At 63.0% G+C, this 55,369-nt stretch carries 55 protein-coding genes (1 of these 55 cut by a window edge); 24 read left to right on the forward strand and 31 right to left on the reverse strand.

The window, feature by feature from the left end; translation table 11 throughout:
* The 3 genes from ACFX5Q_RS29805 to ACFX5Q_RS29815 all read left to right on the forward strand — a co-directional run.
* Positions 1-1,249 (forward strand): OmpA family protein (locus ACFX5Q_RS29805; RefSeq protein ID WP_404283642.1); only part of this gene is annotated, 1,249 nt, incomplete at its 5' end.
* A 16-nt stretch (positions 1,250-1,265) separates the two neighbouring features.
* Positions 1,266-1,757: a Rab family GTPase gene (locus ACFX5Q_RS29810; protein WP_404283644.1), complete on the forward strand. Its 492-nt coding sequence runs from the start codon at positions 1,266-1,268 to the stop codon at positions 1,755-1,757.
* A 3-nt stretch (positions 1,758-1,760) separates the two neighbouring features.
* The gene (locus tag ACFX5Q_RS29815) at positions 1,761-2,831 is read left to right on the forward strand and encodes an adenylate/guanylate cyclase domain-containing protein (protein WP_404283646.1); all 1,071 of its coding nucleotides are present in this window, start codon (positions 1,761-1,763) and stop codon (positions 2,829-2,831) included.
* Positions 2,832-3,157: 326 nt separating this feature from the next.
* Here the strand turns inward: ACFX5Q_RS29815 and ACFX5Q_RS29820 are convergent, their stop codons facing one another.
* The 11 genes from ACFX5Q_RS29820 to ACFX5Q_RS29870 form a co-directional block, all read right to left on the reverse strand.
* The gene (locus tag ACFX5Q_RS29820) at positions 3,158-3,448 is read right to left on the reverse strand and encodes a hypothetical protein (protein ID WP_404283729.1); all 291 of its coding nucleotides are present in this window, start codon (positions 3,446-3,448) and stop codon (positions 3,158-3,160) included.
* 76 nt (positions 3,449-3,524) lie between these two features.
* Positions 3,525-4,583, reverse strand: a complete 1,059-nt coding sequence (locus ACFX5Q_RS29825) for an ABC transporter ATP-binding protein (RefSeq protein ID WP_404283647.1) — start codon at positions 4,581-4,583, stop codon at positions 3,525-3,527.
* Positions 4,584-4,624: 41 nt separating this feature from the next.
* Positions 4,625-5,446 (reverse strand): carbohydrate ABC transporter permease, encoded by an 822-nt coding sequence (locus ACFX5Q_RS29830; RefSeq protein ID WP_404283649.1) that lies wholly within the window; start codon positions 5,444-5,446, stop codon positions 4,625-4,627.
* On the reverse strand, positions 5,447-6,340 hold the full coding sequence (locus ACFX5Q_RS29835; RefSeq protein WP_404283730.1) for a carbohydrate ABC transporter permease: 894 nt from the start codon (positions 6,338-6,340) through the stop codon (positions 5,447-5,449).
* Positions 6,341-6,384: 44 nt separating this feature from the next.
* Complete coding sequence (locus ACFX5Q_RS29840) at positions 6,385-7,722, reverse strand: ABC transporter substrate-binding protein (protein ID WP_404283651.1); 1,338 nt, start codon at positions 7,720-7,722, stop codon at positions 6,385-6,387.
* A gap of 62 nt (positions 7,723-7,784) precedes the next feature.
* Positions 7,785-8,444, reverse strand: coding sequence for a GntR family transcriptional regulator (locus ACFX5Q_RS29845; RefSeq protein ID WP_404283653.1), 660 nt, complete (start codon positions 8,442-8,444; stop codon positions 7,785-7,787).
* A gap of 18 nt (positions 8,445-8,462) precedes the next feature.
* A complete protein-coding gene (locus tag ACFX5Q_RS29850; RefSeq protein WP_404283655.1) occupies positions 8,463-9,347 on the reverse strand; it encodes a dihydrodipicolinate synthase family protein in 885 nt (294 codons plus the stop codon).
* A gap of 170 nt (positions 9,348-9,517) precedes the next feature.
* Complete coding sequence (chrA, locus tag ACFX5Q_RS29855) at positions 9,518-10,903, reverse strand: chromate efflux transporter (protein WP_404283657.1); 1,386 nt, start codon at positions 10,901-10,903, stop codon at positions 9,518-9,520.
* Complete coding sequence (locus tag ACFX5Q_RS29860) at positions 10,900-11,718, reverse strand: chromate resistance protein ChrB domain-containing protein (RefSeq protein ID WP_404283659.1); 819 nt, start codon at positions 11,716-11,718, stop codon at positions 10,900-10,902. The genes chrA and ACFX5Q_RS29860 overlap by 4 nt, the downstream gene beginning before the upstream one ends.
* Positions 11,719-12,068: 350 nt before the next feature.
* Positions 12,069-12,857, reverse strand: a complete 789-nt coding sequence (locus tag ACFX5Q_RS29865) for a 3-hydroxybutyrate dehydrogenase (protein ID WP_404283661.1) — start codon at positions 12,855-12,857, stop codon at positions 12,069-12,071.
* A gap of 178 nt (positions 12,858-13,035) precedes the next feature.
* Complete coding sequence (locus tag ACFX5Q_RS29870; protein ID WP_404283663.1) at positions 13,036-13,569, reverse strand: TetR/AcrR family transcriptional regulator; 534 nt, start codon at positions 13,567-13,569, stop codon at positions 13,036-13,038.
* Positions 13,570-13,716: 147 nt separating this feature from the next.
* Here ACFX5Q_RS29870 and ACFX5Q_RS29875 point away from each other — a divergent pair, with 147 nt between their 5' ends.
* The gene (locus ACFX5Q_RS29875) at positions 13,717-15,024 is read left to right on the forward strand and encodes an efflux RND transporter periplasmic adaptor subunit (RefSeq protein ID WP_404283665.1); all 1,308 of its coding nucleotides are present in this window, start codon (positions 13,717-13,719) and stop codon (positions 15,022-15,024) included.
* Positions 15,021-18,104: an efflux RND transporter permease subunit gene (locus tag ACFX5Q_RS29880; protein ID WP_404283666.1), complete on the forward strand. Its 3,084-nt coding sequence runs from the start codon at positions 15,021-15,023 to the stop codon at positions 18,102-18,104. The genes ACFX5Q_RS29875 and ACFX5Q_RS29880 overlap by 4 nt, the downstream gene beginning before the upstream one ends.
* Positions 18,105-18,265: 161 nt before the next feature.
* On the opposite strand, the gene ACFX5Q_RS29885 is transcribed toward ACFX5Q_RS29880, so the two are convergent.
* The gene (locus ACFX5Q_RS29885) at positions 18,266-18,718 is read right to left on the reverse strand and encodes a L,D-transpeptidase (protein ID WP_192182332.1); all 453 of its coding nucleotides are present in this window, start codon (positions 18,716-18,718) and stop codon (positions 18,266-18,268) included.
* Positions 18,719-19,078: 360 nt separating this feature from the next.
* On the opposite strand from ACFX5Q_RS29885, the gene ACFX5Q_RS29890 reads away from it, so the two are divergent.
* Positions 19,079-19,411 (forward strand): hypothetical protein, encoded by a 333-nt coding sequence (locus ACFX5Q_RS29890; protein ID WP_404283668.1) that lies wholly within the window; start codon positions 19,079-19,081, stop codon positions 19,409-19,411.
* A 41-nt stretch (positions 19,412-19,452) separates the two neighbouring features.
* Positions 19,453-19,620, forward strand: a complete 168-nt coding sequence (locus ACFX5Q_RS29895) for a hypothetical protein (protein ID WP_006202193.1) — start codon at positions 19,453-19,455, stop codon at positions 19,618-19,620.
* 73 nt (positions 19,621-19,693) lie between these two features.
* Here ACFX5Q_RS29895 and ACFX5Q_RS29900 read toward each other — a convergent pair whose 3' ends face one another.
* Positions 19,694-20,377 (reverse strand): response regulator transcription factor, encoded by a 684-nt coding sequence (locus ACFX5Q_RS29900; protein ID WP_192182329.1) that lies wholly within the window; start codon positions 20,375-20,377, stop codon positions 19,694-19,696.
* A gap of 95 nt (positions 20,378-20,472) precedes the next feature.
* Between ACFX5Q_RS29900 and ACFX5Q_RS29905 the strand changes: the two genes are divergently transcribed.
* Complete coding sequence (locus tag ACFX5Q_RS29905) at positions 20,473-21,201, forward strand: response regulator (protein ID WP_404283670.1); 729 nt, start codon at positions 20,473-20,475, stop codon at positions 21,199-21,201.
* 229 nt (positions 21,202-21,430) lie between these two features.
* A complete protein-coding gene (locus tag ACFX5Q_RS29910; RefSeq protein WP_404283672.1) occupies positions 21,431-23,521 on the forward strand; it encodes a PAS domain S-box protein in 2,091 nt (696 codons plus the stop codon).
* Between the two features lie 277 nt (positions 23,522-23,798).
* Here the strand turns inward: ACFX5Q_RS29910 and ACFX5Q_RS29915 are convergent, their stop codons facing one another.
* Positions 23,799-24,206, reverse strand: a complete 408-nt coding sequence (locus ACFX5Q_RS29915; RefSeq protein WP_404283673.1) for a hypothetical protein — start codon at positions 24,204-24,206, stop codon at positions 23,799-23,801.
* Positions 24,207-24,731: 525 nt separating this feature from the next.
* Between ACFX5Q_RS29915 and ACFX5Q_RS29920 the strand changes: the two genes are divergently transcribed.
* The gene (locus tag ACFX5Q_RS29920; RefSeq protein WP_404283675.1) at positions 24,732-25,934 is read left to right on the forward strand and encodes an aromatic ring-hydroxylating dioxygenase subunit alpha; all 1,203 of its coding nucleotides are present in this window, start codon (positions 24,732-24,734) and stop codon (positions 25,932-25,934) included.
* Positions 25,935-26,133: 199 nt separating this feature from the next.
* Here ACFX5Q_RS29920 and ACFX5Q_RS29925 read toward each other — a convergent pair whose 3' ends face one another.
* The gene (locus tag ACFX5Q_RS29925; protein ID WP_404283677.1) at positions 26,134-26,649 is read right to left on the reverse strand and encodes a hypothetical protein; all 516 of its coding nucleotides are present in this window, start codon (positions 26,647-26,649) and stop codon (positions 26,134-26,136) included.
* Between the two features lie 395 nt (positions 26,650-27,044).
* The gene (locus ACFX5Q_RS29930; protein ID WP_404283678.1) at positions 27,045-28,460 is read right to left on the reverse strand and encodes an aminotransferase; all 1,416 of its coding nucleotides are present in this window, start codon (positions 28,458-28,460) and stop codon (positions 27,045-27,047) included.
* Between the two features lie 295 nt (positions 28,461-28,755).
* Here ACFX5Q_RS29930 and ACFX5Q_RS29935 point away from each other — a divergent pair, with 295 nt between their 5' ends.
* Genes ACFX5Q_RS29935 through ACFX5Q_RS29945 form a run of 3 tightly spaced genes read left to right on the forward strand, consistent with a single transcriptional unit; the run spans position 28,756 to position 31,629 of the window.
* Complete coding sequence (locus tag ACFX5Q_RS29935; RefSeq protein ID WP_404283680.1) at positions 28,756-29,673, forward strand: ABC transporter permease; 918 nt, start codon at positions 28,756-28,758, stop codon at positions 29,671-29,673.
* Entirely contained in the window at positions 29,670-30,497 is an 828-nt protein-coding gene (locus ACFX5Q_RS29940; protein ID WP_404283682.1) for an ABC transporter permease, read from the forward strand. The genes ACFX5Q_RS29935 and ACFX5Q_RS29940 overlap by 4 nt, the downstream gene beginning before the upstream one ends.
* 58 nt (positions 30,498-30,555) lie before the next feature.
* The gene (locus ACFX5Q_RS29945; protein WP_404283684.1) at positions 30,556-31,629 is read left to right on the forward strand and encodes an ABC transporter ATP-binding protein; all 1,074 of its coding nucleotides are present in this window, start codon (positions 30,556-30,558) and stop codon (positions 31,627-31,629) included.
* Here the strand turns inward: ACFX5Q_RS29945 and ACFX5Q_RS29950 are convergent.
* The 4 genes from ACFX5Q_RS29950 to ACFX5Q_RS29965 are packed head-to-tail and all read right to left on the reverse strand — an operon-like array spanning position 31,593 to position 35,524.
* Positions 31,593-32,903, reverse strand: a complete 1,311-nt coding sequence (locus tag ACFX5Q_RS29950; protein WP_404283686.1) for a flavin monoamine oxidase family protein — start codon at positions 32,901-32,903, stop codon at positions 31,593-31,595. The genes ACFX5Q_RS29945 and ACFX5Q_RS29950 overlap by 37 nt on opposite strands.
* The gene (locus ACFX5Q_RS29955; protein WP_404283688.1) at positions 32,900-33,982 is read right to left on the reverse strand and encodes an ABC transporter substrate-binding protein; all 1,083 of its coding nucleotides are present in this window, start codon (positions 33,980-33,982) and stop codon (positions 32,900-32,902) included. The genes ACFX5Q_RS29950 and ACFX5Q_RS29955 overlap by 4 nt, the downstream gene beginning before the upstream one ends.
* Before the next feature lie 54 nt (positions 33,983-34,036).
* Positions 34,037-34,723, reverse strand: a complete 687-nt coding sequence (betI, locus tag ACFX5Q_RS29960; RefSeq protein ID WP_006201235.1) for a transcriptional regulator BetI — start codon at positions 34,721-34,723, stop codon at positions 34,037-34,039.
* 6 nt (positions 34,724-34,729) lie between these two features.
* Positions 34,730-35,524, reverse strand: a complete 795-nt coding sequence (locus ACFX5Q_RS29965; protein WP_404283690.1) for a class I SAM-dependent methyltransferase — start codon at positions 35,522-35,524, stop codon at positions 34,730-34,732.
* A gap of 200 nt (positions 35,525-35,724) precedes the next feature.
* On the opposite strand from ACFX5Q_RS29965, the gene ACFX5Q_RS29970 reads away from it, so the two are divergent.
* The 4 genes from ACFX5Q_RS29970 to ACFX5Q_RS29985 all read left to right on the forward strand — a co-directional run bounded on the left by ACFX5Q_RS29970 (position 35,725) and on the right by ACFX5Q_RS29985 (position 40,591).
* Positions 35,725-37,344 carry a phytoene desaturase family protein gene (locus tag ACFX5Q_RS29970; protein ID WP_404283692.1) on the forward strand — a complete coding sequence of 540 codons (1,620 nt, stop codon included), beginning with the start codon at positions 35,725-35,727 and terminating at the stop codon, positions 37,342-37,344.
* Complete coding sequence (locus ACFX5Q_RS29975) at positions 37,331-38,896, forward strand: phytoene desaturase family protein (RefSeq protein WP_404283694.1); 1,566 nt, start codon at positions 37,331-37,333, stop codon at positions 38,894-38,896. The genes ACFX5Q_RS29970 and ACFX5Q_RS29975 overlap by 14 nt, the downstream gene beginning before the upstream one ends.
* Positions 38,897-39,107: 211 nt before the next feature.
* Entirely contained in the window at positions 39,108-40,343 is a 1,236-nt protein-coding gene (locus ACFX5Q_RS29980) for an aminomethyltransferase family protein (protein ID WP_404283696.1), read from the forward strand.
* A gap of 2 nt (positions 40,344-40,345) precedes the next feature.
* Positions 40,346-40,591 (forward strand): hypothetical protein, encoded by a 246-nt coding sequence (locus ACFX5Q_RS29985; RefSeq protein WP_404283698.1) that lies wholly within the window; start codon positions 40,346-40,348, stop codon positions 40,589-40,591.
* A gap of 13 nt (positions 40,592-40,604) precedes the next feature.
* Here ACFX5Q_RS29985 and ACFX5Q_RS29990 read toward each other — a convergent pair whose 3' ends face one another.
* The 4 genes from ACFX5Q_RS29990 to ACFX5Q_RS30005 form a co-directional block, all read right to left on the reverse strand.
* Positions 40,605-41,663 (reverse strand): dipeptidase, encoded by a 1,059-nt coding sequence (locus ACFX5Q_RS29990; protein WP_404283700.1) that lies wholly within the window; start codon positions 41,661-41,663, stop codon positions 40,605-40,607.
* A gap of 159 nt (positions 41,664-41,822) precedes the next feature.
* The gene (locus ACFX5Q_RS29995) at positions 41,823-42,122 is read right to left on the reverse strand and encodes a GNAT family N-acetyltransferase (RefSeq protein ID WP_006200562.1); all 300 of its coding nucleotides are present in this window, start codon (positions 42,120-42,122) and stop codon (positions 41,823-41,825) included.
* A 3-nt stretch (positions 42,123-42,125) separates the two neighbouring features.
* On the reverse strand, positions 42,126-42,749 hold the full coding sequence (locus ACFX5Q_RS30000) for an alpha/beta hydrolase (protein ID WP_404283702.1): 624 nt from the start codon (positions 42,747-42,749) through the stop codon (positions 42,126-42,128).
* Between the two features lie 5 nt (positions 42,750-42,754).
* Positions 42,755-43,687 (reverse strand): VOC family protein, encoded by a 933-nt coding sequence (locus ACFX5Q_RS30005; protein ID WP_404283704.1) that lies wholly within the window; start codon positions 43,685-43,687, stop codon positions 42,755-42,757.
* Positions 43,688-43,911: 224 nt separating this feature from the next.
* On the opposite strand from ACFX5Q_RS30005, the gene ACFX5Q_RS30010 reads away from it, so the two are divergent.
* Positions 43,912-45,465 (forward strand): alkaline phosphatase family protein, encoded by a 1,554-nt coding sequence (locus ACFX5Q_RS30010; RefSeq protein ID WP_404283706.1) that lies wholly within the window; start codon positions 43,912-43,914, stop codon positions 45,463-45,465.
* Positions 45,466-45,520: 55 nt separating this feature from the next.
* Here the strand turns inward: ACFX5Q_RS30010 and ACFX5Q_RS30015 are convergent, their stop codons facing one another.
* Positions 45,521-46,861: a PRC-barrel domain-containing protein gene (locus ACFX5Q_RS30015; protein ID WP_404283707.1), complete on the reverse strand. Its 1,341-nt coding sequence runs from the start codon at positions 46,859-46,861 to the stop codon at positions 45,521-45,523.
* A 256-nt stretch (positions 46,862-47,117) separates the two neighbouring features.
* Between ACFX5Q_RS30015 and ACFX5Q_RS30020 the strand changes: the two genes are divergently transcribed.
* The gene (locus ACFX5Q_RS30020; RefSeq protein ID WP_404283708.1) at positions 47,118-48,038 is read left to right on the forward strand and encodes a diacylglycerol/lipid kinase family protein; all 921 of its coding nucleotides are present in this window, start codon (positions 47,118-47,120) and stop codon (positions 48,036-48,038) included.
* A gap of 26 nt (positions 48,039-48,064) precedes the next feature.
* Here ACFX5Q_RS30020 and ACFX5Q_RS30025 read toward each other — a convergent pair whose 3' ends face one another.
* Entirely contained in the window at positions 48,065-48,238 is a 174-nt protein-coding gene (locus ACFX5Q_RS30025) for a hypothetical protein (protein ID WP_085983167.1), read from the reverse strand.
* Between the two features lie 146 nt (positions 48,239-48,384).
* On the opposite strand from ACFX5Q_RS30025, the gene ACFX5Q_RS30030 reads away from it, so the two are divergent.
* Entirely contained in the window at positions 48,385-49,917 is a 1,533-nt protein-coding gene (locus ACFX5Q_RS30030; RefSeq protein WP_404283711.1) for a sensor histidine kinase, read from the forward strand.
* Between the two features lie 13 nt (positions 49,918-49,930).
* On the opposite strand, the gene ACFX5Q_RS30035 is transcribed toward ACFX5Q_RS30030, so the two are convergent.
* The 3 genes from ACFX5Q_RS30035 to ACFX5Q_RS30045 all read right to left on the reverse strand — a co-directional run bounded on the left by ACFX5Q_RS30035 (position 49,931) and on the right by ACFX5Q_RS30045 (position 51,647).
* Positions 49,931-50,395 (reverse strand): hypothetical protein, encoded by a 465-nt coding sequence (locus ACFX5Q_RS30035; RefSeq protein WP_404283712.1) that lies wholly within the window; start codon positions 50,393-50,395, stop codon positions 49,931-49,933.
* 11 nt (positions 50,396-50,406) lie between these two features.
* Entirely contained in the window at positions 50,407-50,733 is a 327-nt protein-coding gene (locus tag ACFX5Q_RS30040) for a YqjD family protein (RefSeq protein WP_404283714.1), read from the reverse strand.
* 152 nt (positions 50,734-50,885) lie between these two features.
* Complete coding sequence (locus tag ACFX5Q_RS30045; protein ID WP_404283716.1) at positions 50,886-51,647, reverse strand: Crp/Fnr family transcriptional regulator; 762 nt, start codon at positions 51,645-51,647, stop codon at positions 50,886-50,888.
* Between the two features lie 216 nt (positions 51,648-51,863).
* Here ACFX5Q_RS30045 and ACFX5Q_RS30050 point away from each other — a divergent pair, with 216 nt between their 5' ends.
* Positions 51,864-52,187 carry a response regulator gene (locus ACFX5Q_RS30050; protein WP_404283732.1) on the forward strand — a complete coding sequence of 108 codons (324 nt, stop codon included), beginning with the start codon at positions 51,864-51,866 and terminating at the stop codon, positions 52,185-52,187.
* Between the two features lie 33 nt (positions 52,188-52,220).
* Here the strand turns inward: ACFX5Q_RS30050 and ACFX5Q_RS30055 are convergent, their stop codons facing one another.
* Entirely contained in the window at positions 52,221-52,772 is a 552-nt protein-coding gene (locus tag ACFX5Q_RS30055; RefSeq protein WP_006203856.1) for an RNA polymerase sigma factor, read from the reverse strand.
* A gap of 2 nt (positions 52,773-52,774) precedes the next feature.
* A complete protein-coding gene (locus ACFX5Q_RS30060) occupies positions 52,775-52,978 on the reverse strand; it encodes a NepR family anti-sigma factor (RefSeq protein WP_192182575.1) in 204 nt (67 codons plus the stop codon).
* 224 nt (positions 52,979-53,202) lie between these two features.
* On the opposite strand from ACFX5Q_RS30060, the gene ACFX5Q_RS30065 reads away from it, so the two are divergent.
* The 3 genes from ACFX5Q_RS30065 to ACFX5Q_RS30075 form a co-directional block, all read left to right on the forward strand.
* Positions 53,203-53,997, forward strand: coding sequence for a response regulator (locus ACFX5Q_RS30065; RefSeq protein WP_120013452.1), 795 nt, complete (start codon positions 53,203-53,205; stop codon positions 53,995-53,997).
* A gap of 192 nt (positions 53,998-54,189) precedes the next feature.
* Complete coding sequence (locus tag ACFX5Q_RS30070) at positions 54,190-54,354, forward strand: DUF1328 domain-containing protein (protein WP_140554166.1); 165 nt, start codon at positions 54,190-54,192, stop codon at positions 54,352-54,354.
* Between the two features lie 152 nt (positions 54,355-54,506).
* Positions 54,507-55,369 carry the 5' portion of a sensor histidine kinase gene (locus tag ACFX5Q_RS30075; RefSeq protein WP_404283719.1) on the forward strand. It continues 172 nt past the right edge of the window, so the window shows 863 of its 1,035 coding nt (coding positions 1-863); its start codon is at positions 54,507-54,509; its stop codon lies off the right edge, out of view.

The following is a 55,369-nucleotide window of genomic DNA, read 5'->3' on the forward strand; positions in this document are numbered from 1 at the left end:
TTCGGCAGGCGGACCGGCATTCGATATCTCCAGGGTCCGTGATCCCGAAGAACGCGAGGCGGAACGCTGGCAGGCCTATGTGTCGCGACTGGGGACCCAGCCGGGCATCATCGTTGCCGAACAAAAGATGCGCGATGGCCAATTCTATATTGCCGGCCTGAGAGACCCGCTTGCCGTCGACCCGCAGTCGCTGTTGTCTGGGACGCAGGTCGATCCCGCCCGGGTTCATTCAGACTGGAAATTCTATCAGAGCCTTGAGCCGGAGTTCGTGTTGAAGCGGCTGACGGCGTCGCTGTATCCGCCGGATACAGTACGACTTTCGATCGTCAATGATCGCATCGTTGCCGAGGGCGAGGCTCCCGACACCTGGATAGATCGGGCGCGCGCAGCGGCCCGACAGCTTTCGGCAGGCGGACCGGAATTCGACATCTCCAAGGTTCGTGATGTGAGCCCCGAAGCACGCGCGGCGGAGCACTGGCAGTATTATGTGTCGCGACTTGAGGCCCAACCGGGAATCATCGTCGCCCAACAAACGGCGAGGGGCGGACATTTCTACATTTCCGGCCTGAGAGACCCGCTTGCCGCCGACCCGCAAGTTCTGCTGTCTGGAACGGAGGTTGATCCTGCCCGCGTTCATTCACAGTGGCAATTCTATCAGAGCCTTGATCCGAAGTTCGTGGTGAAGCGGCTGACGGCGTCGCTGACCCCGCCGAAATCGGTTCGGCTTTCGATCGTCCAGGGGCGCATCGTTGTCGTGGGTGAGGCTCCTGCCGCCTGGATCAACCGGGCGCGGGCCGCCGCCGAACAACTTTCGGAGGACGGAGTGGTTCTGGATGTCTCGCAGCTGAGTGAGCTGAACCTTCCAGAACTTAATCGTTTGAGAGAGGCCATCCAGGCGACCGATATTTTCTTCTATTCCGGCAAAGCTGTGCCGGGACCAGAGCAGATGCCGGCTCTCGACAGATTGGCGGATCAAATAAAGGAATTCGCCAAAAATGCCCGCAAGTCAGGCGTAACAGCGCGGTTCATGTTGACCGGCCATTCGGACGCCACGGGCCGTGAGACGGCCAACGTGTCGATCAGTGCCGCCCGCGCCGAGACAGTTCGTGCGCTTCTCAACAAGCGTGGCGTCGCTCCGGAACTGCTGCTGGTTCGGGGCGCGGGCACCTTTGAGCCGGTAGTGCCTGAAAATAGTCGAACTGGTAGCTCCACCAATCGCCGGGTTTCGGTTACGGTAAACTTGGACTAGTGCGGAGCCTAGGATATTGCAAAAAAAGATCTGCATGTTGGGCGGGTTCGCTGTCGGAAAGACGAGTCTGGTTCGCAGGTTTGTGCAAAGCATCTTTTCAGATACCTACTTGACCACGGTGGGAGTGAAAATCGACAAGAAGAGTGTCGCACTCCCGGACAAAACCGTGGATCTGATTTTGTGGGATTTGGCCGGCGAAGACGATATCGGCTCATTCCGCGTCAGCTATGTGCGGGGTGCGGCCGGGCTCGTGCTTGTCGTCGATGGAACCCGCGCCGCTACTCTTGCCGTGGCGCTCACGCTGCGCGAGCGGGCCGAGGCCGAATTCGGCGCTATGCCGTTTGTATTGCTGTTCAACAAATCCGATCTGGCCGATCGGTGGGCGATATCGGATAGTGAGATTAACGAACTCAGGCAACTTGGATGGCAAATCTATCTAACAAGTGCGCTTTCGGGTGAACGTGTTGATGATGCATTTCGTCAACTTGCTTTAATGGTCACAAAATAGACCATGCATGGATTGCCAAGAGAAGTCAGAAGTTGGATTTTCAATTTCTTCTACAATGGGCACTCTGTCGCCTATCTGAAAATAGACGCCCAGCTTTGCGTAGCTGCGAAGGGCGGTAAGGTTGAACATTACGGACTCTCATCGCTTCGCATTGGCAAGCCTGTTGCCGAGCAGCTTGAATTCATGGAAGGTTTGCTGCCTTGCCCGGAGCTTCCATTTCATATTGGCATGGTCGAACTGCCCAGCGGGCGTGTCGCGGACCTTCATTTTTTTGCTGACAATGCCTGCGTGTGGCTGCTCTTTCTGGACGCCACTGCCGAACGCGACAATAGGCAACGGCTTCAACAGAAGGCTTATGAAATGACGCTCCTGCAAGAGAGGGAGCGTCAACTCAACGAGAAATTACAATCGACGAACGAGGCGTTGAGGAAGAGCCAGGAGGGATTGGCGCGTGAGTACCAGCGCGCCGAAACCCTGCTCCTCAACATTCTTCCGGCGTCGATCGCGGAGCGGTTAAAAGCGCACAAAAAAATTGCTGACAACCACGCAGAGGTGAGTGTGCTTTTTGCCGACATCGTGGGTTTTACGGAACGAGCGCGGAACGTCGGAGCCGTGACGACGCTCGCTATTTTGAATTACTTCTTCAAGGCGGCGGATCGGCTCTCTGAACGATATGGCTGCGAAAAGATCAAGACAATCGGCGATTGTGTGATGGTGGTCGCTGGCCTGCCCACCGCGCGATCCGATCATGCAAAGGCCCTCGCGCACTATGCAGTTGAGCTGCGGAAGGCGGTTAAGCGCGAACGCTTCGCAGGAGAACCGATAAGACTCAGAATTGGAATTCACTCAGGACCAATCGTCGCTGGCGTCATAGGCAAGAGGCGGTTCGCCTATGACCTGTGGGGTGAGACCGTTAATCTCGCCTCACGTATTCAAACGTCCGCGGAGCCCGATGAAATCCGTATTTCGGATGCAACGCACCAACTGCTCGGACCAAATTTTGCTTGCGACCCACTCGATGAAACGGAATTGCGTGGTGCAGGTCGTGTGCGAATGTGGCGGCTCCCGGCCTGATTTGCCGCTTGGCGGTGACGACCCTGGAGCGCATTGGTTTCGAATGTCGGCAGAGGTGCAGTCGACCCACCGAGCGACCGCCAAAAGGCGTTTTCTACCGGCAGCGGCATGCAATTGGCTATTGATAGCGAAACGTTTGCAGGAGGCTCGCAAGTGCGGCGCGAACCGCGTTTGGCGGGCAGCCGGCGAGCAAGGCGACCGTGGCTCGGCAAGGTGGATGTCGAACTCCTCGCCGACCAGGTACAGCGAGAGGAAAACGAAGGTGATGAAATTGGGTCTGAAATAGCTGCGAAATGGACGCGCCATGCACGAGGGTGAGGCGAACCTCAAGGGGATCGATTGAAGGTCGGTTCCTGACAGCGATAGACACGGCATTGACCGTCGCGTGTCGGGACCGACGCAGCGCTCGGCACGTCCGGCCAGTCGCATTCGTTGCCGAATTGGCGGACGTATCGATCGTAGGTGTTGCGGCCGGTGGTCAGAACCGCCGAGCGATGGCTTTTGATCAGGGCCTGCGTCTGTTCGCAGGTCATCGCGCGTGTGTCCGGTCGCGCATCGGCGACACTCGCGACACAAACTGCCATCCCGGCAAGAAAGGCGATCGACAGACTTTTCATGGCCAATACAACGGAACTCCCCATCGATGAATATGGACCGGTCCTAGAAAACGGCAAGATATTTCGGCCGTCCCGATCAGATACGCCGCCCGGTCTTGGCGTCGAACAGATGCGCGCAGCTGCGGTCGACCTCGATCCGCACCGTCTCGCCCTGCTTCAGCGCCAGCCGCTCGCGGAACAGGCAGGAGATCTCCTCACCGGCGCAGTCGACCTTGGCGAATATCTCCGAACCGGTCGCTTCCAGAAGCGCGACCGTGCCGGAGATGCCCTGGGCTTTCGCGCGGATATGTTCGGGACGAATGCCGTAGATGAGTTCGCCGCCTGTGGCGTGCGCCGGGTGGATGCCTTCCGGCAGCGGCAGGGTAAGTCCGCCGTTGCTGCGGAAGATGCCTTCCTCGATGCGGCCGGCAATGAAGTTCATCGACGGCGAGCCGATGAAGCCGGCGACGAACAGATTGGCCGGCCGGTCGTAGAGGTCGAGCGGCGCGCCGATCTGCTCGACGAGGCCGTCATGCAGCACGACGATCTTGTCGGCCATGGTCATGGCCTCGATCTGGTCATGCGTGACATAGATCGTGGTGGTGCCCAGCCGCTGGTGCAACGCCTTGATCTCGCCGCGCATCTGGACGCGCAGCTTGGCGTCGAGATTGCTGAGCGGTTCGTCGAATAGGAACACCTGCGGGTCACGCACGATGGCGCGGCCCATGGCGACGCGCTGGCGCTGGCCGCCGGAAAGCTGGCGCGGAAAACGGTCGAGCAGCTTCTCCAGCCCGAGAATGTTTGCCGCCCTTTTGACACGCCCGGCGGTGTCGGCCGGATCGGCTTTCTTGATCTTGAGCGCAAAGCCCATATTGTCGGCCACCGTCATATGCGGATAGAGCGCGTAGTTCTGGAACACCATGGCGATGTTGCGGTCCCGCGCCCTGAGATTGTTGACGGTGCGCTCGCCGATGGCGATCTTGCCGCCCGAGATGGTCTCCAGCCCGGCGATCATGCGCAACAGCGTCGATTTTCCACAGCCCGACGGCCCGACCAGGATGACGAACTCGCCATCGGCGATATCGACGCTGACGTCGTGGATGATCCGCGTGGCTCCGAAAGCCTTCTGCACATTGTTGATGGTTACCGATGCCATTGGATTCCTCCAGAAAGAGTAATGTCCGCTCGGGCCACGCCTTAGCCACCCTTGACGGCGCCGGCGGTCAGCCCCGCGACGATCTGCCTTTGCGCGAACATGGTCAGCACCAGCACCGGCAGCGTCACCACCAGTGCTGCGGCGGCCAGCGGTCCCCAACTCACCTGCTCGTAGGAAAGCATGTTGTAGACGGCGACCGGCAAGGTCCGCGTCTCGCGGCTGGCGAGTACCACGCCGAAGACGAAATTGTTCCACGAGAAGATCACCGACAGGATGAAGGCGACGACGATGCCCGGCTTGGCGATCGGCAGCGCGACCAGCCGGAACACCTGCCAGGAGCTGGCGCCATCGATGTTGGCCGCTTCCTCCAGCTCCATTGGCGTCGTCTCGAAATAGCCGATCATCACCCAGACGACGATCGGCACGGTCACCACCAGATGGATGATGATCTGCGGCCAAAGCGTGCCGAGGATGCCGATCCACTGGAACAGCAGGAACAGCGGGATCAGATAGGAAAGCCCCGGCGTCATGCGGGCGATCATGATGACGACGGCCGACCGTTCGGCCTTGAGCCGGGCGATGCCGTAGCCGGCCGGCACGCCGATCAGCAGCGCCAGCAGCGTCGCCGTGCCGGTCACCAGGACCGAATTCCAGAAATAGAGCAGGAAGTTGTTTTCCTCGAACACCTTTGCATAGTTCGACCAGGCGAGATGTTCAGGGATCAGGATCGGCGGATAGGCGCCGTTGTCGATCTCGAATTTCAGCGACAGTGAGATCATCCAGAGGAAGAACAGGATCGCCGGCGAGACGATGACCAGGGCCGCGAAGAACAGCCCAATCTGGTTGAGCAGTCGTGAGCTCATCTATTTGCCCTCCTGATCGATCCATTGCGAACGCTGGCGCAGCATCAACAGGATGAAGGACAGCGCCACGATGACGATGAAGAACACCACGGCCATGGCCGAGCCGTAGCCGATGTCGTAGTAGGAGAAGGCGGTGTTGTAGAGATAGATGTTGATGGTCTCCGACGCCGTGCCCGGCCCGCCCTGGGTCATGGCATAGATAATGTCGAAGCTCTTCAGCGCATCGATGGTACGGATGATCATCGCAATCATCAGGAACGGCGCGATCATCGGCAAGGTTAGGTAGCGGAACTGCTGCCAGGCATTGGCACCGTCGATCTCCGCACTTTCGAACGGTTCGCGCGGCACCGAGGCCAGCCCGCCCAGCACGATCAGCATCACCAGCGGCGTCCACTGCCAGGTCTCGACCGCGACCAGCGAAGGGATGACGGTGTTGGCGTTGAAGATCCATTCCTGCGCCGGGATGCCGACCAGCGACAGAAGGTAGTTGAGCACGCCGAGCTGCGGATGGAACATCATCGTCCAGACCAGCGCCACGGCAACCGGCGTCGCCATCATCGGCATCACGAAGACGCCGCGCAGCAGGCCGCGCAGCGGAAACTTCGCGTCGAAGATCAGGGCGGCGACGGTGCCGAAGAACATCGGCGCGACGACCGACAGGAACGTGTAGGTCAAGGTGTGCCACAGCGATTCCCAGAAGCGCGGATCGCTCGCCAGGCGCAGATAGTTTTCCGCGCCGGCAAAGCTCCGCGACTGGCCGAGCGTCCAGCTGTTGACGCTCATCCACAGCGTGAAGGCCCAGGGAAAAACAATCACGGCGCCGACGACGACGAGTGCCGGCACGACGAAGGGCCAGTAGTTGGGAGCCAGCCGTACCGTCTGGCTCCCGTCCATGGCTTCGATCGTTACCCCGGCCTGTTCTGGGGTGGTTGCGGACATCAGCCCTGCTCGCTCCTGTCGAGAACCGGCTGGAATTGCTCGGTGGCCTTCTTCAGCTCTTCGGCCGGATCGGCGCCGGCGATCATGTTGCTCAGTGCCACGCCAAAGGTATCGCGGAACTCGGTGACCGGGATGATGACCGGCAGCGCCAGCCGGCTGACATTGCCGGAGCCGACCACGGCATCCAGCCAGCTCGCCGGCATGGTGACGCCCTCGCGCACCTTGGGATCTTCCAGCACCGACTTGCGGAACGGCACGCCAGCGCCAGCCTGCAGCAGGCGCGCGCCCATGGCCGGCGACACCGCCCACTGGCAGAACAGATAGGCGGCCTCCTTCTTCTCGCTCGCCGCCGTCACGCCGATGCCGTCGCCGAACGTGCCCGAGGCATGCGCCTTGGGGCCCTTGGGCATGACGCCATAGCCAACCTTGCCGACCACCCGCGACTTCTCGGGGTTCTCCATCGGCGGGGCAAAGCCGACGCCGTCGAACCACATGCCGATCTTGCCTTGCAGGAAGGCGGACTGGGCTTCGGCCCAGTTGAAGCCGGTGACGCCGGGAGGAGCAGCCTTGGTCATCAGCCGCTGATAGAGGCTGGCGGCCTCGATCGCCTCCGGCGAGGTGGTGCGCAGCTTGCCCTGGGCATCGAGCGGCGTCATGTCGTAGCCGAGCATCAGCGACGTCCACACCGGCGTGTTGGCGTTCTTGAGCCCGCGGGCGACGAAGCCATAGGTGTTGGTCGACGGGTCGGTCAGCGCCTCGGCGGCGGCCACCAGTTGCTCGAAGGTTTCGGGGTATTTGAGCCCTTTGGCTTCGAACAGTTCCTTGTTCCAGTAGAGGATCCAGTAATCGACCGAGAAAGGCAGCGAGCGCAGCACGCCCTGTCCGTCCTTGGCGAACACCATGCCGGCATCGGCGAAGTCGCTTTCGACCAGCGCCGGATCGGTGAGCGTGGCGTCAGCGAGATAGCCGGAGATGTCGGCCAGCCAGCCGCCCTTCTCGAACTGCCGCTTCTGCACATGGTAGCTCAGATGCACGACGTCGAAGCTCGGTCTGCCGGAGCTGAGCTCGATCACCGTCTTCTGGCGCTGCTGCTGCTCGGGCGTCGCCTCGGCATTGACCTTGATGCCGGTCAGTTCCTCGAACTCGGCGAGATACTTTATCAGCGTGTCGCTGCGCGGGCTCTTCACCAGATTGACGTCGAGCGTCGTGCCGGCAAAGCGCTTCCAGTCGACGCCGGCGGCAAAGCTCGGACGAAGGCCGGCAAGGCCGGCGGCGGCGAGAGCCGCGGTTCCTGCGAGGAGTTGCCTCCTGGTTGGGTTGAACAGATTGGACGACATTTCTTCCTCCCGGTTGCTGTCGTTGTGGGTTGCGCCGCGGTTGCGGCGCGGCTCATGCTTCCTCAGATTTGCAGCGCCAGCCGGCGTGCATTGTCGATATGCTGGCTGATCGCCTCGACCGCCTTCTGCGGATTGCGGCTTTCCATGGCTTCGATCACCGTAAGGTGCTCGCGCATGACCGGCACGACGCGGCCGTCGATGCGGAAACGCTCCTGGTGGATCAGCCGGATCTTCACCGAATTGACCAGATAGGCCTTGGCGATGATCTCGTTGTCGAGCGCGTCGATGAAAGTGTCGTGCATAGCCCAGTCGATGGTCTGCGCTTTTGCTTCCATCTCAGGCGTCGCGGCCTGTGCCAAAGCGTGGGCCAGCATCTCCTCGTGCTCACGCCTGAGCCGGGCGAGCTCGGCGTCGGCAGCATTGACCGTGAACAGCGCCACCGCCTCGCGCTCCATGAACAGGCGGAACTGGAAGGCTTCGCGGATCAGGTTGATGTCGATATGCGCGATCTGCATGCCGCGCTGCGGAATGGTCGTCAGCAGCCCCTCGGCCTCGAGGCGCGGCACGATCTCGCGAATGGCGCCAAGCGGCAGCCCGGTGAAGGCGACCAGCTCGCGCTGCGACACGAACTGCCCGGGCCTGAGGTCACGCGCCAGGAGATGCCGCGTGAAGCTGGCATAGGCCTTTTCCCTGAGGGTTCCCGGTTCGCTGGTGTCGTCCATTCAGCGCATCCTTGCCGGTCAGGCCGGCTCTGTCGCAAACAGCCGGTCATAGGCGGCGGCAAGCTGCTGCCGCCCCTGCGCGGCGATCGGCTCCAGCGGTGGGCGGACCGCCAGCCAGCCGTCGTCGCCGGTCTTGCGCGCCACCATCACCTTCACCGCCGGCGTGACCGGATATTTGAGCAATTCGAGCACGAAATTTTCGACGCGGGCATCGTCGCGGCCGTCCACGGCCATGGCGCGGATTTCGCCGGTGACGAAATTGGCCATGCCGGAAATGGCGCCCTGCCCGCCCTGGCGCACGCTTCTCGCCAGATGCCGCTCGTCGCCGATCAGGATCACCAGGTCGCCATGGGCGGCAAGCAGCGCCTCGCTGTAGCTCCAGTCGCCGCCTGAGTCCTTGACCCCGGCGACCACGGCCGGAAAGGCGGCGCGCAGCCGGCCGATCAGGCCAAGCGGCAGCTGCACCATGGTGACGGAAGGGATGTTGTAGAGCAGGACATCGCGCGCCAGCGGGCCGAGCGCGGCAAAGACCGCGGCGAACCATCCGAACAGCCCGTCCTCGCCGACATTCTTGAAGTAGCTAGGCGGCGCGAGAAGGATGTTGCGGGCGCCGCGCTGCAGGGCATGACGCGCCTGTTCGGCCGCATCCTCGGCCGCGTCGACCAGTACGCCGGCGACCAGCTGGCGCGCCGGGATGCCGGCGGCGAGCATGGCCTCGATGATCGTCCGCCGCTCTTCGGTGCCCAGGGAAGCGCCCTCGCCGGTGGTGCCGAACAGCGTCGCGCTGCTGCAGCCGGCGCCAAGGCAAGCCTTGGCCTGCGCGACCATGGCGGGAACCGCGATCTGCCCGGACGCATGAAAGGGCGTTGCAAGCGCAACCGAAAGACCAAAGCGCGAAGCCACCAGAATGCTCTCCAGAAATCAATCTGCAGGCAGTGATATCAGACTAACATGTCAGTTGTAAACAGGGGCGATGCGCATTTTTCGAAACGATGCGCTGCGACGCGACGCGACGGCGAGCGCATCCACGGCCTTGCAGGCAAGAGTGATGTGACGCCCTCAAGGGCCAGGCTTCACAGTGCCTGCAGCACCAATCCGGCCAGCGCCGATCCGGCCAATGTCGGCAGCATGCCGATCTTCAGCCTGAGCATGGCGACTATCGCGGCGGCGGCCAGCAGTGCGGCACGCCAGTCCAGCGAGGACAGCACCGGTATCTCCATCCCGAGGCCGACGCTGCGCACCTGGCCAAAGACGACATGCAGTGCGAACCACAAGGCAAGGTTCATCACCACGCCGACGACGGCCGCGGTGATCGCGCCGAGCGCCGCTGACAGCGCCTTGTTCTGCCGCAACTGCTCGATGTAGGGCGCGCCGAGGAATATCCAGAAGAAGCACGGCACGAAAGTTACCCACAGCGTCAGCAGCGATCCGAGCGATCCGGCGATGAGCGGGCTCATCGCGCCGGCGTGGCGGTAGGCGGCGACGAAGCCGACGAACTGCAGCACCAGGATGAGCGGCCCGGGCGTCGTTTCGGCGAGGCCGAGACCGTCAACCATTTCGCCGGGCGCCAGCCAGCCGAAAGAGGTGACAGCCGCTTGCGCAACATAGGCGAGAACCGCGTAGGCGCCGCCGAAGGTGACGACCGCCATGACGCTGAAGAAACTACCAAGCTGCGTCCAGACGCTGGTCGAGCCAGTCAGAGCTGCGATCAGCGCCACCGGACCGAGCCAGATCGGCAGCCAGGTTGCGACGGTGCGCGGCGCGTGCCATCTCGTTGGCCTTGTATGGTCGAGCTCGCCGCGCTCGAACATCAGATCGACCACTCCCCGAATGTCAGGCGCGTTGCCCTTGCCGTGCGCCGCTCCGGAAAACGGCACCGGCGCAAAGCGATTGCCGATCCAGCCGGTCAGCCCGGCTGCCAGGATGATGAGCGGAAACGGCAGCTTGACCACATAGATGGCAAGGAAGGCGGCGGTCGCGATCGCCACCATCACCCGGTTCTTCAGTGCCCGCTTGCCGATGCGGATGACGGCCTCGACGACGACGGCCAGCACCGCCGCCTTGACGCCGAAGAACAGCGCCTCGACGACCGGCGCGTCATTGTAGAGCATGTAGAAGCTGCTCAGGCCCAGCATGACGATGGCGCCCGGCAGCACGAACAAGGTGCCGGCGACAAGGCCGCCGAGGGTCCGGTGCAGCAGCCAGCCGATATAGATGGCGAGCTGCTGTGCCTCCGGACCGGGCAGCAGCATGCAGTAGTTGAGCGCATGCAGAAAGCGCTGCTCGCCGATCCAGCGGCGCTCCTCGACCAGCTCCTTGTGCATCAGGGCGATCTGGCCGGCCGGCCCGCCGAACGAGAGCAGGCCGATCTTTGCCCACAGCCGCACCGCTTCCCTGAAGGTCGGCACGGCCAGGGGCTGCTCGGCCTCGGCCTCATTGTCCGCGCCAAGGGAGCTCATGGCGCTTTGCTCCCGCTCGGCCAGTTGTGCGTCTCTTCCGTGGCGTCGCGGCACCACCTGAAAAAAGCGTCATAGAGCAGCATGCCGGCCTCGAGCTGTTCGAGATCGTCGCGGAACATGCGTGACAGGCCGAGCGACGCGGCGAGGAACCCCGCCGCCTGCGGAACGAGCTCGAGGCGCGCTGTATCGGCGGCGCGCACGATCAGAGCGAGGCGATCGAGCGCCTCCGACCGCAATCCGAACTCTTCGATCATCGTGTCAAAGGTGCAGCGCTCGCCGCGATGGCTCCAGAACACGTCGTCGATGTCGAAGGGCACCGCCGAAAAGCGATCGGCCGCTGCCAGCACTTCGGCTGGTTCGATGAACAGGAACACCGCCGAAGGATCGACGAAGCGGCGGATCAGCCAGGGGCAGGCTATACGGTCGACCTTGGGCCGGGCGCGCGTCACCCACACCGTGCGGCCCTTGTCGTCGTGCGGGGGCAGCGCGTCTGCCTTGACGAGAGGCGCCTTGGCCGCGACCCAGGCCTCGAAGCCGCCTTCCAGCGATTCCGCGGTGATGCCTTCATGGCGCAGCCATGCGGCGACGCCTTGCGAGAGCTTTTGCCCTCTTTGACAGATGACGACGACCCGGCGCCCAGCGAAGTCGGCCGCCCAGGTCGAGACGGTCCTGAAATCGCGCCGGCACGACGCCGGCAGCAGGCGCGGATCGGCTTCAAAATCCTCATCGATACGCACGTCGACGAGATCGGGCGCGTCGGGCAGGCCGACGAGACGGGAGAGTTGCGCTACGGTGATTGCGGTTGTTGACGGCATGGCGTCCACCTCCAGGAAAAGAGAGCTTGGACGCGATCGTTGGGCTGACGCCTCACGGGGTCATCGCGATGAACCCCTTGCCACAATGCTGGAACGATCGCCGGCCTTTGTCAAGAAAGCAGCAGCTGGCGGCGGCCATGCGCGTCATTCCCGAACGCCGTCACAATAGAGTTATGCTGCAGCGATACGCAGTGCCTTCAGCCGGCGCTCGTGGGCCGGTTCTCTGACGTGTTTGATCGCCGACGTCGTGACCATGGAAGGGCTGAAGAAGGAAGGCTGCATGGCGCGCTCTAACGACGCCGGCCGCGCCTGCACGGGTCCGCGAAAAACCGGAACTCCTGCCGCAGCGCCTACTGCGCCGTCCAGCCGCCATCCATCGGCAAGGTCGTGCCGGTGATCTGCCTGGCCGCGTCCGAGCACAGGAACAGCGCCAGTGCGGCAAGTTCCTCGACGGTGACGAACTCCTTGGTCGGCTGGGCCGCGAGCAGCACGTCGTGCTTGACCTGTTCCTCGGTCATGCCGCGCGCCTTCATCGTATCGGGGATCTGCTTTTCAACCAGCGGTGTCCAGACATAGCCGGGAGCGATCGCATTGACGGTGACACCGTCCTGCGCCGCTTCCAGCGCCACCGTCTTGGTCAAGCCGGCTATGCCGTGCTTGGCCGAGACGTAGGCCGACTTGAACGGCGAGGCGACCAGCGCATGCGCGGAAGCCGTGTTGATGATGCGGCCCCATTTACGCGCCTTCATGCCGGGCAGTGCGGCCTTGATCGCATAGAAGGCCGCCAGCAAATTGATGCGGATGATGGCTTCCCACTTGTCGTCGGGAAACTCCTCGATCGGCGCCACATGCTGGATGCCGGCATTGTTGACCAGGATGTCGAGGCTCCCGAAGGCTTCCTCGGCCTCGCGCACCATGGCGCGCACCGCCGCGCCGTCCATCATGTTGGCGCCGGAATAGCGGCACTTGACGCCGAAATCCTTCTCGATGCCGGTTCGCTCCTGCTCGATTGCCGCGGCGTCGCCCAGCCCGTTGATGGTGATGTTGACGCCTTCGGCTGCGAAGGCGCGAGCGATGGCCAGGCCGATACCGCTGGTCGAGCCAGTGACGAGGGCGTTTTTCGAAGACAGCAAACCCATGGGGATCTCGCGAGAAGTGGGAGGAGGTACGATCATACTTGTGCATTGCAGCATGACAATGCCAGAGCCATATGTCGACCTTGCGGCCCGCTATGTCGCGACGATGAAGCTGGTGTGCGATTTCGACCGGCGGTTGCGTTCGGTTGAACCTGAGCCCGACCTCAGTGGGCGCGACAACTCATTTTGCAATCTCCAGCAGCGACGCTACCAGCAGCCGGCGCTCATCCTGCGAGAGCACGTCGGAATCGAACAGATTCATGCTGCGAAGCCCTTCTATGGCGAGAAAGCAGACCAGCAGCGCCTTGATATCGGGCGTCTCACCCTTCAGCCGCTCGAACAGCTGCTGCTTGAAGGTTTTTATCGGCGTCATGAAATCGGGATCCTCGGCGATTGCCGAAAAAATCCAGGACGCCGAGGGTTTCGGCTCCTCGCAATCATCGGCCGAAAGCCTGATATAGGCCGCAAGCCGGCTTTCGCCGCCGTTGTCGGTCGCGCGGGACTCCAGCGCCTGCTTGAATTCGCGCAGATAGTCCTCCACCAGGCCCTGCATCAGTTTTGCCTTGGTCGGGAAATTGTAGAGCAGGCCGCCCTTCGACACGCCGGCGCGGCTGGCGACGGCGTCAAGCGACAGGCTGCCGGGACCGGTCTCCCGCGCCACCTCGGCGGCGGCGGCGAGTATCTTGTCGCGGGAATTTGCTCTGCGGGTTTTCATCGGCGCCTCCCCTTACATTAGCCTATGTGGAATTGACAAGACCGTCCAGACGGTACAGTAAGATCGCCATCATTTGAAATCGGGACATGAGAAGAATATCTGTCCCGGGATCGACCGCCATGCCGGTCGCCGGTTGAGGGGAAACTCTTGTTCAAGCGCACAATCCAGACAATCGTCATCGCCTTGGTTTTGCTCGTGCTCGCGGTGGTATGCGGCGGCATCGTCGGCTTCAACTTCCTGCGCGACAACGGGATCAAGCAATACTTCGCCACGATGAAACCGCCGGCGGCGACCGTGTCGACAGTCGCCGTCAAGCCGACAGAGTGGACGCCGGGCATCGAGGCGATCGGCACGGTCAGTGCCGTACACGGCGTCGACCTTACCGTCGAAACCGCCGGCATCGTCAGGCAGATCCTCTTTCACGCCAATCAGAAGGTTGCGGACGGCGCGGTCCTGCTGCAGCTCGACGATGCCGTCGAGCGCGCAGATCTAGAAGCGACGAAGGCGCAAGTGGCGGTCGTCCAGACGGCGCTGACGCGCGCCATCGAACTGCAGAGGCGCGGCGTTAATCCGGAAGCTACGCTCGACACGGCGCGTGCAACCGCAGCCGCCACCGAAGCCCAAGTGGCCAAACTGCAGGCGGTGCTCGACCAGAAGCGGCTGACGGCGCCTTTCAGCGGCACGGTGGGTATCCCGAAAATCGACCTCGGCCAGTATCTCGCGCCAGGCACCGCGGTGGTGACCTTGCAGGACCTGGACACGATGCGGGTCGACTTCTCGGTTCCCGAACAGCAGCTTCCGTTGCTCAAGATCGATCAGACAGTGCGGCTGGGCATTGGCGGCGGTGAGATGCCGTTCGCTGGCAAGATCCGCGGCATCGACCCCAAGATCGATCCCGCGAGCCGACTGGTGACCATCAGAGCCGAGGTCGCCAACACCGAAGGCAAGCTGACGCCTGGCCAGTTCGTGCAGGTGCGCGTCGAATTGCCCGAGGAAAACAACGTACTGGCGCTGCCGCAGACGGCGCTGACGTCCAGCCTCTATGGCGACTTCGTCTTTGTTGTGCGTCCGGCCAAGGCTGCCGAAGCCGCTCCGGCCCCGGCAGCCAAGCCGGAAGAAAAGCCAGCTGACAAACCTGCTGCGGATGCCGCCAAGCCCGCGGCGGATGCGGTGAAACCCGCTGCCGAAGGTGCTGCGGCAAAGCCAGCCGACAAGGCGGCTGCAGACCCGGCCAAGCCTGCAACGGAAGCGCCGAAGCCGGAGCTTGTCCTTTCCCAGGTCTTCGTCAAGCCGGGCCGCCGCAACAACGGCATGGTTGAGATCCTGGAAGGCATCGCCTCCGGCGACGAGGTCGTCACCGCCGGTCAGAACCGGCTCTACAACGGCATGTCCGTTGCCGTCGACAACACCATCGACCCGACCAAATCGGCTAACAACCAGGCCGCCCAGCAATGAGCATTTCCGACATCTTCATCCGCCGCCCGGTCCTGTCGACCGTTCTGGCCTGCATGATCCTGCTCCTGGGTTTTCAGGGCATCTTCAACCTGTCGATCCGGCAATACCCAAAGGTCGATGAAACCGCGATCACGATCACGACCGCCTATCCCGGCGCCAGCGCCGACCTGATCCAGGGCTTCATCTCCGCACCGATCGCGCGCGCCGTCGCCTCGACCGAAAACATCGACTACGTCACCTCGGCAAGCCGGCCGTCTTCCAGCACCGTGACGGTGCAGATGAAACTCGGTTCCAATCCCGATGTCGCGCTGACCGAAGTGCTGTCGAAGGTACAAGGCGTGCGCGGCACCTTGCCGGATGCGTCCAAGGACCCTGTGATCGTCAAAGGCACCGGTGATCAGTTCGCGATGATGTACATCTCGATGCAGAATCCGAACATGACGAAGGAGCAGCTGACCGAATATATCGAGCGCGTCATCCGGCCCCGTATCTCGACGGTGGAAGGCGTTGCCGACGTGCAGATCTTCGGCGCCCAGGAATATTCGATGCGCGTCTGGATCGACCCGGTCAAGCTTGCCGCGCGCGGCGTCACCGCGGCGGACGTGCTGACCGCCATCAATGACTCCAACTTCCTCTCCGCGCCCGGCAATACCCAGAACGAGTATGTCGTCTCGTCGATCACCGTGCGCTCTACATTGCAGACCCCGGAGGCTTTCGCCGAGCTTCCTCTTCGCTCGAAAGACGGCAACGTGGTGCGGTTGCGCGACGTTGCGCGCGTGGAACTGGGCGCGGAGAATACCGACACCAGGGTCAGCTTCAACGGCAAGCCCGGCACCTTCCTCGCCATCTTCCCGACCCCGGCGGCGAACCCGCTGACGACGGCGGCGGCGATCCACAAGATCGTGCCGACGATCCAGGACACGCTGCCGAAAGGCATGACGATCGAGATCGTTTACGACTCCACCGAACAGATCAGCGCCTCGATCGAGGAGGTGTTCAAGACCATCGCCGAGGCGGTCGCCATCGTCATCGTCGTCATCCTGCTCTTCCTCGGTTCGTTCCGCTCGGTGCTGATGCCGATCGTCACCATTCCGCTGTCGCTGATCGGCGTCTGCTTCCTGCTGTTTTCGGTCGGCTATTCGATCAACCTCCTGTCGTTGCTGGCCATGGTGCTGGCGATCGGCCTGGTCGTCGACGACGCCATCGTGGTGGTGGAGAACATTCACCGCCACATGGAAGAAGACCACATGTCGCCGATGCAGGCGGCCTTCAACGGCATGCGGGAAATCTTTTCCGCCATCGTCGCCATGACGATCACACTGGCCGCAGTGTTCGCGCCGTTGGCTTTCACCGGCGGCCTGACCGGTGCGCTGTTTCGCGAATTCGCGGTCACCCTTGCCGGTTCGGTGGTGCTGTCGGGCATCATCGCCGTCACCATCACGCCGATGATGTCGGCGCGCCTGCTGAAGTCCGGCGCGCCCGGCCGTTTCCAGCGCGTTGTCGACGGCACCTTCGGATGGGTCGAGCGCGTCTATGAGAAGGCGGTCAAAGGCTCGCTGAATTATCGCCCGGTGACACTGATCATCGTCCTTGCGCTGGTCGGCGTCACCGGCTTCGCCTTCACAAAGACCTCGAGCGAACTGGCGCCGGAAGAAGACCAGGGCTTCCTGCTGTCGATCGTGACCGGACCGCGCTACGCGACGTCGGACTATACCGAGACCTACGTCAATCAGATCCTGGGCCTGGTCAAGGATATCCCGGAAACGCGGGCGCAGTTTTCGGCGGTCGCCTTCGGCGGCCAGACCAACGGCGCCTTCGTCGGCTTCGCATTCAAGGACTGGGCCGAACGCGCCCGCAGTTCGAAGGAGCTCCAGGCCGACATACAGGGGCGTCTCGGCAAGGTCGCCGGCGTCGAGGCCTTCGTCTTCGCGCCGCCGACGCTGCCGGGCTCCGGCGGCGGCCTGCCTATCTCAATGGTGGTGCGCTCGACCGGCGCTGCTTCAGAGGTCTACGAGGCGGCGGAGCAGATCAAGAACAAGGCGCAGGCCTCCGGCCGTTTCATCGTCGTGCAGAACTCGATGTCCTACGACGCGCCACAGGTGACGGTGACCATCGATCGCGATCGCGCCGCGGCCCTCAACCTGCCGATCGCCGACATCGGCCGCACCTTGACCTTGCTGGTCGGCGGCGCCGAAGTGGCGCAGTTCGACCGCGACTCCAACAGCTACGACATCATCCCGCAGGTGCCGCAGGAATTCCGCGACAATCCCGAGAAGCTGGCCGAGTATTTCGTGCGCAGCGCCTCGGGCGAGATGGTGCCGCTTTCTTCCGTGGTGACGATTTCGACCAATGCGTCGCCGGCGGCCATTGAACAGTTCAACCAGCTGAACTCGGCGACGATTTCCGCGCTGCCGCTGCCTAGCGTCACCACTGGTGACGGACTGAAGGCCCTGGAGGACATCGCCAAGGAGAGCCTGCCCGAAACCTTCTTCGTCGACTATTCCGGTCAGTCCAGACAGGAGAAGGAGCAGGGCAACACGATCCTGATTGCCTTTGCGGCCGCCGTGCTTGTCATCTATTTGGTGCTGGCGGCGCAGTTCGAAAGCTTCCGCGATCCACTGATCATCATGATGGCGGTGCCGCTGTCGATCTTCGGCGCCATCGTACCGCTCAATCTGGGTCTCGGAACGCTGAACATCTACACCCAGGTCGGCTTGATCACGCTGATCGGTCTGATCACCAAGCACGGCATCCTTTTGGTCGAGTTCGCCAACCAGCAGCGCGAGAAGCACCAGATGTCGCGACGCGAAGCGATCGTCGCCTCTGCCAAGGTCCGGTTGCGGCCGATCCTGATGACGACGGCGGCGATGGCGCTGGGCGTGGTGCCGCTGATCGTCTCCAGCGGTGCCGGCGCCGCAGCCCGTTACTCGATGGGCCTGGTGATCTTCACCGGCATCCTGGTCGGAACCATGTTCACGCTGTTCGTGGTGCCGATGTTCTACACCTTCATCGCCAGCAAGGACCTGCCGCATCATGCCGAGAAGCCGGATCCGAAGCTGATGCCTGTGCCGGTGGACTGACAAAGACAAGCGACAAAAAAAGAGGCCGGAAATTTCCGGCCTCTTTTTTGACTGAGTTGATTTACCGCGGAAACCGCTTACAGCGCCTTCCGGCGGGAGCCTGAAACGGTGAAAGCACGGCAGCTTGCCGAAGCTTCACAGCCGGCTCCAACCACAGCCTGCTACTTGACGATGACGATGCTTGTGTTGGCCGGGCCAAAGGCCTCGACCAGTTGGTAGAAATCGGCGGCATTGTCAGGATGCAGCCGCACGCAGCCATGCGAGGCCGGCCGGCCGAGATTCTTGATGGCATAGGTCGCATGCACCGCATAGCCGCCGCTGAAGAACACCGAATGCGGCATCGGGGCATTGTCGTACTTCTTCGAGTACCACATCTCATGCATGCGGGTCGGCTTGAACGAGCCGGTCGGCGTGACATACCCCCTGCCGCCGGTCGACACCTTCCAGGCGAAGGTCGGGCGGCCGTCGACCAGCACTTCCATGGTCTGCTGCGAAAGCGAGACACGGGCCAGGATCTGGTTGGCATGGGCGGCGCCACTGCCGAAGAGCAAGGCCGCGCCGGTAAGCACAGCAGCGGTGATGTTGATAAGCTTGGCGGAAATGGTGGTGTGCATGATGTCCCCTCTCTCTCTGCCGGTCCGGCCGGCTCCAATTCGATGGCGGACTTATCGCTGCGTCATGTTTCAGGCTGACTTCGCTTGATGCTCGCTTTTGTTTCGAATCTGTTTCCTAAGATTAACAAGTATGGTTACCCCGACCCGACCGGTTCAGGCCACTATGGGATGGCGACACTACAACCCGGCACAACCGAACTCTTACGCTTTTGCGAAACGAAGGCGCGATTTTCCTTTACAAGAAAGGGACTTAAGCCGTCTCGAAACCAATCTGCAACAAAGCGTCGCCCGCGCGGCATGATCTGGATACAGCTCGGCCGCACAGTTGACGCAACGAAAAGCAGTCGGCACCAAACGAAAATGAGCAGCAAAACGAACATCCCGTCCTGGATCCTCAGGATAAGCATCGCGGCGGTCATCGTCGGCGGCGTCGGCACAGTTGCCGGAAGCCCGATGACGACGCTTGCGGCGATGAACACGGGCGAGGTTTCGACGCTGCATGCCGCACTGTTCATCGCCACGGTCTGGATCGTCTCCAGCCTGCGCATTAACCGGCTCAAGGCCCTCTGGCGGGTCGGCCTTGGGCTGAAGTGGATGCGCGGCGCCTCCGGCTACTTGCTGCCGAGAGGACCGAAGGCCCGCGCCGCGACGGGGGGCTCCGTGGGCGGCGCGGGCACTTCGGGGGTTTCCTGAAGCGCCAACATAAGTTTGGGCTGATCTGAAGGGATGGAAAAATGAACACGAAATCTGCTGCCGCGGTACTTTCTGCCTTGCTTTATGCCCAAGCCCTGCTGGGCTTTGCCGGCCTTGCCGCGGTGCTGTTGCGGGATCGTGCCCAGACCTACGAGGTCAGCCTCGCCAGCGACATGCCATCAGGGCCTTCCGTACTCGTGGTGCGCTGAGCGATTGCATCGGACCCAGAAGATGGAAACCGGTCCGATGGTGAAACAAAGAAACAGGGCGGCCGCCCTGGCCTCAGTCGGCGCGCTGCGTCGGCGGGTCGAACCGGTAGCCGGCTCCCCTTATCGTGGTGATGGTTTCGGTGTCGAGCTTGCGGCGCAGCCGCACGATGCGCGAATCGATCGAGCGATCGAAGGCGTCGGCGTTTTCGGCAGGTGCCGCCGCAATGATGTCGTCGCGCGTCAGCACCTTGCGCGGGCTGGCCAGAAACAGCCTGAGCAGCGCCACCTGGCCCGGCGAGAGCTGGTCCTCGGTGCCCGAGCGATGCATGACCATGGCCGACCTCAGATCGACGGTCGCATTCTCCAGCACGACCAGTTCCCCCGCACCTCTGCCGCGGCGCGCCAACAGGCCGCCGATGCGCGCGGCAAGCTCGCGGACATTGAGCGGACTTTCGACGACGTCGGCGGCGCCGAGCTCGAGCGCCAGCACCTTGTCGACAAGGTCGGCCGGCCGGCAGATCAGGATGAAATCAGGCCCGCCCTCGCCGCCATGGCGCCTCAAGAGATCGCGTCCCTCGGCCTGGCTCAGGCTGTCGCCGACAACCACCACGTCGATACCCTTGGCCGAAAGCAGCGACTCCGCTTCCCAGGGCTGGCGCGCTTCGCGCACGTCGTGGCCACGCCGCTCAAGATGGTCGGCGAGATCGCTCGCAACCACTTGCGCCACGGATACGAGCGCGATGACCGATCGTGCCATGTTTTTTCCACCTCGCGACAGACATCTCAAGATGAGTGCTGGACATGATGTTTATACCCAATCTACTTTCCGCTGAAAGCGGGAGCGAGAGCATAGTGCGGGCAAGGATTGTAGTCGTCGAGGACGAGCCTGACCTGAGGGAGGCGGTCGCCGAGTATCTTGGCGCCAGCGGCTATGAGGTGGCGATGGCGGAAAGTGCCGCCGAGGCGCGGACCTTGCTGGAAACGCAATCCTTCCATCTGGCCATTCTCGACATCGCCATGCCCGGCGAGGACGGTCTGTCGTTCGGCCGCTGGCTGCGCTCCAAAACCCCGATCGGCATCATCTATGCCACCGCCGCCGGCACCGCGCTCGACCGCATCGTCGGACTGGAGCTCGGCGCCGACGACTACATCGTCAAGCCGTATGAATTGCGCGAGGTTCTGGCCAGGGTCCGCAGCGTGCTGCGCCGCGTTCCGCAGCCGACCGTGCCGCAGGCCGCCAAGGCCGAGACGGGCGCCGGGCGCCGCCTGAGCTTCGGCTCCTTCCAGGCCGATCTCGACGGCAGGCTCGTCACCGGCGCCAACGGCGCGGTCATCGATATGGCCAAGAGCGAGTTCGACGTGCTGGAGGTCTTCCTGACCCGCGCCAACCGTCTTTTGACGCGCGCCGCGATCTCCGAAGCGATCGGGTTTGTCGAAGATCCGGAATCCTCGCGCGCGGTCGATATCCGCATCATGCGGCTGCGCAAGAAGATCGAGGCCGATCCCGCCAATCCGAAGTTCCTGCGCACGGTGCGCGGCGAAGGCTATGTCTTCTCGCTGCCGAACGGCGACGGCAACTGAGCCGTACAGCCCGGTGTCGCGGATTTGAATTCTCGCTGTTTCGGAGATTGCGTTCGCCAATTTCAGGATTCAAAACCGTACGACGGCGCCGCGCGTCCTTTCGAACACGCAACGGAAGCTGTAGCATTCTGATTTTGCGCATGATGCTTCCGGAAATCGGCATCGATTTTCGGGCTTATGCGCTGAATTCCGTAGTCTATCAGATGTGGCTTTTGGATAATTGCTGATCATGATTGCCGACGCAGCAAACACGGACATGAAGGGCGACCGCCAGGGCGCTGCAATGGCGGCTGTGCGCGTCGTTCGCCGGCTGCGAGAGGCCGGCGACTGGCAGCGCGAGATGGAGACCATCCTGGAGACACTGTGCCGCGCCATGGATTGCCAGCGCGGCATCCTGTTCCGGTTGCGCGAGCTACCTGGCCAGGGCTTTGCCCAGTCGGTCTCGGCCTACTGGATCGACCCCGACTTCGGCGGCGAACTGGCATCGCCGACGGTCATCATGCAATCGGTCGTCAATTCGGATCCGCTGCTGGAGCGACTGGCCGAGGACGAGCGCCAGGGCAAGGTCTTCGCCGGCCATACGCGCGATCTGGAAGGCTTTCTCAGATCCGACTTCGAAAAGCAGAACATCAAGTCGTTCCTGTCGGTTTCCGTCTTCGCGCACGGCCATCTTTGGGGCACGCTCGCGGTCAACGACTGCGTCGACGAGCGCGACTGGACCGACGAGGAAGAGGCGACGCTGCACATCATCGCGCTCGCCATCGGCGACGCCATCGAGCGCTCGCCCTCGGACGCCCATGCCAGCGAAGTCATCCGCCGTACCATGCTGCAGGCCTCGCTCGACGCCATCATCGTCATCGACGAGACCGGCTCGATCATCGAATTCAATCCAGCCGCCGAAAAGATGTTCGGCTTCCAGCGCTCCGACATACTCGGCAAGGACCTGCTCGATACGGTGGTTCCGGCATATTATCGCAAGGGCTATGCATCGGGCGCCGACTACATGTCGGGCCGCGGCTCGCCGATGGTCGGCCAGCGGCTCGAAACGGTCACCCAGAATGCGGCCGGCGAGGTCTTTCCGATCGAATTGACAGCGACCGAGATGCGGGTCGCCGACCGCCGTCTCATCTTCGGCTCGATCCGCGACCTGCGCGACAAGCTGCGCGCCGAGGAGGAGATCGGTCGTCAGCGCGAGAAACTGCACCAGAACGAGAAGATGGCGGCGATGGGTTCGCTGCTGGCAGGTGTCTCGCATGAGCTGAACAACCCGCTTGCCGTGGTCGTCGCGCAGTCGACGCTTCTGCACGAATTCGCGACCGACCCGCAGACCAAGGTGCGCGCCGAAAAGGTCCGCGCCGCCGCGGAGCGCTGCGGCCGCATCGTCAAGAGCTTCCTGTCGATGGTGCGCCTACATCCGGCGGCACAGGCCGAGACCGATCTCAACCAGGTGATCCGCGCGGCACTCGAAGTGACCGCCTATGGCGCGCGGTCGAGCGGCATAATCATCGACACCGATTTCGCCGCCGGCCCGCTGCTGGCCATGGCCGATGCCGACCACGTGACACAGGTGGCGGCCAATTTCCTGATCAACAGCCAGCATGCTTTGGCCGGCGTCGCGGGCGACCGGCTGATCAAGGTGCGCACATTTCGCAGTGACCGCGGCAATCCCGGCTTTTCGATCGAGGACAACGGACCGGGCGTGCCGGAAGCGATCCGTTCGCGCATCTTCGAATCTTATTTCACCACCAAGCCGGTCGGCGTCGGCACCGGCATCGGCCTGTCGATCTCGAAATCGATCATCGAACGGCACAACGGCAACATCTGGTTCGAGGAAGTCCTGCCGAGGGGTGCCCGCTTCGTCGTCCAGTTGCCGGCGATCGCCGCCGGTGCAGGCGCGGCCGGCGAAAGCCCGGCGCGCTCGAGCGGCCTGCGCCATGCGCTGATCATCGACGACGAGCCCGATGTCGCCGGCTCGCTGTCCGACATTCTGGAGCTGATGGGCTTGAAGTCGAGGGTGGTGGCGGCCTGGACATCGGCAGCCGGGATCCTCGCAGGGCATATGCCGCCCGACATCGTCTTTTCCGACCTGCGCATGCCCGGCACCAGCGGCATCGCCATCTATCGCGAGCTGCTTGCCGAACGGCCTGACCTGGCGCAGCGCTTCGTGCTCGTCACCGGCGACCTGATCGGCGCCAAGGCCGAGATCGAGGCGTTGCCGGCGCCACAGCGCCCGCAAATCCTCGAGAAGCCTTTCAGCACGCTGGACGTCCGCGGCGTGCTCTCGGCCATTGCCGAGCAGGTCGCCGTGGCCGCCGGCTGACCTGTCCTTGGGGTCTGTTGAGATTCAGGTCAGGCCTGGCCGAGAGTGGTGGTTTCCGAGAACCGAAACGGAGCGTACATTTGGGTACGCGAGTATCGGAAGCGCAGGAAACCGCCATTCGCAGGCCGGCCTGCGCTGAATCTCAACAGACCCCAAAAAAAAGAGACTCCCGACCGACGTGCGGCGGGAGCCTGACTGAGCGCTGGAGGTGCGCTCTGGGAGGTCCAAGCATGACCCGAAGACTAGATACCTACTGTCGGATCATGCCTAGCAGAACTCAAAAAACATTCGGCGTGTTGCTCATTGGCGCGGCATTGGCGATCATGCGGACGGCGCGGTCTCTATGCACACCGGACTGGGCGGCAATGACGCGCAGGCAATCCGCGCTCTCGGCGCCCCAGGCCTGGCCCTTGCAGGCAAAATCGATCTCCGGCATCGGCAGCCGCGCCGTCTTGACCGTGGTCGAGGCGCCGTCGATGACGTTGGCTGGCGGATTGAACGAGGCGAAGGCCGGACCGGCCGCCGGCGTGAATGCCATGATTGCGAAGGCGCAGGCGCCCATCATCATGAACATCACCATCGGATGATCGCTGGCGCGCTGGCGCAGTGCCAACTTCGGACGCCTGTCATTGCGTTCCGGCACTTGCCTGCCGCGGTCGCTGTTGGCGTGAACCTTCGTAAACATCGCCGTTCCCTTCGTTTATTTTTGTCTTTGCTATAAAACGAACTTAACCGCGCCTGGTAACGGACGAACGACGCGCAAAGATTGCCCGTGTAACAGGAACGAAACAAGAGAATCGGGCATATCCGGGCACAACCGGGCAAGCGCCGATGGTCTGTTTCGTTTGCGAAGCTGTTTCATGTGCATGATCAGGATGTTGCCTAGACGGTGATAGCGTTGAGCTATGCCCGGACCTGCCCGGCCAGACTATGAGCAAGATCACACTCCGGGCGGCACTCTGCCGGCGCCGGGGCTTTTTCCTCGGAAATGGGTTCATTTTTCCAGGCGCGGCGCCTGCGAATCCCCGCGCCCGGCGCATCTTCCACAACCGGCGCTAAGGCCCGGAATTTCCGGGATTTTCTCTCGTCGGGCCAGATCCAGGCCTGCACAATTCAGCCATCTTGAAATTTTGGTATTTCCACAAGCCATTGCATTTCAAAGAAAAATATGATTTTATTGAATGAGTATTCAACAAATGAAGAGCCTTTGATGAACCCGCACCTCCGTGACGTGGCGATCCCCAACAATTGGGACCGGCGGGGCCTGCCGGGTTGGAGTTACCACTCCGACGCCCTTCTCGAACTCGAGAGGGAATACGTCTTCCGCAACCACTGGCAGATCGCCGGCCATGTCTCCGACGTGCCGAATGCCGGCGACTATCTGACCATGGATGTGGTCGGCGAGCGGGCGCTGACCGTGCGCGGTAAGGACGGCGTCGTGCGCGCCTTCAACAACATGTGCCGCCACCGCGGCAGCCGCGTCGTCGCCGACAGCCAGGGCACCTGCAAGAACGCTCTGGTCTGCCCCTTCCATGGCTGGGTGTACAATCTTGACGGCACGCTGCGCGGCGCTGCCCGTCCGCGTTCCTTCCCCGATCTCGACAAGACCGAATTCGGCTTGATGCCGCTCGACCTCGAAATCTGGATGGGCTTCATCTTCATCCGCTTCCGCAAGGGTGGCCCGCAGCCCTCCGTGGCCGAATTGCTGAAGCCGATCGAGGCCGAGATGGCCCATTACAATGTCGCCGACATGGTGCCGTCCTGGGGCATCTGGACGCAGAAGTCGCCCGTCAACTGGAAGTCGGTGCGCGATGTCGACAATGAAGGCTACCACGTCGCCATGGCGCATCCGGCGCTGCAGGATCTCTACGGCGCGACCTATTTCGACGAACCGTTCATCAACGGCGTGTCGCGCTCCTTCGCCACCTACAATCCGCATGCCGGGCGGCGCTGGAGCGTGCGGGAATACATCAAGCTCACCCCCGACGCGTCGCATCTGCCGCAGCATCTGCGCAGAGCCTGGATCTATTACGGCATCTTCCCCAACAACGCCCTGTCGATCATGCCGGAATCGGTGCAGTTCTATCAGGAGTTCCCGCTGTCGACCGGCGAGACGCTGCTGCGCGGCGCGATCTACCGCTATCCCGATGAGACCAGGGAGCAGGCGGCGGCACGCTATCTCGCCTACCGCATCGACCGTGACACGATGAACGAAGACGTGCAGCTTTCGGTATGGTCGAACGAATCCATGCTGTCGGAAGCCTTCGAAGGTTTTTACCTCTCCGACCTCGAATACGGCGTGCGCACCCACCACGACCATTTACGCAAGCAGATCCCGGTGCTCGGGCTCGAGACCGCGCCGGAGGAGAAGGACATGTGGGGGCTGAACGACGCGCTGAGGTCGAGGGGGTAGCCTCCCTCTCCCCGTTCTACGGGGAGAGGATGCCGGCAGGCAGGTGAGGGGCAGCGCCGGCTTTTGAGATTATCGCTTTGATCGGACGATAGCTTATGGCGTCGAAGGCCACAGCCAATCACTAGGTTCAGCGCCGCCCCTCATCCGCCCTTCGGGCACCTTCTCCCCGTGGAACGGGGAGAAGGGAGAAATTCACCCTTCAGGGTTTCGTTCGGCGGGCTAAATGTTCATACGTGATTTGCCAAGGGTCACTCTCGGAAGATCTTTCCTCGCCTATCCAATGGAAGCTGTTGGCAGTGATCTCGGTGAAACGCCATCGAGTTTTCAGACCGCGCGAGTCATTGCCGAGCTGGACAATGTCCTTACCTTCGGCCCGCCCGATCTGGCGCGAGTAATCTTGGTTGAGCGGGTCGTTCCATATGATGTGCCAGCCATCGATCCCAGGATCGAAGATGCGCAAAGTCGTGCCATACATCGTCGACGGCGCAGGGCGCTTGGGCCTGATCCAAACGTCCTGAATCGCGCGGCCTCCGAGCACCCAGCCAAAATGGCATTCTCCATCCCATTTCTGGATTGTGCCGTCGTCGAGGTAGTGGACCGAGGCCATTTCCCAGCTTCCAATTAGCCATCCATACAGGTCCATGTCTTTCGCTCGGTCGGCTGGAGGACCTTCGGATCCGAGAGCGGTGAGAAACGGAGAAATCGTCATCGTCATACTGCCTTTCGTTTCCAAGCAGACAGGCTGAACTGCCAGCGCAGCCCGCCGGCCCATTGTCGCGGCCCGCCTGCCTAAACCGCGCCTTGTGGGATTTGGCGACGGAAGCCCGTGTCGGCGCCAGAACATTGCCGCCACAACTTGCAGCGTTGCGGTGTCCAGGGCTTGGGGAAAATTGCTATAATGCCGAGCTGGCCGCCAAGGCGAGCTGCCGATGGGCGTCGACCCCGCAGGGCAATTCACGGCGCTGGCTGAGCCGCGAGCTCGCTGCGCCGCCTGCAAACTGGGCCCACGTCGGCGATCCGGCGCCGCCAACCGCTCGCCAAGCGAGTAGCTGCCGGATCGGACAGCGCCGCTCCTCTTCCCGTAGAACGCGAAGAACGGAAAGAAGGGAATTACCCCTGCCAAACCCCTTCCTTCCTCAGATCGTCCATCGTGCGTGAAATGCCTTCGCGCAGGATCGCCACCATGTCGTCGATCTGCTCGCGCGAAATGATCAGCGGTGGCGACATCACACACATGTTGATCAGCGGCCGGACCAGCAAGCCGAGCTCATGGCAATGTGCGTCGATGCGCTTGCCGACGTCCTTGTCGAGCTTCAGCGGATCCTTGCTTTCGCGATCGGCGACGCATTCGACGCAGCCCATCAGCCCCATGCCGCGCACCTCCCCGACCAAAGGAAGTTCCTCCAACGTCTTCAGCTGCGCCTGGAAATAGGGCGCGACCTCGCGCGTATGGGCAAGCACGCTCTCCTCGAGGATATTGAGGTTCTTCAGCGCCACCGCGCAGCCGATCGGATGACTGGTGTAGGTCAGACCATGGCCGAACAGCGCGTCGGGGTGGTTCGAGCGGCGCAGTTCCTGCAAAATCCGCTCCGAGATGATGACGCCGCCGAGCGGGAAATAGCCTGATGTGACGCCCTTGGCGAAGGTGATCATGTCGGGGTCGATGCCGAACATTTCGCCGGAGGCAAAGACGTGGCCGAGCCGGCCGAAGCCAGTCACCACCTCGTCGGAGATGTAGAGGATGCCGTGGTCGCGGCAGATTTCGCGGATGCGCTTCAGGTAGCCATCCGGCGGCACCACGACGCCGCCCGAGGCCTGCACCGGCTCGCCGACGAAGGCGCCGATCCTGTCGGCGCCGATGCGCGCGACCGTGTCGCGGAACTGATCGACCAGGAAATCGGTGAACGCCTCTATGCTCATGCCTTGCGGCCGGCGGAACGGATCCGGCGAAGAGAGCTTCACGACCAGTTCGTCGGCGCCATCCATCCAGTGGCGGTCGCGCGGGCGGCCATTGAGCGAGGCCGACAGATAGGTCGAGCCGTGATAGGCGTCGCCGCGGCTGAGGATCAGCTTCTTTTCCGGCCGCCCCCGCACATTGTTGTAGAACTGCATGAAGCGCAGTGCCGTCTCCACCGCCGAGGACCCGCCGGTGGTGAAGAAGACATGGCTGAGATCGCCCGGCGCATGACCGGCGATGCGCATGGCAAGCTCCGCCGATGGCGCGTTCATCGTGTACCACGGCGTGTTGTAGGACAGCGCCATCGCCTGGTCGTACATCACCTTGGCCAGTTCCTCGCGGCGGTGGCCGACATTGATGCACCACATGCCGGCCGGTCCGTCGATCAGCCTTTTGCCCGATGCGTCGGTGATGTAGATGCCCTCGCCCTCGCCGATCAGCGCGCGCGCCTCGGTGCCGACCGAGCCGGCGAACGGCCAGGGCTGGACGAGATGGCGCTTGGCCAGTTCGACGGCGTCGACATCGGCATCGGCCGTTTCCTTCGCCTTCAGGTCTCTTGCAGCCGCCATCTTCGCCTCACATGCTCTCGTGACAATTTTCAGCGGACACGAAGTCAAGCTCCAAGCCTTGGGAAAAGCGGCTTTCTTCACTTCATTTTGAATGTCCGTTCAATCAATATTACAGAAATAGCGCTTGATTTCAATCGCCGGATGCGCGCATGATGAAAGAAAGCCAGCAAGCAAGGAGCGCGCCGCAAATCGTGCTCCTTGCATAAAATTGGGAACAGGCGACCGGCGCCAACAATGGGATGAGCATGGCAGGACAGTCCGAGCCAGCAAACGAGATCACGCCGGGGGCGCTGCAATGACGGCGGCTGCCGAGGGGTCGCCTGCACGGCGCATGACACGGGCCAGGCGAAACGCCCTTCTGCAGTCCGAACCCGTCCAGGGCTTTGCCCTGATCAGCCCCACCTTCCTCTATGCCCTCATTCTTCTGGTCCTGCCGATCCTGGTGGTCATCGCTCACTCCTTCTGGACGCAGAACTATCTCACCATCGACCGAACCTTCACGCTGGAGAACTACCGCATCGCGCTGACCGAGCCGATCTATCGCGACCTGCTCTGGCGCTCTCTCTACATCTCGCTGATGGTGAGCTTCTTCACGGGCGTGCTCGCCTACCCGATCGCCTACTTCATCTCGTTCCATGGCGGCCGCCATAAGAGCCTGTGGCTGTTCCTGATCACCATCCCATTCTGGACCAGCTACCTGCTGCGCGTGATGTCGTGGAAGGTCATCCTCGGCTACAATGGCGTGCTCAATTCCGGCCTGATGGGCCTCGGCATCATCGACGAACCATCGACGGCCCTGCTCTACAATTCGACCGCCGTCATCATCACGCTGACCCATGCCTGGGCGGCCTTCGCCATCCTGCCGATCTTTGTGTCATTGGAAAAAGTCGACCGCACGCTGGTCGAGGCGGCCAAGGACCTCGGCGACGGTCCGCTCCGTTCCTTCCTGCGCGTGACACTGCCGCTGTCGGTGCCAGGTATCATCTCGGCGGCACTCATCGTCATGATCCCGACGGTCGGCGACTATGTCACACCGAAGCTTGTCGGCGGCAAGGACGGCGTCATGATCGCCAACGCCATCCAGGCGCAGTTCGGCAAGGCGTCGAACTGGCCGCTGGGCGCGGCACTTTCCGTCACCACCATGGTGATCGTGACGCTGATCGCCGGCGCCATGGTGCTGATCATCCGCGCCGCGCAGAGGCTGGCGCGATGACGGCGTTGCGGCGTTTCCGGCCGGGCGGTGGCTGGCTGTCGGTCTATGCCTTCCTTTACGTGGTGTTCCTCTATCTGCCGGTCATCTTCCTGCCGATCTTCTCGATCAACACCGCAGCAACGCCGAAATTCCCGCTCTCCGGCCTCACCCTCAAATGGTACGAGGACCTGCCGCGCACGCCGGCACTGCTCGACGCCGCCTGGAACAGCCTGGTCGTCGGCGTCTCGGCGTCCATCCTCGCCACCGTCTTCGGCATCCTCGCCGCCCGCTCCATCACCCGCTACCGCTACCCCGGCCGCCGCGCCATCAACGGCCTGATCATGGCGCCCCTGGTGCTGCCGGAAGTCATCGTCGCCATCTCGATGCTGCTGGTGATGCTGCAGCTCGGCCTCAGCCTGTCGCTGCTCACCGTCGTGCTCGGCCATGTCCTAGTCTGCATCCCCTATTCGATGACGGTGCTGACTTCCGGCTTCGAGGGCTTCGACCGCAGCCTGGAAGAGGCCTCCGCCGATCTCGGCGAGAGCGCCTTCGGTACCTTCCGGCGGGTGACGCTGCCGATGGTGGCGCCAGCGATCATCTCCAGCCTGCTGGTCAGCTTCACCATCTCGCTCGACGAGTTCATCATCGCCTTCTTCCTGACCGGCACCGATGCGACGCTGCCGATCTACATCTGGGGCCAGCTGCGTTTCGCATCAAAGCTGCCCGGCGTGCTGGCGTTGGGCACGCTTCTGCTGGTCGCCTCTTTCCTGCTGATGACCGTTGCCGAAATCCTGCGCCGCCGCGCGGCCAGGCGCACACAGAACGAGGGAGGCCTCTATGCCTGAGCAGTCCCAGGCCGCCCGGCCTCATCAATCCGAACGGCCCCCGCTTTCCGAACGACCCATGATCGAGATCCGCAACGTCACCCGCAGCTATGGCGCCTTCAAGGCGTTGGACGATGCCACGCTGACCATCAAGGAAGGCGAGTTCTTCTCGCTGCTCGGCCCATCCGGCTGCGGCAAGACCACGCTGCTGCGCATGATCGCCGGCTTCGACAATCCGACCACCGGCTCGATCGCCGTCGGCGGCCAGCCGATGGAAGGCATCCCGGCCAACCGCCGGCCGACCAACATGGTGTTCCAGAGCTATGCGATCTTTCCGCATCTCAATGTCGAGCAGAATGTCGCCTACGGGCTGAAGCGGCTGAGGCTAGAGGGGACGGAGGAAAAGCGCCGCGTCGAGGAGGCGCTGGCGCAGGTGTCGCTGACCGGCCTCGGCAAGCGTCTGGCTACCGAACTCTCCGGCGGCCAGCGCCAGCGCGTGGCACTTGCTCGCGCCTTGGTGATGCGGCCCAAAGTGCTGCTGCTCGACGAGCCGCTGTCGGCGCTGGACAAGAAACTGCGCGAGCAGATGCAGGTCGAGCTGCGCCGCCTGCAGCAGGCGGTCGGCATCACCTTCGCGCTGGTCACACATGACCAGTATGAGGCGCTGGCCATGTCGGATCGCATCGCCGTGATGTTCGGCGGCAAGATCGCGCAGGTCGCCTCGCCCAAGGAGATCTACCAGCGGCCGGTCAATCGCCAAGTGGCCGACTTCCTCGGCGGCATGAATTTCGTCAAGGCCGAGATCGTCGAGGAGAACGGCGCCTCCTTGGTCGTCGACACGCTGGGCTTCGGCCGCGTCAAAACCGACAAGCCGAAGGCCTTTGTCCGCAATGGTGGAGCCGCCACGCTCGGCATAAGGCCGGAGCGCCTGCGCGTGCTGTGGGACGATGCCACGGCGAAATTCGAAGTCGCCGGCAAGGTGGTCGAGCGCCACTATTTCGGCGAGATCACCCATCTGATCGTCGAGATCCCTGGGCTGGAAAAGCCGCTCTCGGTGACCGAGACCAATGATTTCGGTGCCGACGACATCCCGGTCGGTACCTCGATCCGCCTGGCTTACGATCCCGAAGCCCTGGTGGCGATGGCGGATTGAAACTCTCCGATGATCCTTCGCGCTGCGATGCGGCCCGCGACGATCGCGCCCTCGACATAGCCAGGAAATGACGGCGACACTTCCGACGCTGCGAAATGGACGGGCGGCGCGCCGGCCAGGATCGTGCGTTCGGCATCCGTCGCCGTGGTGACGACAATAAGGTCGCTGTAGGCGCCACCGCTCCAGCGATCATGCGTCCAGTCGCGCTGGTTGAAATCGAGGATATCGGACGCGTCCGGACCGAGCGCTTCCTCCAGCCTTGCCGTCACTTCGGCGCGCAGCGCTGCATCGCTGAACTCGCGCCAGCGCAGCGCAAGCGGTCCGCCGACGAAGACGACGAGCGCGGCATGGTCGGCATCCTTGCTGGTGTCACAGGCAAACAGTCCCGGCCGGTCGCGCCACATCACCATGCCGCTCAAGCCGCGGTCGCGCCAGAATGGAGTTGCGTAGCGCACGAGGATTTTGATCACCGCGCCGCTCTCCCAAACGTCCAGCGCCCTCTTCAAGTTGACCGGCAGAGATGGTGCGAAATCGAGTTTCGCAGCTGTCGCCGGCGGCAGCGCGACCAGGACCTGGCGCGCTTCGATCGCGCCGCTGGCCGAGATAACACGGACGCCTTTCGCCCCGTGCCCGATCTGCGTCACAGGCTCATTCAGCCGCAGCCGGCCGCCGAGGTCGCCGGCCAGATCATCGGCCAGCGATTGCATGGTTTCACGCAAAGAATACTGCAGCTCCGGCACCTCGTTAGTGATCCGGCGGTCATTGTCGATCAGATGCCAGAGCGGGACCTTCTCCAGCGCCAGGCACCACAGGCCTTCGATCATCGACCGAAAGGCTGCCTTGGCATCGGCGGTATCGTTCTGGCGGTCGAGCCAGGCTGCAACGGTCAGGCCGGCAATCGCGGGATCGTCAGGCGCGATGGCATTCATGCGCTCGCGGATCGCCATCGCAGCGACATAGGTCCGCTCGGCCTCCTGCGGTGACATTGACGGCCGCGCGATGAAATCGCCCTCGACATAGGTCGCGGCCAGCGTCTTGCCGCGCGCCTCGACCAAAGCCATTAGTTCCGGCATGTCCTCGCACAGGAACTGGCCGCCGCTGTCGATGCGTTCGCCAAGACCGTTCAAGGTAGCCTCGACTCGCCCACCGACACGGTCGCGCGCTTCGAGCAGCAGGAAATCGATGCCGGCTTTGTTCAATTCGAGCGCGGCCGACAGGCCGGTGAAGCCGGCGCCGACGATGACGACGCCGGTTCTTTCGATCTTTCTGCTCAATAGCCAGCCTTGATCTTCTCGAACTCGGCGATCATCTTGAGCTTGAGATCGGAGGGCACAGGCGACTGGAACAGCGTCTTGTCGACGAATTTCTGCACGTCGTCATAGCCCTTTTCCTTCAGCATCGCCTGGTCGACGCCGGCCATGCCCTTGGCGTTAGCCTGGCCATAGCCCCAATCCTTGACCAGCACCTTGGCGGTTTCCGGATCGTTGATGGCGTTCAGATAGTCATAGGCCTTGTCGACACTATCGGGCGCATCCTTGAACAGCACATAGCCGCAGACCCAAGTCGAGATACCCTCGGCGGTGTCCTTCTTGGCCTTGATCGGCACGCCGGCGGCGACCGACTGCACCGTGGCGTCATTCCAAGCCCAGGCGAGATCGACCTCGCCACCGCTCAGCTGCTGGACGATGTCGGTGGTATCGGTCCAGTAGGAACGGATATTCTTGTGCACCTGGCGCAGGAAGTCGGATGCCTGCTTGAACTGGTCGTCCGTCATCTTGGTCCAGTCCTTGAGCCCGATGGCGAGGCTGGCCAGCGCATAGGCATCGTCGACATTGTCGCCGATCGAAACCTTACCCTTGAACTTGGGATCGGCGAAGGCGTTGAGCGACTGCACGTCCTTCTCGTCGACCTTGTCGGAATTGTAGGTGAGCTGCGTGTTGCCCCAATCCCAGGGCATGAACCAGGCCTTGCCGTCGGCGGTGGTGGCAAGATCCTTCATCGCCATGATGCCGGGATTGAGGTCCTTCCAGCCCGTGATCTTCGAGGGATCGAGCGGCTGCAGCAGCCCTGCCTCACGCCATTTCACCACGCTCTGCGAACAGGGATGACCAAGGTCGGCCTTGAAGCCGGAGCGGACCTTCTCGAACGCCTCGTCCTCGTCGCCGAAGAAGGTGAATGTCGGCGAGTCGCCGTTCTTCTCGACATATTTCGGGTGGAAGCTGGGGTCTTCGTAACCGGACCAGTCGAACACGATCAGGTCCTTGTCGGCGGCAACGGCGAGCGCCGCCGCCGAAGCCGCAAGCGTTGCACCCAGTGCCAATGTCAGTGTCAGGCGTCGGCTGAGTATCTTCATTGCTGTTCCATCCTCTTTTTGGTTGTTGATGCCGGCTTGATGCCGCCGGCTTTCTCACGGGTAATGCTTTGGAAATGCCGCCGACAGGAACGCGTTCGCCGCCTGCAGCGCGCTCTCGCGGGTGACGTCCTCGGTCCCCATCATCAGCCGCAGCCACAGACCTTCCAGCATGGCGCTCAGCGCCAAGGCGATGACTTGCGGCTCATAGGCATAGCCGCCACTCTCTTTGAGCGTTGCGCAGAGATCGATGAAGATCTTCTGGTAGGCCGCGTCGCGCGCGCCGCAGAGCGCCTGATAGGTCGGCCGCGACTTGGCCTCGCCCCAAAAGGCGCACCAGGCGGCCAGCTTGCGCTTGTTGCAGATCGAACGGTCGAAATCGGCCGCGACCAGCGCCCGCAACTGGTGGGCCGGGTCCTCGCCGGCCTTGGTCAATGCAGCACGCCAGTGCGCGGCATATTCGTCGGCCATGTATTGCAACGTGGCGACGAGCAGCTTGTCCTTGCTTTCGAAGTGAAAGTTGACGATGCCGCGCGACAGGCCCGCGCCATCGGCGACGTCGGCCATCGTCGTCTCCGAATAGCCGCGCTTGGCCAGCGAATCGATCGTCGCCTCGATCAGCTGCTGCTGCCGGACTTCCTTCGACGCCTTGCGGCCGCGCTTTTCGGCGTCGCCTTTTCGTGCTGGTTCAGGCAGAACATCCCTGGCTTCTGCGGTCTTCATCGGCGTCATGATCTCCAGCATTGCCGGCTACCCAACCGGCTTTCGACCGCGAAGATGAGTGGGACGGTGCTCACCACTGTCAAGCACCTTCTGCATGGCTTCCCAGGTCCGGATGTTCTTGTCGACATAGGCAGCGCCGACCGCGGCAGCGACCGTCGGATAGAGCGGACCTTTCAGCCTCTCCAGCTCGCCGCGAGCGACCTCACGATACCAGGGATTGCGGTCGCGTATGGTGACATTGGAAAACCCTGCCCGGCGCATCGCCAGCACATAGCGCTCAGGCGAGGCCATGGCGAAGGACAGCCCCTCGGCCGCGACATAGGCCTTCATCTCGGGTGACGGTCCACCGTCATGCGAGATCATCCAGTTCGATGCCGCAAAGACTCCGCCCTGCTTCAGCACCCGGAAGATTTCGGCAAACAGCGCGTCCTTGTCGGGTACGTGCAGCAGCGCATCCTTGGAGAAGACGACGTCGAAGGAAGCATCCGTGAAAGGCAACGGACCGGGCGGCGCCTGGACGAAGCTGACGCGGTCGCCGAGACTTTGTGCGGCCGCGCGCCGGCGTGCCGTCTCGATCACTGGCCGTTCGACATCGAACCCGGTAGCGTGGGCGGCGCCATGGCGCTCGACCAGATGCAATGTGATGCCGCCGGCACTGCAGCCTATGTCGAGGATCGTCTTGCCCGCGAGCGACAGGCCTTCGACGACCCGGTCGACCTCGTCGGGCCCGCCCGACGACAGATAGCCGTCGCCCCAGAGCGCCTCCAGGAAGCGGGTGGCGGTGTCGTCATATTCCGGCTCGGCATCCGCCGTTTCGATCATCCGACCTCAGCTCCGACTGCCTGCTGGACATCCCAGAAAGTCGGCAAAGCCTAGCGCATAAACAGGAAAACGCAACATCATTTGTTGAACATTCATTCAATACAGCTGGACAAAATGGCTGAAGCCGTGCCAAATTCCGAGCATTCGGGAACAGATCACATAAAAATGAACGGTGAGATCGCCATGAAGGCTCGGCGTATATGAAGGCGTGGGATGCAATCGTCATCGGCGGCGGCCACAACGGGCTGGTCAACGCCTGCTATCTCCAGCGCGCCGGCCTCGACGTGCTGGTGGTGGAGAAGAACGACTGGGTCGGCGGTGCGGCCACCAGCAGGGAATTGACGCCTGGTTTCCTCTACTCCAACTGCTCCTATGTCTGCTCGCTGTTCCGGCCCGAGATCATGCGCGACCTCGAGTTGCCGCGCTTCGGCCTGCAGGTGATTTCCTATGAAGGCGGCGCCGTCTTCACCCGCGACGGCGACTATCTCGCCAACTACCGCGATCACGACGCCCATCGGCGCGAGTTCGCCCGTTTCTCCAAGCGCGATTCCGAGGCCTATGACAGCTACGCCCGCGATGTGACGCGGCAGTGCCGCTTCATCCAGCCGCTGCTGATGCGCACCGCGCCGGACCCGACAAGTTTGCGGCCGCGCGATCTCGGCGAGCTGCTCTATCTCGGCAAGAAATTCGCCGGGCTTTCGGCGGAAGAGATGACGCTGACGCTGCGCTTCTGGACCATGTCGATCTCGGACTTCCTCGACGAATATTTCGAGACCGATGTCATCAAGGCCAACTTCGCACTGTCCGGCATCATCGGCACGGCACTCGGACCGATGTCGCCCGGCACCGCGTACGTGCTGCTCCACCACTATATGGGCGAGGTCGACGGTTCGGTCGGCGCCTGGGGCTATGCGCGCGGCGGCATGGGCGCCGTCACCAAGGCGCTCGCCGCGTCCTTCAAGGCCTCCGGCGGCACCATCCGCACCGGCGCCGAGGTCGACCACGTGCTGGTCAAGCGCGGCAAGGCCAAGGGGGTGGTGCTCGCCGGCGGCGAGGAGATCTACGGCAAACTTGTCGTCTCCAATGCCGACGTGAAGCGCACCTTCCTCAAGCTGGTCGAGGCAAAGGAACTGCCCGACATCTTCCTGCGCCGGGTCAAGAACTTCAAGATCCGCGGCTCGTCCGGAAAGGTCAACATAGCGCTGGATTCGCTGCCCGAATTCCCGGCGTTGCCGAAGGATTCGCCGGTCTATCGCGGCGACATGCATTTCACCGATTCGATGGAACGCATGGAGCGCGCCTATGACAACTGGAAGGCCGGGCGCTGGTCGGCCGACCCGTTCCTCGACATGGTCATCCCGACGACGCTCGACCCGACCATGGCTCCGCCGGGCAAGCATTTCATGAGCTGCTTTGTGCAATACGCGCCACCCAAGGTGAACGGCCACGACTGGACCGACGCCGATCGCGACGGGTTCGCGGAAAGCGTGATTGCGCAGATCGCCGAATACTCGCCTGGCTTCCGCGACCGCATCGTCCACATGGAGGTGCGCACGCCGCGCGAAATCGAAGCCGAGGTCGGGCTGACCGAAGGCAACATCTTCCAGGGCGAACTGACCTTCGACCAGCTTCTGTTCAATCGTCCGGTGCCCGGCTACGCGCAATACCGCTCGCCGCTCAGTGGGCTCTATATGTGCGGCTCCTCCACTCATCCCGGCGGCGGTGTCATGGGCGCGCCCGGCCGCAATGCCGCCGCCGAAATCCTGCGCGATCTCGCTAAATCAACCTCGCATATGAGCCCCGCCCATGACGTCATTTGACGCGATCATCATCGGCGGCGGCCATAACGGCCTTGTCGCCGCTGCAGTGCTGGCGAAGAGCGGCCGCAAGGTGCTCGTGCTGGAAGCTGCCGACGATGTCGGCGGCGCTGCCCGCACCGAGGAGTTCGCGCAGGGCTTTCGTGTCTCCTCCGTCGCCCATGTGCTCAACCGGCTGCATCCCGATGTGGTGAAGACGCTTGAGTTGGAAAAACATGGATTGGAGATAGCACGCGGCGATTTCGTGCCGACCGTTGCGCTGTCCAGGGATGGCCCGCCGCTTATGCTGCATGGCGCCTATGGCGAGGTGCTGACCGGCGCCAGCCCTTCGGAGCAGACCGCGTGGAAGGAATTGCGCGCCCAGTTACTGCGCTATGCCAGCATCTTGAAGCCGTTCTTGTCGCGCCGTCCGCCCGACCTTGGCGCCATGTCGCTGCTGGAGACGGCAGCTCTTGGCCAGACAGCGCTGGCGCTGAAGAAACTCGGCAAGGAGGACATGCGCGATTTCCTGCGCGTGCTTTTAATGAACATCGCCGACCTGCTCGATGAGCAACTCACCGACGACCGGCTGAAAGGCATGCTCGCCTTCGACGCGACGCTCGGTAGCCATCTCGGTCCGCGTTCGCCGACCTCGCTGCTCGGCCTCTACTACCGGCTGGCGGGCGAGGTGGGCGGCAAGGCGGGCGCGCAGATCGTGCCGAAAGGTGGCATGGGCGCGGTCGTCACCGCCATCCGCGCAGCCGCGGAGAGGGCCGGCGTGACCATCCGCGCAGCGTCACCTGTCGCTAGGATCATCGTCGAAAAAGGTCGCGCCGTCGGCGTCGCGCTCGACAGCGGCGAGGTGCTACGTGCGAAAACGATCGTCTCCGCCGTCAATCCGGCAACAACCATCTTCGATCTCGTCGGACCGAGCGAGGTCGACACAGGCTTCGTACGCAAGGTGAAAAACATCCGCATGAAGGGCGATGCGGCCAAGCTGCATCTGGCGCTCGACCGGCCGCCACAATTTGCCGATATCGACGCCGCTGGCCACAAGGGCCGCCTGGTCATCGCGCTCTCGCCCGATCACGTCGAGCGTGCCTTCAATCCATCGAAGTATGGTGAGTTCTCTGCCGAGCCGGTGATGGAGATCGCGCTGCCCAGCCTCGCCGATCCGTCGCTTGCGCCCGCCGGCGCCTGCGTGCTGTCGGCGGTCGTGCAATATGCGCCCTATGTGCTGAAGGGAGGCTGGAGCGCGGGCAAACCGAAATTCCTGAAGGCGATTATGGCTCAGCTCGAGCCTTACGCACCGGGCATTTCCAAGACCGTGCTTCACACCGAACTTTTGACACCGGCCGACATCGAGGCGCGTTACCGGATGCCCGGCGGTCACTGGCATCACGGCGAATTGCAGGCCGACCAGATGCTGATGTCGCGGCCAGTCTCCGGATGGTCGGGCTACGACACGCCGGTCGAGGGGCTATTCCTCGCCGGCGCAGGCTCGCATCCGGGCGGCGGCGTTTCCGGTGCTCCGGGGTTGAATGCCGCGCGGCGCATTATCGCGATGAGGGGGTAGGGATGATCAACCAATCGGCCAAGCCCGTGCTCTACGGCGCCCCCCTCTGTCCTGTCGGACATCTCTCCCACTTGGGGGGAGATTGGCTCTCATCAACGCTTTCGCCAATCACCAACGCTGCAGGAGATGAGCCGGCCATACGGCCAGCCGATCTCCCCCCTTGTGGGGGAGATGTCCGGCAGAACAGAGGGGGGCGCGAAGGAACGCCGTCATGAACCATCATCCTACCATGAACCCAACGACCGCCCGCGCCGCTGCGCAATCTCATTTCCGCACCTTGCGCCTCGACACGCCGTTCCAGCCGCGCATCGATGCATTGGCGAGGACCCAGGACTGGTACAATTGGGCCGGCTACCGCGCCCCGCATTCGCTGTGGGACGAGGAACTGGAATATTTCGCCATCCGCAGTCAGGCCGCCCTGTTCGACATCTCGCCAATGACGAAATACCGCATCGAGGGTCCCGACGCCGAGGCCTTCCTCAACCGCGTCACCTTGCGCGACGTGACCAAGCTCAAGCCGGGCCGCGTCCACTACACCGCCTGGTGCGACGACGAAGGTTTTGTCCTCGATGACGGCACGCTGTTTAGGCTTTCCCCTACACGCTTCCGGTTGTGCTCGCAGGAGCGGCATCTGCCCTGGCTACTCGACAGCGCCATAGGCTTCGATGTGAGCATCGAGGAAGAAACTGAAGCCGTTGCCGGCCTCGCCCTGCAAGGTCCAACCTCGTTCGCCGTGCTGCGCGATGCCGGTTTCGCAGGCGTGGAAAAACTGAAGATTTTCGACCTCGCCGAGTTCCCACATGATGGCGACACGATCACCATTTCTCGCACCGGCTTCACCGGCGACCTCGGCTACGAACTGTTCGTGCCAGCCGAGAAGGCGCTAAGCCTCTGGGACCGGCTGATGACTGCCGGCGAATTGCACGGCATCCGCGCCATCGGTTACACGGCGCTGAACCGCGCCCGGCTGGAGGCCGGGCTGATCGTCGCCAATGCCGACTTCACCACCGCCGAGCACGCCATCCGCGCCGACCGCTTGCGCATGCCGGATGAGATCGGCCTCGGCTTCATGATCGACGTGGAGAAAGGCCATTTCAACGGCCGCCGCGCCATCCTCGAAGCTCGGACGAAGCGGAAGCTGCGTCATGTGCTGGTCGGGCTGGAGATCGAAGGCAACATCCCGGCCGAACATGCCATCGTCTACCACAAGAGGAGCCAGGAGGTCGGGCTGGTCAGCGCCGCCATGTGGTCACCCATGGCCAAGCGCAACATCGCCATCGCGTCGCTGGCAAGGCCTTTCGGCGACACGATGGTCGAAGACCTCTGGGTCGAGATCTACGCCATGCGCGAGCTGCAGTACCAGAAGCTGATGAAACGGGCCAAGGTGGTGCAGCGCCCCTTCATCAAGCTCGACCGCCGCACCGCCAATCCGCCGGCGGATTTCTGACCATGAGCGACGAGGCCGAGCTAGAAGCCTCTGAGCAGTGGCAACTGGTCAATACGCCGCTTGGTGAAAAATGGTCCGGGCGCACCCGCTATGCCGCCGCCATGTTCTTCTATAAGCGCGGCGAGATGAGCCCTGAGACGCTCGAGGTCTATCGCATCTGTGCGCGGCTGGATTCCACCGATCCGTTGCCGATCATCCGGGATCGCGGCGGCGGCCAGGACTGGCTGAAGCGCATGGGCTACAAATAGCGACTGGGTGGACTTATCCGATGGTCTTCTCAAGCATGCCGATCCAGTTGCGGTAGGCGATCTTCTCGATCAGCGCCCGTCCGAAACCCCGCGCGGCAAGCGCGTCGATCAGCTTCGGCAGGCCGGCGACATCGCCGATGACGGCCGGGATCATGGCGCCGTCGAAATCCGAACCCAGGCCGACGCCATCCTCGCCCAGCGCCTGCAGCAGCGAGTCGACATGGCGCACCATGATCTCGAGTGAGGTGTCAGCGTTCATCCTGCCGTCCTCGCGCAGGAAGCCGGTGGCGAAGTTCAGCCCGACCATGCCGCCGCTTTCGCGGATGGCGCCGAGCTGCCAGTCGGTAAGGTTGCGGGAATGGCCGCAGATCGCGTGCACGTTGGAATGCGTGGCGACGAGCGGCGCATCACTGATTTCAGCGACGTCGCGAAAACCCTTCTCGTTGAGATGCGAGAGGTCGATCATGATCTTCAGCTGGTTGCACGCCTTGACCAGCGCCTTGCCGGCGTCGGTCAGGCCGGGCCCGGTGTCGGGCGAGGACGGGAAGCGGAACGGCACGCCGTTGCCGAAGGCGTTGGGGCGGCTCCAGACGATGCCGAGCGAGCGCAGGCCGGCGGTGTGCAGAACGTCGAGCATGGTGAGTTCGGGATCGATCGCCTCAACGCCCTCGATGTGGAACACCGCCGCGATCGAATCCTTCGCCATCGCGTCGCGCACATCGCTGGCACTGCGGCAGACGGTCAGCGCTCCGGCCCGCTCCAGCCGAAACAGGATCGAGGCCATGGCGATGGTCGAGGTCAGTGCTTCACTGCGCGGAAGCTCGGGCGGCAAGGGCTCGTTGTCGCTCGGCGCCGGCGGCACCGCGGCGCGTTTGGTTTTCTCGACCGGCGGCGGGAAGATCGCGAACATGCCGCCGGCAAAGCCGCCCTTGTTGGCGCGCGGCAGGTCGATATGGCCGCCCTGCGTCCCCTCGATGAACAGCTTTTCGACATCCGCATCCTTCGACTGATAGAGCCTGAGCAGCGTGTCGTTGTGGCCGTCGAAGACGGGGACGAGATCGGTTTCGGTCATCAGGAAGCCATTCGGTTGAGGTAAGCCGGGCCGCGGACCGTGAGCCGGCCCGCGGGCGATACCTCTACTTAGGCAAGATGGCCAAATCGCGCAAATGCCAGACAGGTGATTGCGTTTGTTTCTGCCCGCGCGGCCGTCTGTCTCCGCGCGGACAAACGCCTATTGCTTCAGCACGTCGGCCCATTCCGGATGGCGCCGGAACTGGGCGTTGGCGAAAGGGCAGAGCGGGATGATCTTCTTGCCGGCTGCGCGCGCGTCCTCTACGGCGCGGGTGACGAGCCGAAGCCCCGCGCCCTGGCCGCGAAACGCATCCGGCACCTCGGTGTGGTCGATGATGAGCTGGTGCTCGCCGATCTTGGTGAAGGTCATCTCGGCCTCGGCGCCGCCAGGTCCGCGCAAGAAATAACGACCCTTGGAGCCGCGGTCCTCCAGTTCGATCTCAGGCAATTGGTCAGGCATTGCTTAGGCTCCTTCAGCAGGCACGCCGGCGAAGAACCGCCGCGCGGCCTCGATTTCATTCGGCCGCACCTCGTGCCCGCCCTCATGCCATTCCACAGTGACATCGGCGCCATCGGCGCGCAAATAGGCCTCGAGCCGCGACGTCAGGTTGGGCGGACAGATCGGATCGCGCTTGCCGGCGGTGACCAGGATGCGGCGGCCGGCAAGACTGCCCTTCACCTCCGGCTCGAACGGGATCAGCGGATGCATCAGCACCGAGGCATTGAACAGGTCGGGTGCAGCGAACACCACCGAGGCCAGGATGTTGGCGCCGTTGGAATAGCCGAGCCCAAGCACCGACGACGGCTTTGCTGCCTCGACCTGCGCCCTGACGAAACCCGCCATCTTGTCCGTGGCCCGAGACAGGTCATCCATGTCGTAGACGCCCTCGCCGGTGCGGCGGAAGAAACGTGCCGCGCCCATTTCGGCAACGTCGCCGCGCGGCGACAATATCGTTCCGTCTGGAACGAGATCGCGCCCGAGCGAAAGCAACTGGCTCTCGTCTCCGCCAGTGCCGTGGAAGACGAAGAGCAGCGGACTGCCCGGCGAACCGGGCAGCAGCTTGTGGATGTAAGCGTCCTTGCTCATGGTCCTCAACCTTCCAGCTTCTGCAAATGCTGTTCGAGATAAGGCCTCAGATGCTGATGCTGCGTCGGCAGCTTCAGCGCTTCGCCGAGATGGGCAGTGTCCTCGTCGCGGTCGAAGCCCGGCTCGTTGGTGGCCACCTCGAACAGCACGCCGCCCGGCGTGCGGAAATAAATCGCCCAGAAATAGTCGCGGTCGATCACCGGCGTCACCTGATAGCCGGTGTCCATCAGCGCCTTGCGCACTTCGAGCTGCTTCGCGCGGTTTTCGACGGCGAAGGCGACATGGTGGACCGAGCCGGCGCCAAGATTGGCGAAGGCAGCACCCGGCAGCGATTCGATGTCGACGACATCGGCGCCGTTGCCATTCTTCACCGCCAGCCGCCTTACGTTGCCGGACTGGTCGACTTCCTCATAGCCCATGAACTTCAACAGCTCCTCGGTGGCGCCGCCGTCCTTGAGCCTGAGCGACACCGAGTGGAAGCCACGGATCGCTTCGTCGGCGGGTACGCCGCCCTTCACCCACGGCGCACGGCTTTCCACCTTGTCCTCGACCAGCGCGAAGCCGTCGCCATCGGGACCGGCAAAGGCCAACCGCTTCTCGCCGAACGCTTCCTCGCGGGACAGCCCGGCAACGCCCTCGTCGGCAAAACGCTTCTCCCAATAGGCAAGCGTGCCTTCGGGCACGGAATAGACGGTGGTGCCGACTTCGCCGATACCGTGGCGGCCCTTGCCGATGTTCGGGAACGGAAAGTAGGTCATCACCGAACCCGGCGTGCCGACCTCGTCGGCATAGTAGAGGTGGTAGACGTCTGGCGCGTCGAAATTGACGGTTTTCTTGACCCGGCGCAGGCCGAGCTTCTTGGTGAAGAACGCATTGTTCTGGCGCGCATCGCTGGCCATCGAGGTGACGTGATGCAGGCCCTTGATCTGGTCGAGCATTTTTTGCTCCTTCCTTTGGTGCTTGTGCGGCCCATGCCGCTGTCCACGCCAATATGAGGATAGGCACGCCGGCGGCAAAGGACGCAAACACAGAATGGACTGTGCTGTAAAAGTGAACGAAGAAGCACATTTTGTTCACCAATCGACGAACTTACTCCAGCTTGCAACGGTCCGGAATTTCGGCTCCATGAGCGGCGCGCCATCATCCAGTGAGGAGACCCAGATTGGCCAAGTCCGGTAGACGCCCAAACATTCTCCTCATCACCTGCGACCAATGGCGCGGCGATTGCCTGTCCGCCGCCGGCCATCCCGTGGTGAGGACTCCGAACGCCGACGCGCTTGCCGCCGACGGCGTCCTGTTCCGACGCCACTATGGCGGAGCCGCACCCTGCTCGCCGGCGCGTGCCTGCCTCTACACCGGCCTCTACCAGATGAACAACCGCGTCTGCCGCAACGGCACGCCGCTCGACGCTCGCCACGGCAACATCGCGCTCGCGGTCAGGGCCCTCGGTTATGATCCGACGCTGTTCGGCTACACCGACGTCTCGCTCGACCCGCGCCGCCTGGCGCCTGGTGACCCCAGGCTGAAGAGCTACGAGGGCGTGCTGCCCGGCTTCAGCGTACGGCAGTTCCTGCCCGAGCACCAGAAACCCTGGCTGTCATGGCTGAAGGCGCGCGGCGTCGAAACCGGCGCCGGCTTCCCCGACATCCATCGCCCTGTTGGTGGAGAGGCCGGAGATGACGTGACCCTAACGCCGCCCGTCTATTCGAAGGACGAGACGCCGACGGCGTTCCTCGCCGGCGAGTTCATCCGCTGGCTCGGCGAACAGGAAGGCGGCGCGCCATGGTTCGCACATCTCTCGTTCATCAGTCCGCACCCGCCCTTCATCGTGCCGGAGCCCTACAACACACTATACGATCCCGCCGACGGTCCGGCCTTCCGCCGTGCCGAGAACTGGCAAGCCGAGGCCGAGAGCCACCCTTATCTGGCTTACGATCTCGGCCGGCAGAAGCGAAAAAACTTCCGGCCTGGCAGCGAAGGCAAGGTGCGCGACTGGGGCGAAGACAATTTTCGCGCCATCCGCGCGCTCTATTACGGCATGATCTCGGAAGTGGACGCGCAGCTCGGCCGCCTCTGGCAAGCGCTCAAGACGGCTGGCGCATGGGACGACACCGTCATCGTGCTGACCTCGGACCACGCCGAGATGATGGGCGATCATTTCATGCTGGGCAAAGGCGGCTTCTTCGACGGCAGCTTTCACATCCCGCTGATCATCCGCGACCCGCGTCGAAACGAGACATCAGGCAGTCAGATCGACCGCTTCACCGAGGCCGTGGACATACTGCCGACACTGCTCGACCTGCTCGGCCAGGATCCGCAGCCACATCTCGACGGATTTTCGCTGAAGCCATTTCTGGAGGGCGAGACGCCTGAGGACTGGCGCGACGCGGCACACTGGGAATTCGATTTCCGCTCCATCGCCGGCGGCGAACCCGAACGCCATTTCGGCATTGGCTCGCGCCAGTGCAATCTCGCCGCCATCCGCACGGAAAAGTTCAAATATGTGCATTTCAGCGGCGGCCTGCCGCCGCTGCTGTTCGACCTGATGAAGGACCCTGGCGAGCTGACCAACGTCGCCACCGATCCGGCCTATCTCGCGGTGCGGCTGGAGTTTGCCGAAAAACTCCTCGCCTGGCGCGCCACGCATCTCGACCAGTCGCTGGCACTGGCAGAGCTGACGGAAGACGGCGTTGTGGGGTATTTTGATAGGGAGTAAGGGAGTAGGGGAATAGGAACAAAGCTATCCTACAGCCCTACTGCCCTCTACTGCCCTACTTCACCATCATCCGCTGCTGATCCCGCTTCTCGGCGTAGCTGCCCTTGTCGTACGCCGCCTGTGCCTCGAGCTGCTCCTTGGTGAAGGTGGTGTAGAGATACTTCTTGCCGTCCTTGTCGGTCATGAATTTGAGATTGTCCATGCCGACAGCCACTTCCTTCTCCCCGACGCCGAGGAAGCCTCCAACGTCGACGATGACCGCGTCAGGCTTGCTGTCCGGCGCCAGCACGACATCGCCGATCTCGCCGACCTTGACGTCGTTGGCGCCGTAGACGGTCGTCCCTTTGAGGTCATCACCTCTGATTTCGCCGACCGGCATCTCTGTCAGCGTCGACTTGTCGATCGCCGCTGTCTGCGTCGGGTCGGTTGCCTTCACATCGGGCGCCGGGGCGGCCGGAGCCTCAGCTGTTTTCTCGCCCGGGGCCGGAGCCTCAGCTGTTTTCTCGCCCGGGGCCGGAGCGGTCGTTGTTGGGGCGGCGGCCTTCGGGACCTCGTTCGATGCCGTGCTGGCCACCGGTGCCGGATCATAGGCCTTGCGGTTGAAGTCCGGCTGCGCCTGCAACTCTTCCTTGGTCGTCTGGACGACCAGCCAGCGATCGCCGTTCCGCTCTGCCCACTGCGTCTTTGCGAAGTCATAGGCGACGTTCTTTTCGCCCAGGCCAAGGAATCCACCGACGCCGATCACAAGCGACTGCGCCTGGTTGTCCTTGGTGAGAACGATGTCGTTCACATCGCCAATACTCTGGGCGTCGTCAGCGGTGCCGTTATAGACGGATTCGCCAATGATGTTGGTAGCCAGGTTCCCATCCACCTTCTTCACGACAGGTTCGGCCGGCGCTGCATTCATGTCGACGGGCTTCTGTGCTCCGGTAGCGTCCGTGGAAGACGTATCGGTCGTTGCTGGCGGGACAGGATCGTAAGGCTTCCTGTCAAAGTCCGGCAGCGCCGTCAGCGCTTCCTTCGTCGTCTCGGCGACCAGCCAGCGGTCGCCGTTCTTCTCGACCCATTGCAGCTTGTCGTAGTCGAACGCGACATCCTTCGCCCCGATGCCAAGAAAGCCGCCGACGCCGATGACAGCGGATTTCGCCTTGCCGTTTTCGTCAAAGACAATATCGCTGATCTCGCCGATGCTTTGGGCATCGTCGGCCGTGCCGTTATAGACGGATTCACCGATGATGTTGGTCATCAGGCTGCCTTCCGCGCGCACCACCGGGGCCGCGGGAGCAGTCTCGGTGGCGGGCGCCTCTGCAGGCGCTGGGGTTGTTGCCGTCTGTGCGAAAGCGCCGGTTGCAATCAACGTTGCCAACGCGGTCGTCGCTAAAAGAGTGCGGATCATGATCGTCTCTCCTCGTGCCTGATTTCTGCGCGCCGAGCCCAGACGAGACGTCCGCCTCGGCATCCTCCTACTGGTTCACAACGTCGTGACCACGCTGTTGTTCCGAAATTAGGCGTGCTCGGCACATCCGGATAAGTCGCAGGAAACCTTGTGGGATTTCGCCCCAGCCAGGGGGAACCTTTCATCGGCCACTTCGTTTCAGCCTTTGGCTGGGATCTTCCCGGCCCGATGGGTTGTGAAGAAAATCGGAGCGGGCATGCGATTTGCGGCGGTGCTGAACCGGGACGGCGGCACCTTGCGCACGACCGATCTCCCAGCCTTTTCCGAGCAGATGCGCGAGACGCTGGAGGCAGCGGGCCATTCTATCGACATCGACATCGTTGCCGGTGGCGACATCGAGGCTGCGCTGGAGAAAGCCGCGGCGCGGCGTGGTGTCAACGTCGTGCTTGCCGGTGGCGGTGATGGCACCATCTCGGCCGCGGCGGCCCTGCTGATGAATCGCAAGAAGGCACTGGCCATCCTGCCCGCCGGCACCATGAACCTTTTCGCTCGTGGGCTCGGCATCCCGCAAACGCTCGACGCCGCCGTGAAATCCTTTGCCGATGGCGAGGTGATCGCCGTCGACATTGCCAGCGCCAATGGCCGGCCATTCGTGCATCAGTTCTCGGTCGGCCTGCATGCCAAGATGGTCCAGTTGCGCCAGAAGATGGAGTTCGGCTCACGCCTGGGAAAGATGCGGGCGTCGGTACGTGCCGCCTGGGCAACCATCAAGAACCCGCCGGCCATGAAGGTGACGCTGACCATCGGCGAAGCCGAGATCGTCACCCGTACGACCGGCATCGGCATCACCAACAATCTGTTCGGCGAGGGCCACCTGCCCTATGCCGACAATCCTACCGGCGGCGTGCTCGGCATCTACGTTGCGGTGGCGCGGCAGCGTGGCGAGTTGGCCAGGTTCTTCCTCGACATGGCGCGCGGCAGATGGCGCGACAGCGAGCATGTCGAAATCCACCAGGCCGACAGGGCGGTCCTGAAAATCCATTCGGCGGCGAAGAAATTCCGCGCCGTCATGGACGGCGAACTGATCAGGCTCGACCGTGAAACGGAAATCCGGATCCACCCCGGCGCATTGAACGTGCTTGTGCCCGCGCGCGCTGCCCGGGCAAAGGCCGCGTAATGCAGCCCGACGCCATGAAGCCGCAGCTAGCCGGCGGGTGCCTGGTCTTGATCGGCGGGCGTGTTGGTGTCGATCATCTCGCCATAAATCTCGGCGATGCCCCATGCGACAAAAGCCAGAAGCAGGGCCGCGATCAGAATCCTGAGGCCGTGCCGTCCCCACCGCCCTTGACGGGCTTTGTCTTCAGGGATGATCTTCATGGTCGGCTCCCTCATGGTTTGGCGCCGGCGGGCGGGAACTGGCAAAACATGGTCGGGTAACGATTCCTTGCTACGAAAGTTCCGCAGACAGCCGAGTCTGACTGCGTGGCGGCCTGCGACCACAAACCCGGGAATTTGGGGGCTCGGTGGACAACAGGGTTGAGAGTGCACCGGGAGTGCCGGCAGATGTGTTTGGCGCCATAAACGCGCCGGATCGGCTCGCCGTGCTCCATGGCCTCGATGCGTTCGATACGGCAGCCGATCCGGACTTCGATCGCATCAGCGGCCTCGCCGCGGCCGTGATGCAGGCGCCTGTCGCGCTGATCACCCTGGTTGATGCCGAGCGGCAGTGGTTCAAATCCTGCATTGGCTTCGACGAGACCGAAACGGCGACCGAAATATCCTTCTGCGCCCATGCGATCGCCGCCGGCGACGAGCCGATGGTGGTGGCCGACGCTACCCTCGACCCTCGCTTCGCCGGCAATCCGTTGGTCACCGGCAAGCAGCATATCCGCTTCTACGCCGGCGCGCCGATGGTGGTGGCCGGCACCCGCATCGGCACGCTCTGCGTGCTCGACCGCAAGCCTCATGCCTTTCCGTCTGCCGCCAAGCTCGGGCAATTGAAGGCGCTTGCCGGCCTTGCCGCCAGCCTGTTCACGCTGAAGGACGCCACCCGCAATGGCGCCATCGCCGCGGCCGCACTTGAGCGCGAGGAAAAGCGCCGCGCCATCGCGCTCGACGCCGCATCTTTGGCCAGCTGGGCTTGGGACATCCGCACCGACATCATCGAATGCGATGTGCTGCTGTCGGAGCTGTTCAACCTGCCGCGCTCCAACCGGCTGCGAGCCCGCGACATCCTGGCCGCAATCGACCCGCGCGACGTCTACCAGACCGAGACGCGCTTTCGCGACGCGCTGACCGGTAGCGACGACTACTTTGGCGAATACCGCGTCAAGGGCATGCATCCGCCGCGCTGGGTGGCCACGCGCGGCCGTGTCATCGAACGCGACGGCGACGGCAAGCCGACGCTGATCTTCGGCGTCAACTACGACATCACCGAGCGCAAGCTCGGCGACGAACGGCAAAGGCTGCTGTTGCGCGAGCTGAACCACCGCGTCAAGAACACACTGGCGACCGTGCAGGCGCTGGCGACACAGACCGTTCGCCATGCCCGCCAGCCCAGCGAATTCCTCGAAGCCTTCGGCGCCAGACTGCAGGCGCTGGGCGTTGCCCACAATCTTTTGTCGGACCGCGAATGGCGCGGCATCGGCATCAGGGAGTTGGTGCAGATCGAGGTCAAACCGTTCGACAGCACTGAGCGGCCGCGCATGACGATTTCCGGCGCCGATCTCCTGCTTACGCCCGACCAGGCGGTTGGGCTGGGCCTGATCCTGCACGAGCTTGCCAGCAATGCGCTGCAATACGGGTCGCTGTCGGTGGCGTCCGGAAGGGTCGATGTCACCTGGAAGGCCGAAGGCAAAAGAGGCGCGCGGCGCCTGGTGCTGACCTGGCGTGAAAGCAGCGGCCCGCCGGTGGAGCCCCCCGACCGCCACGGCTTTGGCTCGATCCTGATCCGCCGCAGCCTGGCCAAGGTCATCTCCAGCGAGGTGACCCACGAATTCCGTCCCGAGGGCGTCTTTGCCGAGATCTCGATGCCGCTGGAGGATCTGCCGAAGTAAGCCCGAATCTAATTTAGTCCGTTTCGCCGGTATCCTTGTCGTCGGCATCGGGCTTCACATTCTCGCGGTAGATGGCGTAAGCCGCGAGCGCGACCGCCGGGCCGAGAATGGCACCCAGGCCGCCCTTGCCCTTGAGCAGCGCCGGCAATACGGCAAGGGCCGCCGTGATGCCGATCGCTTTCATGTCCGCGCTGCGCCTGCGCGCCCGGCGCCGCGCGCGCGCACCGGCCGACACCTGATAGACGATGAGAGTGAGCCCCGCGACCGCCAGGAAGCCGACGCCGAAGCCAATGGCGGCGGCCAACGAGCCATAGCGTTCAGCCGCCCAGATATAGGCCGCCCCGATGAGGAAGCCGAGGCCGCATAGTGCGGCAGCCGCGGCAACCGCATAGACGATTGCGGCCGTGCGCGCACGGCGCAGGGCAGCAACGGTTTCGCTAGTGGCGAGGGCCGAGATCAGCGATGCCAGCATTCCCATCTGTGCAGGAACTAGCGCCGCGCCAACAGCGCGAAGAGGAAGCCCACACCGGCGGCGATTGCCAGCGAGGTCACCGGCTTTTCGCGCACATTCGCCGCTATCTGCGCTTCGATATCCTTGGCGTTGCCGCGCAAGGTGTCGAAGGCGGCTTCGCCTTGGGCGCGCAATTGCTCGACGCCTTCGCTGGCGGCGCGCCGCGCCGTGCCATATCCATGTTCGCCGGTCTTGGCCAACTGCTTGGTGAGTTTTTCGATGTCGGCTTTCAACTGCCTGATGTCGGCTTCGAGATCCGAATTCGTCCGGCTTTCGTTCGCGGTCTTTCCAGTGGCAGTCGCCATTGCTTAACTCCTTGCGTTTGCTTGATTTCAAACGCCCAACACACGCCGAGGTTCCGAACATACGCCCCAAGGTTCCGAAATCGGAACGACGGCCATGAAAGGGTGTTTGCGCTTATGAGTCCAGCCCAGTTCGAATTCCTTCGGCTGAAGCGTCAGATCAGCGGCCTGCGATCCTCGCTCAGCCCCTCCCAATGGGCGAGCTCTTTGAGTCGGTCGCTGTCGACCACCTCGCAGCCGCCATCGCGCCAGACGATCAGCTTGCGGTCAATCAGCTTGCGGATCGTCTTGTTGGTATGGACCAGCGACAGGCCCAGCGTGTCGGCGATGTGCTGCTGGGTGATCGGTATCTGCACCGGTGTCTTGCCGTTCAGGCCGACCGCGCGGGCGCGGCTGGAGATGAAGGCGATGAGATAGGCGGCGCGCTCCATCGCCGTGCGCCGGCCGATGCTGAGCAAATTCTCGTCCAGCATGCGTTCCTCCCGCGACGCGATCCAGGTGATGTCGTAGGCGAGACCCGGATGATTGCGATAGAGCTCATGCAGTTGTTCGCGCTCGAAGACGCAAAGCAGCATCGGCGACAGCGCCTCGACGGAGTGCTGCATCTCGCCCATCAGGCTGCCCTGCAGGCCGATGAGATCGCCGGGCATCGAATAGTTCAGGATCTGGCGGCGGCCGTCCGACAGCAATTTGTAGCGGAAGGCCCAGCCCGAGAGTACCGTGTAGAGATGCGCGCTGTGGCTGCCCTCGACCAGGACCGTGGCGCCCTTGTCGACGGCCAGCTCCCCCTTCTTGAACGTGCTGACAAACAGCAGTTCCTTCTTCTCGAACTCACGGAAGGCCGGCAGCGGCCGCAGCGGGCAGCTTTCGCATGGATACTGACGGCTGGACAAAGAACGACCGTGTTGCGCGGGCATTTCGACCCCCCTCTTCGAAACCCGGCCTCTGACGGGGCCGACAGCAAACGCGTTGCCGGAACGGAAGTTCCGCAATCGCCATGGCCACGTCTTTTTTAAATGACAGACCGCCAAATAGCGCTCATGACTCGCTCCGTTTCAAGGAGACATTGCCCGGTGCCCTCATTGCTCGACGGATTGCGGATCCTCGTCCTCGAAGACGAATTCCTGATTGCCATGGATGTCGAGCAGCTGTGCCGCGACTATGGCGCCGGCAACGTGGTGATTGCCCGCGACCTTACGGAAATCGAGCCCCAGGATGTGGTTGAGCAATTTGATGCGGCCATCGTCGACCTCATGCTGGGTGGCGCATCGACACGCGACTTCGCCTCGGCACTACGCGAGTCGGGCGTGCCCTTCATCTTCGCCTCCGGTCATTCGGACGCCGACGAGATCAAGGCGTCTTTTCCAGGCGTCAGGCTGGTCGCAAAACCCTATTCGGGAGACGATCTCGTCGAGGCTGTGGCCGCGGCCTGCGGGCGCTCGTCCGGACCAGTCTGAATCAGGATGTCGTGCACCGGCGCCAGTTGACGCTCACGCTGCGTTCGACCCCGTCACCTGCGCCGAGATCGCATCCGGGCCGTACTCGTCTTCGCCGGAAATCTTCAGGATCTCCTGCAGTCGTGTGCGGGCCCGGCTGACGCGGCTTTTGATCGTGCCGACCGCACAGCCGCAGATCTCGGCGGCTTCCTCGTAGGAAAAACCGGACGCGCCGATCAGGATGATGGCTTCGCGCTGGTCCTCGGGTAGTTGCTCGAGCGCGCCGCGAAAGTCCTTGAGGTCCAGCTGGCCGTGCTGGGCCGGATGCACCGCGAGCCTCGCCGTCATGATGCCGTCACTGTCCTGCACCTCGCGGCCGCGTTTTCGCATTTGAGAATAGAATTCATTGCGCAGGATGGTGAACAGCCAGGCCTTGAGATTGGTGCCCGGCTGGAAGCTTTCATGCTTGTCCCAAGCCTTGACCAGCGTTTCCTGCACCAGGTCGTCGGCCTTGTCGGCGTTTTGCGTCAGCGACACGGCAAAGGCGCGCAGGCTCGGGATCGAGCCGAGCAGATCGGTCTTGAAGCTCTGGGAAACGGCCGTCATGCTCAGTCCTTCTTCGGCGCGGGTTCGGTCCGCTCCAGCTGGCTGAGCAGCTGGGCAAAACGATCCGGCACGTGATCGGAGACCAGCTCATCGTAATATTGCTTGAGTTTGCGGCCGATTTCCGAATTTGGCCCGAGCGGGTCACCGGAAGCAGCCCGGCGCCTGCCCGCGGCGCCAGCCGTGATATCTTTCGTCATATTCTTCATTTTTGCCCTTGATTCCAGCACCCGAGCCGCACCCCAACAACACAAAACAAAAGGCAAGCGGCACCCTCGTCTGGTTTGCCCATCCCAGCCCAGAACGCCATCCTCTTATATTAGTTCCACGTTGATCGGAACTTTTTAGGAAAGCTGGCGTTTGGGTCTTCGGGACTTGCATTCGGCTAGACCTGCGACTTATGCAATTGCGTCATCTGAGGGAGACGTCCATCATGAGCCTTTCCGCCACCATCGCGCCGCACCTGCCGTTCCTGCGCCGCTTCTCGCGCGCCGTTTCCGGATCACAGGAAAGTGGCGATGCACTGGTCGCCGCGATGCTCGAAGCCATCATCGCCGACGTCGATATCTTTCCCGATGCATCGAACGACCGTATTGCGCTGTACAAGGTTTTCGCCAGGCTGTTCACCTCGATCGCCATCCGTGTTCCGCAGGAGCATGCCCAATCGGCATGGGAGCAACGCGCCGCGGCCAATCTAAACGCGATCGCCCCGCGCCCGCGCCAGGCTTTCCTGCTGGTCGCCGTCGAAGGCTTCAGCGAGGACGAGGCGGCGGAAATCCTCGATGCCGACGAACAGGAATTTTCGGATCTGCTTGCCCAGGCGAGCAACGAGATTTCCCGCCAGGTGGCGACCGACGTGCTGATCATCGAAGACGAGCCGCTGATTGCCATGGACATCGAGGAGATGGTCGAGAGCCTTGGCCATCGCGTCGTCGGAACGGCGCGCACCCATGCCGAGGCGGTGACGATATTCGGCAAGACGCGGCCGAAGATGGTGCTGGCCGATATTCAGCTTGCCGACGGCAGTTCGGGTATCGAAGCGGTGAACGAGATCCTGTCGTCCACATCGGTGCCGGTGATCTTCATCACCGCCTTTCCCGAGCGCCTGCTGACCGGCGAACGGCCTGAACCGGCCTTCCTCGTCACCAAGCCGTTCAATCCGGATATGGTCAAGGCGCTGATCAGCCAAGCGCTGTTCTTCGACAGGCAGGCCAAGGCAGCAGCATAGGCCGAGGCCCGCGCCATCGGGGCGCTGGCCTGTTTCCCAACGAAATGACGTGTTGCGCGCCGGTCGCTCGACTGCCTCGCCGCACGATTAATTTCGCGCCTGGAGCGGTTTTCCGGGATCGTCTTTTTAAGCAAATGGTGGAACAAACACCAACCAACCACGTTTTGCCTCAGCATTGGAAGGAGACGGATCATGCTCTACTGGGCGCTCGTATTTCTCGTCGTGGCGATCATCGCCGGCGCGCTTGGTTTCGGCGGCATCGCCGGCACATCGGCCGGCATTGCACAGATACTGTTCTTCATCTTTCTCGCCTTCTTGATCATTTCGCTGCTTGCCGGCCTGTTCAAACGGGCGTGAAGGGCGGCGCGATCGGACACTGGAAGCCGCACCCCTCAAACGGTTTCCAGCCACCGCCGGGCGGTGCACTCCAACGAGGTGCCGCTCGGCGGACCGTTTAATGGGAACCCATTTCAGAATGAACCGTTCAGCCTGGGTTCGGTGGCAAAAAAATGCGTTCCAAGGCCCCAGACCTGAACGACAGCCGGCGGAGTGATGAAGTCATCGCTCTGCATCCGGCCGAAAGCGGAATGCAGCTTGGCCGGGCTCTTCTTCACGCGCTGCACAATGCCGGCATTTCCGTTCTCTACCAGGATCGCGACATGAAGACCGTGTGGGCGCGCAACATGCGCGCGCCATGGGCGTCCGACGCCGCCGACAGCAACGGCATACTGCCGCCGGCGCAGGCGGAGCGCATCGGCGCCGCCAAACGCAACGTCGTCGCCTCAGGCAATCCGGAACGTCTCGAACTCGGTGTTCCCGTCGAAGACGGCATACGCTGGTTCCAGGTGTGGATCGATGCCGATCATGGCGAAAGCGGCGCCGTACAGGGGGTCGTCACCACCATGGTGGAAACCACCGAGCAGAAACGCCGCGAGCAGACCTTGAAGACACTGCTGCGCGAGGTCAGCCATCGCTCGAAGAACCTTTTGGCCATCATCCAGAGCATCGCCACCCAGACCGGCCGCTATTCCGAGACGCTCGGTGATTTCCTGACGCGCTTTCGCGGCCGGCTGCAGTCGCTGGCCTCGTCCCAGGATCTGGTGACGTCCTCCAACTGGCGGGGTGCAGCCCTGCGCGAGCTGGTCTCCGGGCAGGTTGCGCGCTACGGCTCGGACCCCAGGCGAAGCTTGCGCTTCGCCGGCGAGAATCCTTACCTCAACCCCAATGCCGCCTTGCATATCGGCCTGGCGATGCACGAACTCGCCGTCAATTCGGTGAGCTACGGCGCCCTGTCGCGGCCGGATGGCTTTGTCGAGGTCACAGCCAAACTGACCGCCGCCTCGGCCGACAAGCCTGCCCTGTCGCTGACATG

It is taken from the genome of Mesorhizobium sp. IMUNJ 23033 (genome assembly GCF_044778005.1).
Classification (GTDB): Bacteria; Pseudomonadota; Alphaproteobacteria; order Rhizobiales; family Rhizobiaceae; genus Mesorhizobium; species Mesorhizobium amorphae_A.

Excerpts from the sequence above, each read along its gene's own strand:
- ACFX5Q_RS29990 (WP_404283700.1), bottom strand. The coding sequence starts at position 41,663 with ATGACCGAAACCGATCTCGTCCCCGTCTTCGACGGCCACAACGACACG.
- ACFX5Q_RS29900 (WP_192182329.1), bottom strand. The coding sequence starts at position 20,377 with ATGGCACGATCGGTCATCGCGCTCGTATCCGTGGCGCAAGTGGTTGCG.
- ACFX5Q_RS30005 (WP_404283704.1), bottom strand. The coding sequence starts at position 43,687 with ATGCTCGACCAGATCAAGGGCCTGCATCACGTCACCTCGATGGCCAGC.
- ACFX5Q_RS29870 (WP_404283663.1), bottom strand. The coding sequence starts at position 13,569 with ATGAAAACCCGCAGAGCAAATTCCCGCGACAAGATACTCGCCGCCGCC.
- ACFX5Q_RS29860 (WP_404283659.1), bottom strand. The coding sequence starts at position 11,718 with ATGCCGTCAACAACCGCAATCACCGTAGCGCAACTCTCCCGTCTCGTC.
- ACFX5Q_RS30035 (WP_404283712.1), bottom strand. The coding sequence starts at position 50,395 with ATGGGAATGCTGGCATCGCTGATCTCGGCCCTCGCCACTAGCGAAACC.
- ACFX5Q_RS30045 (WP_404283716.1), bottom strand. The coding sequence starts at position 51,647 with ATGCCCGCGCAACACGGTCGTTCTTTGTCCAGCCGTCAGTATCCATGC.
- ACFX5Q_RS29915 (WP_404283673.1), bottom strand. The coding sequence starts at position 24,206 with ATGTTTACGAAGGTTCACGCCAACAGCGACCGCGGCAGGCAAGTGCCG.
- ACFX5Q_RS30070 (WP_140554166.1), top strand. The coding sequence starts at position 54,190 with ATGCTCTACTGGGCGCTCGTATTTCTCGTCGTGGCGATCATCGCCGGC.
- ACFX5Q_RS29925 (WP_404283677.1), bottom strand. The coding sequence starts at position 26,649 with ATGACGATGACGATTTCTCCGTTTCTCACCGCTCTCGGATCCGAAGGT.
- ACFX5Q_RS29965 (WP_404283690.1), bottom strand. The coding sequence starts at position 35,524 with ATGATCGAAACGGCGGATGCCGAGCCGGAATATGACGACACCGCCACC.
- ACFX5Q_RS29845 (WP_404283653.1), bottom strand. The coding sequence starts at position 8,444 with ATGGACGACACCAGCGAACCGGGAACCCTCAGGGAAAAGGCCTATGCC.
- ACFX5Q_RS29895 (WP_006202193.1), top strand. The coding sequence starts at position 19,453 with ATGAACACGAAATCTGCTGCCGCGGTACTTTCTGCCTTGCTTTATGCC.
- ACFX5Q_RS29980 (WP_404283696.1), top strand. The coding sequence starts at position 39,108 with ATGAACCATCATCCTACCATGAACCCAACGACCGCCCGCGCCGCTGCG.
- ACFX5Q_RS29825 (WP_404283647.1), bottom strand. The coding sequence starts at position 4,583 with ATGGCATCGGTAACCATCAACAATGTGCAGAAGGCTTTCGGAGCCACG.
- ACFX5Q_RS30050 (WP_404283732.1), top strand. The coding sequence starts at position 51,864 with ATGGATGTCGAGCAGCTGTGCCGCGACTATGGCGCCGGCAACGTGGTG.
- ACFX5Q_RS29975 (WP_404283694.1), top strand. The coding sequence starts at position 37,331 with ATGACGTCATTTGACGCGATCATCATCGGCGGCGGCCATAACGGCCTT.
- ACFX5Q_RS29830 (WP_404283649.1), bottom strand. The coding sequence starts at position 5,446 with ATGAGCTCACGACTGCTCAACCAGATTGGGCTGTTCTTCGCGGCCCTG.
- ACFX5Q_RS30025 (WP_085983167.1), bottom strand. The coding sequence starts at position 48,238 with ATGAAGATCATCCCTGAAGACAAAGCCCGTCAAGGGCGGTGGGGACGG.
- ACFX5Q_RS29985 (WP_404283698.1), top strand. The coding sequence starts at position 40,346 with ATGAGCGACGAGGCCGAGCTAGAAGCCTCTGAGCAGTGGCAACTGGTC.
- ACFX5Q_RS29820 (WP_404283729.1), bottom strand. The coding sequence starts at position 3,448 with ATGAAAAGTCTGTCGATCGCCTTTCTTGCCGGGATGGCAGTTTGTGTC.
- ACFX5Q_RS29970 (WP_404283692.1), top strand. The coding sequence starts at position 35,725 with ATGAAGGCGTGGGATGCAATCGTCATCGGCGGCGGCCACAACGGGCTG.
- ACFX5Q_RS30055 (WP_006203856.1), bottom strand. The coding sequence starts at position 52,772 with ATGACGGCCGTTTCCCAGAGCTTCAAGACCGATCTGCTCGGCTCGATC.
- ACFX5Q_RS29920 (WP_404283675.1), top strand. The coding sequence starts at position 24,732 with ATGAACCCGCACCTCCGTGACGTGGCGATCCCCAACAATTGGGACCGG.
- ACFX5Q_RS29840 (WP_404283651.1), bottom strand. The coding sequence starts at position 7,722 with ATGTCGTCCAATCTGTTCAACCCAACCAGGAGGCAACTCCTCGCAGGA.
- ACFX5Q_RS29815 (WP_404283646.1), top strand. The coding sequence starts at position 1,761 with ATGCATGGATTGCCAAGAGAAGTCAGAAGTTGGATTTTCAATTTCTTC.
- ACFX5Q_RS29935 (WP_404283680.1), top strand. The coding sequence starts at position 28,756 with ATGACGGCGGCTGCCGAGGGGTCGCCTGCACGGCGCATGACACGGGCC.
- ACFX5Q_RS29940 (WP_404283682.1), top strand. The coding sequence starts at position 29,670 with ATGACGGCGTTGCGGCGTTTCCGGCCGGGCGGTGGCTGGCTGTCGGTC.
- ACFX5Q_RS30060 (WP_192182575.1), bottom strand. The coding sequence starts at position 52,978 with ATGAAGAATATGACGAAAGATATCACGGCTGGCGCCGCGGGCAGGCGC.
- ACFX5Q_RS29995 (WP_006200562.1), bottom strand. The coding sequence starts at position 42,122 with ATGCCTGACCAATTGCCTGAGATCGAACTGGAGGACCGCGGCTCCAAG.
- ACFX5Q_RS29955 (WP_404283688.1), bottom strand. The coding sequence starts at position 33,982 with ATGAAGATACTCAGCCGACGCCTGACACTGACATTGGCACTGGGTGCA.
- ACFX5Q_RS30020 (WP_404283708.1), top strand. The coding sequence starts at position 47,118 with ATGCGATTTGCGGCGGTGCTGAACCGGGACGGCGGCACCTTGCGCACG.
- ACFX5Q_RS29930 (WP_404283678.1), bottom strand. The coding sequence starts at position 28,460 with ATGGCGGCTGCAAGAGACCTGAAGGCGAAGGAAACGGCCGATGCCGAT.
- ACFX5Q_RS30065 (WP_120013452.1), top strand. The coding sequence starts at position 53,203 with ATGAGCCTTTCCGCCACCATCGCGCCGCACCTGCCGTTCCTGCGCCGC.
- chrA (WP_404283657.1), bottom strand. The coding sequence starts at position 10,903 with ATGAGCTCCCTTGGCGCGGACAATGAGGCCGAGGCCGAGCAGCCCCTG.
- ACFX5Q_RS29835 (WP_404283730.1), bottom strand. The coding sequence starts at position 6,340 with ATGGACGGGAGCCAGACGGTACGGCTGGCTCCCAACTACTGGCCCTTC.
- betI (WP_006201235.1), bottom strand. The coding sequence starts at position 34,723 with ATGCTGGAGATCATGACGCCGATGAAGACCGCAGAAGCCAGGGATGTT.
- ACFX5Q_RS29910 (WP_404283672.1), top strand. The coding sequence starts at position 21,431 with ATGATTGCCGACGCAGCAAACACGGACATGAAGGGCGACCGCCAGGGC.
- ACFX5Q_RS29885 (WP_192182332.1), bottom strand. The coding sequence starts at position 18,718 with ATGCACACCACCATTTCCGCCAAGCTTATCAACATCACCGCTGCTGTG.
- ACFX5Q_RS29945 (WP_404283684.1), top strand. The coding sequence starts at position 30,556 with ATGATCGAGATCCGCAACGTCACCCGCAGCTATGGCGCCTTCAAGGCG.
- ACFX5Q_RS30015 (WP_404283707.1), bottom strand. The coding sequence starts at position 46,861 with ATGATCCGCACTCTTTTAGCGACGACCGCGTTGGCAACGTTGATTGCA.
- ACFX5Q_RS29890 (WP_404283668.1), top strand. The coding sequence starts at position 19,079 with ATGAGCAGCAAAACGAACATCCCGTCCTGGATCCTCAGGATAAGCATC.
- ACFX5Q_RS30040 (WP_404283714.1), bottom strand. The coding sequence starts at position 50,733 with ATGGCGACTGCCACTGGAAAGACCGCGAACGAAAGCCGGACGAATTCG.
- ACFX5Q_RS29865 (WP_404283661.1), bottom strand. The coding sequence starts at position 12,857 with ATGGGTTTGCTGTCTTCGAAAAACGCCCTCGTCACTGGCTCGACCAGC.
- ACFX5Q_RS29880 (WP_404283666.1), top strand. The coding sequence starts at position 15,021 with ATGAGCATTTCCGACATCTTCATCCGCCGCCCGGTCCTGTCGACCGTT.
- ACFX5Q_RS30000 (WP_404283702.1), bottom strand. The coding sequence starts at position 42,749 with ATGAGCAAGGACGCTTACATCCACAAGCTGCTGCCCGGTTCGCCGGGC.